The sequence below is a fragment of the Shinella sp. G-2 genome, assembly GCF_050172695.1.
GTDB lineage: Bacteria > Pseudomonadota > Alphaproteobacteria > Rhizobiales > Rhizobiaceae > Shinella.
In genome coordinates, this window is the sequence record NZ_JBBEYH010000033.1 from 1 (window position 1) to 49,056 (window position 49,056).

Annotated in this window: 44 protein-coding genes and 1 pseudogene; 26 read left to right on the plus strand and 19 right to left on the minus strand. The window is 65.2% G+C overall.

Annotation, left to right across the window (positions count from 1 at the left end):
- From V8U06_RS26855 to V8U06_RS26865, 3 genes are all read left to right on the plus strand, one after another.
- A partial coding sequence (locus tag V8U06_RS26855) for a 4Fe-4S dicluster domain-containing protein (RefSeq protein WP_427143280.1) occupies positions 1–340 on the plus strand: 340 nt, incomplete at its 5' end.
- Positions 341–535: 195 nt separating this feature from the next.
- Positions 536–790 (plus strand): type II toxin-antitoxin system ParD family antitoxin, encoded by a 255-nt coding sequence (locus V8U06_RS26860; protein ID WP_427143281.1) that lies wholly within the window; start codon positions 536–538, stop codon positions 788–790.
- Positions 790–1,083 (plus strand): type II toxin-antitoxin system RelE/ParE family toxin, encoded by a 294-nt coding sequence (locus V8U06_RS26865; protein ID WP_427143282.1) that lies wholly within the window; start codon positions 790–792, stop codon positions 1,081–1,083. Before V8U06_RS26860 ends, V8U06_RS26865 begins: the two co-directional genes overlap by 1 nt.
- A gap of 60 nt (positions 1,084–1,143) precedes the next feature.
- Here V8U06_RS26865 and V8U06_RS26870 read toward each other — a convergent pair whose 3' ends face one another.
- Together V8U06_RS26870 and V8U06_RS26875 are read right to left on the minus strand one after the other, a co-directional pair.
- Positions 1,144–3,243, minus strand: coding sequence for a sensor histidine kinase (locus tag V8U06_RS26870; protein WP_427143283.1), 2,100 nt, complete (start codon positions 3,241–3,243; stop codon positions 1,144–1,146).
- Positions 3,240–3,977, minus strand: coding sequence for a response regulator (locus tag V8U06_RS26875; RefSeq protein WP_427143284.1), 738 nt, complete (start codon positions 3,975–3,977; stop codon positions 3,240–3,242). The genes V8U06_RS26870 and V8U06_RS26875 overlap by 4 nt, the downstream gene beginning before the upstream one ends.
- Before the next feature lie 220 nt (positions 3,978–4,197).
- On the opposite strand from V8U06_RS26875, the gene V8U06_RS26880 reads away from it, so the two are divergent.
- From V8U06_RS26880 to V8U06_RS26900, 5 genes are all read left to right on the plus strand, one after another.
- Positions 4,198–5,220, plus strand: coding sequence for an ABC transporter substrate-binding protein (locus tag V8U06_RS26880; protein ID WP_226922273.1), 1,023 nt, complete (start codon positions 4,198–4,200; stop codon positions 5,218–5,220).
- 105 nt (positions 5,221–5,325) lie between these two features.
- Complete coding sequence (locus V8U06_RS26885; protein WP_226922272.1) at positions 5,326–6,354, plus strand: ABC transporter substrate-binding protein; 1,029 nt, start codon at positions 5,326–5,328, stop codon at positions 6,352–6,354.
- A gap of 68 nt (positions 6,355–6,422) precedes the next feature.
- The gene (locus tag V8U06_RS26890; RefSeq protein WP_427143285.1) at positions 6,423–8,648 is read left to right on the plus strand and encodes an ABC transporter permease; all 2,226 of its coding nucleotides are present in this window, start codon (positions 6,423–6,425) and stop codon (positions 8,646–8,648) included.
- Positions 8,645–9,706, plus strand: coding sequence for an ABC transporter ATP-binding protein (locus V8U06_RS26895; RefSeq protein ID WP_427143286.1), 1,062 nt, complete (start codon positions 8,645–8,647; stop codon positions 9,704–9,706). Before V8U06_RS26890 ends, V8U06_RS26895 begins: the two co-directional genes overlap by 4 nt.
- Before the next feature lie 17 nt (positions 9,707–9,723).
- Entirely contained in the window at positions 9,724–10,524 is an 801-nt protein-coding gene (locus V8U06_RS26900; protein ID WP_427143287.1) for an inositol monophosphatase family protein, read from the plus strand.
- 130 nt (positions 10,525–10,654) lie between these two features.
- Here the strand turns inward: V8U06_RS26900 and V8U06_RS26905 are convergent, their stop codons facing one another.
- The 4 genes from V8U06_RS26905 to betI all read right to left on the minus strand — a co-directional run bounded on the left by V8U06_RS26905 (position 10,655) and on the right by betI (position 16,320).
- Positions 10,655–12,454: an NAD(P)/FAD-dependent oxidoreductase gene (locus V8U06_RS26905; RefSeq protein WP_427143288.1), complete on the minus strand. Its 1,800-nt coding sequence runs from the start codon at positions 12,452–12,454 to the stop codon at positions 10,655–10,657.
- Between the two features lie 65 nt (positions 12,455–12,519).
- Complete coding sequence (locus V8U06_RS26910; protein WP_427143289.1) at positions 12,520–13,593, minus strand: 2,3-butanediol dehydrogenase; 1,074 nt, start codon at positions 13,591–13,593, stop codon at positions 12,520–12,522.
- A gap of 161 nt (positions 13,594–13,754) precedes the next feature.
- Positions 13,755–15,626 carry a sigma-54-dependent Fis family transcriptional regulator gene (locus V8U06_RS26915; protein WP_427143290.1) on the minus strand — a complete coding sequence of 624 codons (1,872 nt, stop codon included), beginning with the start codon at positions 15,624–15,626 and terminating at the stop codon, positions 13,755–13,757.
- 88 nt (positions 15,627–15,714) lie between these two features.
- On the minus strand, positions 15,715–16,320 hold the full coding sequence (betI, locus tag V8U06_RS26920) for a choline-binding transcriptional repressor BetI (RefSeq protein WP_427143291.1): 606 nt from the start codon (positions 16,318–16,320) through the stop codon (positions 15,715–15,717).
- A gap of 112 nt (positions 16,321–16,432) precedes the next feature.
- On the opposite strand from betI, the gene choX reads away from it, so the two are divergent.
- From choX to V8U06_RS26935, 3 genes are all read left to right on the plus strand, one after another.
- On the plus strand, positions 16,433–17,362 hold the full coding sequence (gene choX / locus V8U06_RS26925; RefSeq protein ID WP_427143292.1) for a choline ABC transporter substrate-binding protein: 930 nt from the start codon (positions 16,433–16,435) through the stop codon (positions 17,360–17,362).
- Entirely contained in the window at positions 17,359–18,177 is an 819-nt protein-coding gene (locus V8U06_RS26930) for an alpha/beta fold hydrolase (protein ID WP_427143293.1), read from the plus strand. Before choX ends, V8U06_RS26930 begins: the two co-directional genes overlap by 4 nt.
- A gap of 120 nt (positions 18,178–18,297) precedes the next feature.
- Positions 18,298–18,846: a hypothetical protein gene (locus V8U06_RS26935; RefSeq protein ID WP_427143294.1), complete on the plus strand. Its 549-nt coding sequence runs from the start codon at positions 18,298–18,300 to the stop codon at positions 18,844–18,846.
- Positions 18,847–19,031: 185 nt separating this feature from the next.
- On the opposite strand, the gene V8U06_RS26940 is transcribed toward V8U06_RS26935, so the two are convergent.
- The 5 genes from V8U06_RS26940 to V8U06_RS26960 form a co-directional block, all read right to left on the minus strand.
- The gene (locus V8U06_RS26940) at positions 19,032–19,889 is read right to left on the minus strand and encodes an inositol monophosphatase family protein (protein WP_427143295.1); all 858 of its coding nucleotides are present in this window, start codon (positions 19,887–19,889) and stop codon (positions 19,032–19,034) included.
- Positions 19,886–20,983, minus strand: a complete 1,098-nt coding sequence (locus V8U06_RS26945; RefSeq protein WP_427143296.1) for an ABC transporter ATP-binding protein — start codon at positions 20,981–20,983, stop codon at positions 19,886–19,888. Before V8U06_RS26945 ends, V8U06_RS26940 begins: the two co-directional genes overlap by 4 nt.
- Before the next feature lie 5 nt (positions 20,984–20,988).
- On the minus strand, positions 20,989–22,671 hold the full coding sequence (locus V8U06_RS26950) for an ABC transporter permease (RefSeq protein WP_226922259.1): 1,683 nt from the start codon (positions 22,669–22,671) through the stop codon (positions 20,989–20,991).
- Between the two features lie 110 nt (positions 22,672–22,781).
- The gene (locus tag V8U06_RS26955) at positions 22,782–23,801 is read right to left on the minus strand and encodes an ABC transporter substrate-binding protein (RefSeq protein ID WP_427143297.1); all 1,020 of its coding nucleotides are present in this window, start codon (positions 23,799–23,801) and stop codon (positions 22,782–22,784) included.
- A gap of 186 nt (positions 23,802–23,987) precedes the next feature.
- Entirely contained in the window at positions 23,988–24,779 is a 792-nt protein-coding gene (locus V8U06_RS26960) for a DeoR/GlpR family DNA-binding transcription regulator (protein WP_427143298.1), read from the minus strand.
- A gap of 264 nt (positions 24,780–25,043) precedes the next feature.
- Between V8U06_RS26960 and V8U06_RS26965 the strand changes: the two genes are divergently transcribed.
- The 5 genes from V8U06_RS26965 to V8U06_RS26985 all read left to right on the plus strand — a co-directional run bounded on the left by V8U06_RS26965 (position 25,044) and on the right by V8U06_RS26985 (position 30,006).
- Entirely contained in the window at positions 25,044–25,853 is an 810-nt protein-coding gene (locus V8U06_RS26965; protein WP_226922256.1) for an inositol monophosphatase family protein, read from the plus strand.
- A 26-nt stretch (positions 25,854–25,879) separates the two neighbouring features.
- A complete protein-coding gene (locus V8U06_RS26970) occupies positions 25,880–26,941 on the plus strand; it encodes an ABC transporter ATP-binding protein (protein WP_427143299.1) in 1,062 nt (353 codons plus the stop codon).
- Positions 26,938–28,578 (plus strand): ABC transporter permease, encoded by a 1,641-nt coding sequence (locus tag V8U06_RS26975; protein ID WP_427143300.1) that lies wholly within the window; start codon positions 26,938–26,940, stop codon positions 28,576–28,578. The genes V8U06_RS26970 and V8U06_RS26975 overlap by 4 nt, the downstream gene beginning before the upstream one ends.
- A 57-nt stretch (positions 28,579–28,635) precedes the next feature.
- The gene (locus V8U06_RS26980; RefSeq protein WP_226922253.1) at positions 28,636–29,613 is read left to right on the plus strand and encodes an extracellular solute-binding protein; all 978 of its coding nucleotides are present in this window, start codon (positions 28,636–28,638) and stop codon (positions 29,611–29,613) included.
- Between the two features lie 186 nt (positions 29,614–29,799).
- On the plus strand, positions 29,800–30,006 hold the full coding sequence (locus V8U06_RS26985; protein ID WP_427143301.1) for a hypothetical protein: 207 nt from the start codon (positions 29,800–29,802) through the stop codon (positions 30,004–30,006).
- Between the two features lie 97 nt (positions 30,007–30,103).
- Here the strand turns inward: V8U06_RS26985 and V8U06_RS26990 are convergent, their stop codons facing one another.
- On the minus strand, positions 30,104–31,171 hold the full coding sequence (locus V8U06_RS26990) for an ROK family protein (RefSeq protein WP_226922251.1): 1,068 nt from the start codon (positions 31,169–31,171) through the stop codon (positions 30,104–30,106).
- Positions 31,172–31,292: 121 nt separating this feature from the next.
- Between V8U06_RS26990 and otsB the strand changes: the two genes are divergently transcribed.
- Together otsB and V8U06_RS27000 are read left to right on the plus strand one after the other, a co-directional pair.
- Positions 31,293–32,105, plus strand: a complete 813-nt coding sequence (otsB, locus tag V8U06_RS26995) for a trehalose-phosphatase (RefSeq protein WP_427143302.1) — start codon at positions 31,293–31,295, stop codon at positions 32,103–32,105.
- A gap of 54 nt (positions 32,106–32,159) precedes the next feature.
- The gene (locus V8U06_RS27000; RefSeq protein WP_427143303.1) at positions 32,160–32,600 is read left to right on the plus strand and encodes a PPC domain-containing DNA-binding protein; all 441 of its coding nucleotides are present in this window, start codon (positions 32,160–32,162) and stop codon (positions 32,598–32,600) included.
- Between the two features lie 97 nt (positions 32,601–32,697).
- On the opposite strand, the gene V8U06_RS27005 is transcribed toward V8U06_RS27000, so the two are convergent.
- Positions 32,698–33,213 (minus strand): cupin, encoded by a 516-nt coding sequence (locus V8U06_RS27005; RefSeq protein WP_427143304.1) that lies wholly within the window; start codon positions 33,211–33,213, stop codon positions 32,698–32,700.
- A gap of 7 nt (positions 33,214–33,220) precedes the next feature.
- Positions 33,221–33,517, minus strand: a complete 297-nt coding sequence (locus V8U06_RS27010; protein ID WP_427143305.1) for a DUF3175 domain-containing protein — start codon at positions 33,515–33,517, stop codon at positions 33,221–33,223.
- Positions 33,518–33,623: 106 nt separating this feature from the next.
- Between V8U06_RS27010 and V8U06_RS27015 the strand changes: the two genes are divergently transcribed.
- Complete coding sequence (locus V8U06_RS27015; RefSeq protein WP_226922247.1) at positions 33,624–33,845, plus strand: hypothetical protein; 222 nt, start codon at positions 33,624–33,626, stop codon at positions 33,843–33,845.
- The gene (locus V8U06_RS27020; protein WP_427143306.1) at positions 33,845–34,642 is read left to right on the plus strand and encodes a Ku protein; all 798 of its coding nucleotides are present in this window, start codon (positions 33,845–33,847) and stop codon (positions 34,640–34,642) included. The genes V8U06_RS27015 and V8U06_RS27020 overlap by 1 nt, the downstream gene beginning before the upstream one ends.
- Position 34,643: 1 nt before the next feature.
- Here the strand turns inward: V8U06_RS27020 and ligD are convergent, their stop codons facing one another.
- From ligD to V8U06_RS27035, 3 genes are all read right to left on the minus strand, one after another.
- Complete coding sequence (gene ligD, locus V8U06_RS27025) at positions 34,644–37,187, minus strand: DNA ligase D (RefSeq protein WP_427143307.1); 2,544 nt, start codon at positions 37,185–37,187, stop codon at positions 34,644–34,646.
- A 2-nt stretch (positions 37,188–37,189) separates the two neighbouring features.
- On the minus strand, positions 37,190–38,038 hold the full coding sequence (locus V8U06_RS27030; RefSeq protein WP_427143308.1) for a Ku protein: 849 nt from the start codon (positions 38,036–38,038) through the stop codon (positions 37,190–37,192).
- A gap of 148 nt (positions 38,039–38,186) precedes the next feature.
- Positions 38,187–40,292: a methyl-accepting chemotaxis protein gene (locus V8U06_RS27035; RefSeq protein WP_427143309.1), complete on the minus strand. Its 2,106-nt coding sequence runs from the start codon at positions 40,290–40,292 to the stop codon at positions 38,187–38,189.
- A gap of 403 nt (positions 40,293–40,695) precedes the next feature.
- Here V8U06_RS27035 and V8U06_RS27040 point away from each other — a divergent pair, with 403 nt between their 5' ends.
- From V8U06_RS27040 to V8U06_RS27065, 6 genes are all read left to right on the plus strand, one after another.
- Positions 40,696–41,937: a sensor domain-containing diguanylate cyclase gene (locus tag V8U06_RS27040; protein ID WP_427143310.1), complete on the plus strand. Its 1,242-nt coding sequence runs from the start codon at positions 40,696–40,698 to the stop codon at positions 41,935–41,937.
- Positions 41,938–42,129: 192 nt separating this feature from the next.
- Positions 42,130–42,966, plus strand: a complete 837-nt coding sequence (locus V8U06_RS27045) for a MurR/RpiR family transcriptional regulator (protein WP_427143311.1) — start codon at positions 42,130–42,132, stop codon at positions 42,964–42,966.
- A 25-nt stretch (positions 42,967–42,991) separates the two neighbouring features.
- On the plus strand, positions 42,992–44,113 hold the full coding sequence (locus tag V8U06_RS27050) for an ABC transporter substrate-binding protein (RefSeq protein WP_226922240.1): 1,122 nt from the start codon (positions 42,992–42,994) through the stop codon (positions 44,111–44,113).
- 54 nt (positions 44,114–44,167) lie between these two features.
- Positions 44,168–45,913 carry an ABC transporter permease gene (locus V8U06_RS27055; RefSeq protein ID WP_427143312.1) on the plus strand — a complete coding sequence of 582 codons (1,746 nt, stop codon included), beginning with the start codon at positions 44,168–44,170 and terminating at the stop codon, positions 45,911–45,913.
- Complete coding sequence (locus tag V8U06_RS27060) at positions 45,910–47,010, plus strand: ABC transporter ATP-binding protein (protein WP_427143313.1); 1,101 nt, start codon at positions 45,910–45,912, stop codon at positions 47,008–47,010. The genes V8U06_RS27055 and V8U06_RS27060 overlap by 4 nt, the downstream gene beginning before the upstream one ends.
- Positions 47,007–47,609: a histidine phosphatase family protein gene (locus tag V8U06_RS27065; RefSeq protein WP_226922237.1), complete on the plus strand. Its 603-nt coding sequence runs from the start codon at positions 47,007–47,009 to the stop codon at positions 47,607–47,609. The genes V8U06_RS27060 and V8U06_RS27065 overlap by 4 nt, the downstream gene beginning before the upstream one ends.
- 53 nt (positions 47,610–47,662) lie before the next feature.
- On the opposite strand, the gene V8U06_RS27070 is transcribed toward V8U06_RS27065, so the two are convergent.
- On the minus strand, positions 47,663–48,637 hold the full coding sequence (locus tag V8U06_RS27070) for a threonine ammonia-lyase (RefSeq protein WP_427143314.1): 975 nt from the start codon (positions 48,635–48,637) through the stop codon (positions 47,663–47,665).
- A gap of 151 nt (positions 48,638–48,788) precedes the next feature.
- Positions 48,789–49,056, minus strand: a pseudogene (locus tag V8U06_RS27075) (methyl-accepting chemotaxis protein); the annotation flags it as partial.

The window sequence follows — 49,056 nt, forward strand, 5'->3', positions numbered from 1 at the left end:
GCGGATCGACTATCCCAAGCCCGATGGCGTTCTGACCTTCGATCGTCTGTCCTCGGTGTTCCTATCGAACACCAACCACGAGGAAGACCAGCCGATCCATCTCCAGGTGAAGAACCCGGAGCTGCAGAAGACGTCGGAACTGGACGTCTATGCCGGTCCGTCGACGCGCTACTGTCCGGCGGGCGTCTACGAATGGGTGGAGAAGGACGGCAAGGACGTCTTCGTGATCAACGCGCAGAACTGCGTGCACTGCAAGACCTGCGACATCAAGGACCCGAACCAGAACATCAACTGGGTGCCGCCACAGGGTGGCGAAGGACCGGTCTATCCGAACATGTGATGTTTGGAGAGGCCGGGCCGCACGGACCCCCGCAAAGAAAGAGCGTGGCGAAGGGCCGGTCTATCCGAGCATGCGATGACAAGGGGGCTTGCCGGAGGGCAGGCCCTTTTGGTTTGGGCGCGACCGCGCGCCGGCGTTCCCATGTTTGACAAACTTTGCCATCGCCGGGTACTCTGAGACTACAAGGAGACTCGCATGGCGACGATGAATGTGTCCCTGCCGGACCCGATGAAGGACTGGGTCGAGGCCCAAGCCAGGAGCGGTCGATATTCGAACGTGAGTGATTACGTTCGGGACCTCATCCGCAGAGACCAGGCTCGCACCGACAAGATTGCCGAGATGCAACGGTTCGTCGATGACGGGATCGCAAGTGGCGTTGGAAACCGTTCGAAGGACGCGTTGTTCGCCGCGGCCGTTGCACGAGCGGAGAGCCCCCGCGGGCGCGACTGATGCAGTTCCGCCTCTCTGTCGAAGCGGAAGAGGATATCGTCTCGATCGCCGAACAGGGTGTCCGCACCTTCGGACCCCTGGTCGCCCGGCGCTATCATGATGAGCTTTTTGTCATGCTCGAGCTCATAGCCGCCAATCCCCTGATGGCGCGTGAGCGCGACGAGATTTCTCCCCCAGTCAGGATCCATCCCTTCAAGGCCCATCTGGTGGTCTACCGGATTATCGACGATGGCAGCATTTTCGTAATCCGCATCCGCCACGGCCACGAGGACTGGATCGGAGATCTGCTCTAAATTCTTTTGTTTTCGTTTGCCTTTTCGGGAAAACCGGTTCCCACTTTTCCCTGACAAACTCTAGGGAGAAACGGGAAACACCATTTCGACGGTCGTCCCGTGGTCCAGTCTCGAGTGGATCTGCGCCTCGCCGCCGCTTTGACGAACGAAACCGTAGACGACCGCCAGGCCAAGGCCTGCGCCGCCCACGTCGTTACGGGTGGTGAAATAGGGCTCGAAGGCCTTGTCGACAGCCTCCGGCGACATGCCGACGCCTTCATCGCTGACGGATACCGCCACACCGGTTTCGCTGCGCATGCAGCGGATGAGGATCATGCCCCCCGCGGGCATCGCGGCGGCGGCATTGAGGCAGAGATTGAGGACGGATTGCTCGAAAATCGCGGCATCGAGCAGCACGGTCGGCAGGCCGTCGGCGATGTCGAAGGCCAGGTGACACGTTTCGCCGATAGCGATCTCCAGCACATCCGCCATGCTGCGCAACAATGCGCCGATCTCGACGCAGCCCGGATGAATCGGCTGCTGGCTGCCGATGGAAAGCATGCTGCCGGCGAGCGACCGGCCACGATCGGCTGCCTTACGGATGCGGGCGAGGTGACGCTTCTGCCGGTCGTTGAAGCCCGTCTCGCGCTCCAGAAGGCCAAGACTGCCCGTGATGATGCCGATCATGTTGCCGACCTCGTGGCTGACCTGATGCGTCATGCGCATGATGCCGTCGAGGCGTTGGGCCTTGACCGCCTCGGCCTCCTGCCGGTCCATGTCGGTAACGTCGCGTGCCAGAAGCACCACGCCGCCATCCGGTTGGCGCGACAGCGAGATTTCGGTCACCCGGCCCACCTCGGAGCGATGGCGCAGGACCGAACGGTCTTCCAGTGCGCCGGCTTCCGTTTGGCTGGGTAGCAGGAGCGGGGAAATCTCGGGGATGGGGGCGACGAACCGGCGTGCGGGCAGTTTGCGCGCCGAGCCGGACCAGCCGACGAGCTCGATGACGCGCCGGTTCATGGTGATCGGCTTGCCCGAGGGGTCGAAGAGAGCGATGCCTTCGTTCATGTTGCGGAAGGTGGAGCGGATGGTGCGCGCGGCCGCCTCGGCCGTGCGCCGCAGCCGCGAGACGCGCTCGACGCTGTCGCGGAAGGCGCGGAAGGCTTCGAGCAGGCGCACCAGTTCCGTCTCCGTGCCGTCGTAATGCGGCGCATCGACGTCCTTTCGTCCCTCGGCCAGCGCGTTCATGCCCGTCGAAAGCGAAACGATGCCGCGTGAAACGCGCATGACCGAGCGGATGGAGAGGATCGCCATGGCCAGAACCAGCAGCGAGGCGACGGCGACGATGACGAGGAGACGGCTCAGCGTGTCCGAGGCCGACAGCAGGTCTTCGTTGAGGCCATGGGCGACGGCTTCGCTTTGCGTTTCCGTGGCGTGCGAGAGATCGCGCGAGACGACATGCAGCCGCGAGACGGCGGCGCGGATGGAGAACATCTCCAGGAGATAGCGGGTCTGCGCCTCGAAGACCTTCTCGTAAGGGGCAAGCTCGATCGCGGAGATACGGATATCCGGCGAAGCGCGCTCGAGGCGCGGTGTGGTTTCGGCGACGTAGCGCCGGCGCAATTCGCCCAGCTGGAAGAGGCTGTCGGAATTGGAGGCGGACTGCACGATCGCGTTCAGCCGGCGGCGGAAATCGGCATCCGCGATGCCGCTGCCGGTGGCGATCTCGCCGAGCGCCGCTGCCGCCTCTGCCTTGTGCTGCTGGGCCGAGTCCGCGTCGGCTGCCAGCACCATCGTCTGGTTGCGGATCGTCTCCAGCAGGTCGACGATGCGGGCACTGGCAAAGCCCTTCACGGCGGCCTCGCCGGCATCCGGCTGCATGGCGCGCAGCAGCGCGTCGACCTGCGCGACCACCGACCGGCTTTCGCTGGAGACGCGGTAGGGCGAGGTCGCGTTCATCAGGAAGGGTGCGCTGGAAACGAGATCGGAGACCTGCCGCGAGACGAGCGACGCCTTGGCGAGGCTGGAAAAAGCCTGGAGGCCATAAGCCGCCATTTCCTCGCGCGCCCGCTGCAGGCCATAGACGGCGACGGTCGCCAGGCTGAAGACCAGCACGCAGATGAAGACGATGGCGAAGGGCAGGCGGAAGGCGATGGAGGAAAGGAAGGGGCGGTTGATCACGGCGCGGGCTCGTCGTCTGTGTCGAGCACATAGCCCTTGCCGCGGCGCGTCTTGATGTGGCGCGGCAGGTCCGGGTTCCGCTCGATCTTGCGCCGCAGGCGCAGCACCAGCACGTCGACATTGCGATCGATGTAGCGGTCGCTTTCCGCGCCGAGCCGGTCGAGGATCTGCGCGCGGCTCACCGGCGTGTTCGGTGTCTCCGCGAGGATTTCGAGCAGGGCGAATTCCGCGCTGGTGAGCGAGCGCGCCGGATCGGCATGGCATATGGCGCGGCGGCTGCGCAGGTCCACCGACCAGTCGCCGAGCTTCAGGGCGGCGGGTTCGTGCTCGCGCTCGACCTCCCGCTCGGGCTTCAGCGAGGGAATGGTCCGCCGCAGCACCGCCTTGATGCGGGCGGTAAGCTCGATCGGCTCGAAGGGCTTGACCACATAGTCGTCCGCCGCCGTCTCGAGGCCGAGCACGCGGTCGGCCGCGCTGCCGGCGGCCGTCACCATGACGATGCCGATATTGGTCTGGGCGCGCAGGCGCTGGGCGAAGGTGCGGCCGGAAGCGCCGGGCAGGTTATGGTCGACGAGCACGAGATGCACCGTCTCGCGCGCAAGCACGAGCGCGGCATCCTCCGCCGACGCCGCGGTGAGCGGCATCCAGCCCTCCGCCTCCACGAGGTCGGAAACGAGCTCCGCCATATCAGGGTCGTCCTCGACGATCAGAATCCGAATCCGCTCGTTCAACACATGCTCTTCCTCCCGCCGGCATCATAGGCGGGGCTGCTTCGATCTTCAAAGACGCTCGTGTTATGCGGATTTGTCACATTTGTAACCTTTGTCATTTTTGAGGGGGTTGCGATGCCCGGTGCTGTAAGAACGGTAACCATTCTTCGATTGCGACAAGCGACGAATGTGACATCCTGACTGTGGAGATTGGGACGCCCGCCGTTCCAAATGGGAGGAAATCGTGAGAGGCATCACCGCTTTCGGCGCGGTCGCAGCCCTGTGGCTTGCGAGCGCCACGGCCGGCATTGCTGCCCCGTCGCTCACCGTTCTGTGCGGTGTGGACGAGGCGTGGTGCGCGGCGATGAAGAAGGCCTACGAGGCCAAGGCCGGCATCGAGATCGCGATGACGCGCAAGAGCACCGGCGATATCCTGAACCTCATCCGCGCCGGGAAGGCCGCGCCCAGCGTCGACGTCTGGTGGGGTGGCACGGGTGACACGCATCTGCAGGCGGGGTCGGAAAATCTGCTGGAGCCCTATCAGCCGACGCTGGAGCGCGACATGCTGCCCTGGGCGCAGAATTTCTTCGCCATGTCGGGCGGCCGCTCGGCGGGCATCTATGCCGGGGCGCTCGGCTTCGCCTACAATGCCGACCTGCTCCGCCAGTTGAAGCTGCCGGCCCCGAGCTGCTGGAAGGATCTTGCCGACATCGCCTATCGCGGCCGCATCCAGAGCGGCAACCCGAACTCGTCGGGCACGGCCTTCACCACGCTCGCGACGCTGGTGCAGCTGTTCGGCGAGGACGAGGCTTTCCGGTTCCTGGCGGCGCTCAATCGCAACATCGCCGAATACACCACCGCCGGCTCCGCGCCCGTCAAGGCGGCGGCGCGGGGTGAGACGCTCATCGGCATCTCCTTCATGCACGATGCCGTGACCCAGAAGCAGGCGGGCTATCCGCTCGTCATCGTCGCGCCCTGCGAGGGCACGGGCTACGAGATCGGCGCCGTCAGCATCGTCAAGGGCGCGCGGCATCTGGACGAGGCGAAGCGGTTCGTCGACTTCGCGCTCAGTCCGGAAGGGCAGGGCACCGGAGCGGCGTCCGGCCAGAACCAGGTTCCATCCAATGCGAAATCGACGCTGCCGCTGGCCGCGCCCGATATCTCGTTGATCAAGATGGTGGACTACGATTTCGCGACCTTCGGTTCGCCCGAGGAACGAAGTCGGCTGCTCGGACGGTTCGACGCGGAAATCACCGCGACGAACTGACCGGACTTTTCAGGCAAACGAACATCACGAGCGCGCCGCCCCATGGGCAGGCCGATGGTCTCGCGCGTGCAAAATTTCATGACCAGGCAACAGGAGGATGCCCCAATGAAAATGAAGACCCTTGCCCTCATGCTCTTCGCCGGAACGGCGCTCGGCGCGATGCCCGTGCAGGCGGCCGGTGAGCTCAACCTCATCTGCTCGGCGGACGTCGTCATCTGCGAGCAGATGAAGGGCGATTTCGAAAAGGCGCACAGCGACATCAAGGTGAACATGGTTCGCCTTTCCTCGGGCGAGACCTATGCCAAGGTCCGCGCCGAAGCCCGCAACCCGAAGACCGACGTCTGGTGGGCCGGCACAGGCGACCCGCACCTGCAGGCGGCTTCGGAAAACCTGACGCTGGAATACAAGTCGCCGAAGCTTGACGAGCTCAATGATTGGGCCAGGAAGCAGGCGGAAAGCTCGGGTTACAAGACCGTCGGCGTCTATGCCGGCGCGCTCGGCTGGGGCTACAACACTGACATCTTCAAGTCCAAGGGCTTCAAGGAGCCGAAGTGCTGGGCGGACCTGCTGGCGCCGGAATTGAAGGGCGAAATCCAGATCGCCAACCCGAATTCCTCGGGCACCGCCTATACGGCGCTTGCCTCGCTCGTGCAGATCATGGGTGAGGATCAGGCCTTCGACTACCTGAAGAAGCTTAACGGCAATATTTCGCAATACACCAAGTCCGGCTCGGCGCCGGTCAAGGCTGCCGCGCGCGGCGAGACGGCGCTCGGCATCGTCTTCGTGCACGATGCGGTGGCGCAGACGGCGGAAGGCTTCCCCGTGCAGTCGGTCACGCCCTGCGAGGGCACCGGCTACGAGATCGGCTCCATGTCGATCATCAAGGGCGCGCGCAATCTCGACAATGCGAAGATCTGGTACGACTGGGCGCTGACCCCGGAAGTCCAGTCGCGCATGAAGGACGCCAAGTCCTTCCAGCTGCCGTCCAACAAGAGCGCCGAAATCCCGAAGGAGGCGCCGCGCTTCGAGGACATCAAGTTGATCGACTACGACTTCAAGACCTATGGCGACCCGGCAAAGCGCAAGGAGCTGCTGGAGCGCTGGGACCGCGAAGTCGGCGCAGCCGCCAATTGATGTCCTGACCGGCGGCGCCCGTCTCCCCCGGGCGCCGCTCCCCAAACTCAATGACAGCGAGGTCGGCCATGACGCATGGCAATCGCAGGCTGGACGCGGTCCTGATCCTGGGCGCGGTCGCTTTGACCCTTGTGCCCTGGTACCGGATCGAGGGCGGATTCTTCGGGCTAGGTTGGCTGGCTGGTTTTCCCTTTTCCACGGAGGCGGCGCCCGGCCTCCTGCAGACGGCGTTTCACGGTCGCTGGTGGCTCGGCGCCGTCGTCCTCATCCTTTTCCTGGCTGGCGCGGCGCGCGGCATGGCGGACCCGATGCGCCGCGGCGCCGTGCTGGCCTGGGCGGGGGCGACCGGTGTCGCGTTCCTTGCCCTGCAGGGCCTCGCCATCGGCTTTACCGGCTGGACATGGACGGTCAGCGAGAGCCTGTTCGGCGCGCTTTCCGACGGTCAGCCGTCGATGGGGGCGGGGGCCGTGCTCGCCTCCCTGGTCTTCGTGCTGATGTTCGCCTTTGGCCTTGCCGAGCGCGGGGTGATGAAGGGAGACGCCTTCGTCGTCAGCTCGATCTCGCTGCTCGTCTTCCTCGTCACGGTCTTCGTCTTCTACCCCATCGGCAGCATGTTCGTCGGTGCGGTGCAGGATTTCGACGGCTCGTTCAATCCCGACAATTTCATCCGCAACCTGCAGGATCCCAGCATCTGGAGCCTCAATTGCGTCATCGGCGCCGGGCGCTGCGGGGTGGCCTGGCGCACGCTGTGGCTCGCCATCATGACCGGCCTCGGTTCGACCCTGCTCGGCCTTGCCTTCGCGCTCGTCGCCACCCGCACGCGCTTCCCCTTCAAGAAGGGCCTGCGCCTGCTCACCATCCTGCCGATCATCACGCCGCCCTTCGTCATCGGTCTTGCGTTGACGTTGCTCTTCGGCCGTGCCGGCGTCGTGACGCAGGGGCTGTCGGACCTGTTCGGCATCGAGCCCGGCCGCTGGCTCTACGGCCTCACCGGCATCTGGATCGCCCAGGTCCTGTCCTTCACGCCGATCTCCTTCCTCGTGCTGATCGGCGTCGTCGAGGGCGTCAGCCCGTCGATGGAGGAGGCGTCCACGACGCTGCGGGCCGACCGCTGGCGCACCTTCCGCCGTGTCTCGTTGCCATTGATGGCGCCCGGCCTTGCCAATGCCTTCCTCATCGGCTTCATCGAGAGCATGGCCGACTTCGGCAATCCGCTGGTGCTCGGCGGCAGCCACGGCGTTCTTTCGACGGAAATCTTCTTCGCCGTCGTCGGCTCGCAGAACGATCCGTCCCGCGCCGCCGTGCTCGCCATGGTGCTGCTCGTCTTCACGCTCTCCGCGTTCCTTGCCCAGCGGGTCTGGCTCTCGGGCAAGAACTTCGCCACCGTCACCGGCAAGGGGGATAGCGGTTCGCATATCGCCCTGCCGCGCGGCCTCTCGATCGGCGTGCATGCCGTCGTCGTCCCGTGGATCCTCTTCACGCTGGTCATCTACGGCATGATCCTGATCGGCGGCTTCGTGAAGACCTGGGGCCTCGACAATTCGCTGACCCTCGATCACTACGCCAAAGCCTTCTCGATCGGCTTCGACAACGGGATCGTCTGGACGGGTGTCGCCTGGAATTCGTTCTGGACGACGATGGAGATTTCTCTGATCGCCGCGCCGCTGACGGCCGCCGTCGGCCTGCTCACCGCCTATATCATCGTGCGCCAGAAGTTCGCCGGACGAAACGCCTTCGAATTCGCGCTGATGATGAGCTTCGCCATTCCCGGCACGGTCATCGGCGTCAGCTACATCATGGCCTTCAACCTGCCGCCGCTGGAAATGACAGGCTCGGCGCTGATCCTCATCGCCTGCTTCGTCTTCCGCAACATGCCGGTCGGCGTGCGCGGCGGCATTGCCGCGATGAGCCAGCTCGACAAGAGCCTGGATGAGGCTTCGCTGACGCTGCGGGCGGGCAGCTTCCGTACGATCCGCAAGGTCATCCTGCCGCTGCTGCGCCCCGCCATCACCGCCGCGCTCGTCTATTCCTTCGTGCGCGCCATCACCTCGATCAGCGCCGTCATCTTCCTCGTCAGCGCGGAATACAACATGGCCACCGCCTATATCGTCGGCCTCGTCGAGAACGGCGAATACGGCGTGGCGATCGCCTATTCCTCCATGCTGATCGTCGTGATGATCACCGTTATCGGCATCTTCCAACGCCTCGTCGGCGAGCGGCGGCTGCGGCGCGAGAACCGCGTCGCCGGCGTCACCGCTCCCGCTGCTTCCTCTCGTCAGGAGACAATCGCATGATCAACCAGAAAGCCGGTTCCGTCGTCTTCCAGAACGTGCGCAAGAGCTTCGGCGCCTTTACCGCCATCCCCGATCTCTCGCTCACCATCGAACCCGGCACGCTCGTGACCCTGCTCGGCCCCTCGGGCTGCGGCAAGACGACGACGCTGCGCATGCTTGCCGGGCTCGAACATCCGAGCGCGGGAAAAATCCTCATCGGCGGCAAGGACGTCACCATGTTGCCGGCCAACGAGCGCGACGTCTCGATGGTCTTCCAGTCCTATGCGCTGTTCCCGCATATGAATTCCCGCGACAACGTCGCCTACGGCCTCGAATCCTCCGGGCTCTCCCGCAAGGAGGCGCGCGAGAAGGCGGACGAGGGGCTGGCGCTGGTCGGCCTTTCCGGCATGGGGCACCGCCTGCCGGCCGAGCTGTCAGGCGGCCAGCAGCAGCGCGTCGCCGTCGCCCGTGCGCTGGTGCTGGAGCCGCAGGTGCTGTTGCTCGACGAGCCGCTGTCGAACCTCGATGCGCGCCTGCGCCGCAAGGTGCGCACGGACATCCGCGAGTTGCAGCAGCGTCTCGGCTTTACCGCCGTCTATGTCACGCACGACCAGGACGAGGCGCTCGCCGTCTCCGACCGCATCATCGTCATGAAGGACGGTGAGATCGCCCAGTCCGGCGCCCCGCGCGAGCTCTACGAGGCCCCGGCCTCCGCCTTCATCGCCGACTTCATGGGCGAGGCGAATGTCATCGCCTGCGAGGTGGTCGGTGTGGAGGGCGGCGAAGCGCAGATCCGCATCGGCGGGTTCGAGCATCGGGTGCCGGCGGGAAGGGCCACGCCCGGCGCGGCGAGCCTTGCGATCCGGCCGGGCTCCGTAACGCTTTCCGAAGGGCGCGGACAGGGGCTTTCCGGTCGGGTCCTGCACTCGGCCTATCTCGGCGATCACGTCGAATACGAGGTCGAGACCGAGGTCGGCACGCTCTTCGTCGTCGACCATACCGTCGACCGTATCCTGCCTGCCGCCTCGGATATCTCGATCCACCTCAAAAACCGCGGCATCGCTCTCATCAACGCCTGAAATCGTAAGGATTACCGATGACCACCCAAGACTCCGGACTGGACAGCCGTTTCGTTCTCGCCAAGGCGCTCGCGCAGGAGGCGGGAGCCATGGCGTTTCATTATTTCAATCAACGCGATTCCCTCGTGATCGAGACGAAGCGCGACTTGCAGGATGTCGTCTCCATCGCCGACCGCAACGTCGAGACGCTGATCCGCCAGCGCGTCGAGACCATGTTTCCCGACGACGGTTTCCTGGGAGAGGAGTTCGGCCACACGCAGGGTACGTCCGGCTACACCTGGGTCGTCGATCCGATCGATGGAACCGCTCCCTTTGTCAACGGCATGCCGAACTGGTGCGTCTCGATCGCCGTCTTGCACGACAATCAACCTGTGATCGGCGTGATCGGCGCGCCGTGCCACAACGAACTCTATGCCGCCGCCAGAGGCAGAGGGGCAAAGCTCAACGGCAACACCCTGACCCTCGATCCGTCCCGCACCATCCAGAATTCCATGACCGGTATCGGCGCCAACAGCTATGTCACGCCGGAAAGGGTGGGGGACATCATCAGCCAGTTGCTGCATGCAGGCGGCAACTTCGTGCGCAACGGATCGGGAGCGCTGATGCTGGCCTATGTCGCGTCGGGACGGCTGGTCGGCTACTATGAGCCCTACATGCATGCCTGGGACTGCCTTGCGGGCTACTGCCTCATCTCGGAAGCGGGCGGGTGGTATCATCCCTTCCCGACGCAGGGTGAGGGATTGACGAAGGGCGCGCCGGTCGTGGCGGCCGGACCCGGTGCTCGCGCCGACCTGGAAAAGCTCGCCGGCCTGGCATGACGCGAACCTGACGCGCGCGTCATTTCCGACGGGGCAGGCACGGCACCGGCCAGCGCCGACGGCGTCTCATTCTCAACGGAAAAACGCGGCGTCCTCCCATCGATGGAGGACGCCGCTCCGCTTGGGGGTTTTACTTTCGGTGGTGAACGGCCTGGAGACCGTAGACCGGCGTGGGGATCCCTTCGAGCCGCGCCTTCAACTGCAGGGACAGATACTGCGAATAGTGGCGCGACTGGTGCAGGTTGCCGCCATGGAACCACAGCGCCTCCTGCTGCGTCGGTTTCCACATGTTGCGCTGTTCGCCTTCCCAGGGACCGGGATCCTTCGGCGTGTCGGAGCCGAGACCCCAGACCTTGCCGACCCGGTCGGCCGTCTCCTGGTCGATGAGATCGGCGACCCAGCCGTTCATCGAGCCGTAACCCGTCGCATAGACGATCACGTCGGCGGGGATTTCCTTGCCATCGGCAAGCCTGATCGACGTCTCCGTGATCTCCTCGACCTGCCCTGCCGCGAGCTTGACCTTGCCGTCGATGATGAGTTGCGAGGCGCCGATGTCGATGTAGTAGCCTGAGCCGCGGCGCAGATACTTCATGAAGAGACCCGAGCCGTCGGCGCCCCAGTCGAGCTGGAAGCCGGCCTTTTCCAGCGCGGCATAGAAGTCGGCGTCACGCTCGCGCATCTTGTCATAGAGCGGGATCTGGAACTCGTGCATGATCCGGTAGGGCAGCGAAGCGAAGATCAGGTCGGCCTTGCCCGTCGTCACGCCGTTCGCCAGCGCCTGCTCCGAGTAAAGCGAGCCGAGGCCGATATCCATCAGCGTGTCGGACTTGACGATGTGGGTCGTCGAACGCTGAATCATCGTGACATCGACGCCGGCTTCGTAGAGGGCGGCGCAGATATCGTGGGCCGAATTGTTCGAGCCGATGACGACCACCTTCTTGCCCTTGTAGCCATCCGGTCCCGGATGCTGCGAGGAATGGTGCTGCTCACCCTTGAAGCGTTCGCGGCCCTTGAAATCGGGAATGTTGGCCTTGCCGGACATGCCGGTCGCGAAGACGAGCTGCTTGGGCTTCAGCACCACCTCCTCGCCGTCGCGATCGACGACGATGGTCCATTCCTTCGCCGCCTCGTCCCACCGCGCCGATCTGGCGGTGGAGCGCGTCCAGTAGTTGAGCTCCATCACCCGGGTGTAGAATTCCAGCCAGTCGCCGATCTTGTCCTTCGGCGCGAAAACCGGCCAGTTCTTCGGAAAGTCGATATAGGGCAGGTGGTCGTACCAGACGGGGTCGTGCAGGCAGAGCGATTTGTAGCGCTTGCGCCAGCTATCGCCCGGCCGGTCGTTCTTTTCGAGAATGATCGTGGGCACGCCGAGCTGGCGCAGCCGGGCGCCCATCGCGATCCCGCCTTGCCCGCCGCCGATGATCACGACATAGGGCTGTTTTTCATAGCCGAGCGTGCGCTCCTCTTCCTCGCGCTCCTCTTTCCAGGTCTTCGCGCCGAGATCCTGGCCATGTTTGGCGCCGAGCGGGCGGGTGAAGCCGGATTTCTCCTCATGGCCCTTCAGTTCGGAAAGGGCGGTCAGCAACGTCCAGATAAGGCCGTTCTTGAAGCGCACAAGGCCGTAACCACGCCCCGTCGCGGTCTCGAAGGTGATCCAGCTTTCCAGCACGCCATCCGTTTCCGTCGCCTCCTCTCCGGCGGCGACGCGCCAGTTCAAGGGCTTGGCCGTCGAAAGCTGCGATTGCAGCATGTCGCGCACCTGGTCACGCCCTTCGACCGTCTTGATGTTCCAGGTGAAGGCGACCAGATCGCGCCAGTAGCATTCCTCGGCGAAAAGACCGACGGCGTCTTCGATCCGGCCGGCCGCAAGGGCCGCGCCGAACGTGTCGAGAAGTGTCTGGATGCGGGCGGTGGGGGTTTTCTCGAGCATAGTTTCTCCTCCTGCTCAGTGGGAAAACGGGGCGGCTCCTCAACCGCCCCGCAGAACGGATCGGCCTATCGGGACAGGTCGATCAGGATTTTCAGGTGGTTGCCGGCAGGGTCGAGCAGCTGGTCGAACCCTTCGGTGACGGCCTCGCCGAGCGAGACATATTTCGTGACGATGCGGCTCGCCGGGATCTGGCCGCTTGCGATCAGCCGGGCGACGCGCGGCCAGTAGTGGGTGGGGTAGGCCCAGGAGCCGCGGATATCGATGTCCTTGAAGGTGACGTCGAACCAGTTCAGCGGGTTCTCGCCGGGATGAAGGCCGGTCTGCACCACGACACCCTGCTTGCGGACCGCATCGGCGCAGTTCTTCAGCGCATGCTCGTTGCCGACGCATTCTATGGCGACGTCGCAACCAACGCCGCCTTCCGTCTCGGCGCGGATGGCGTCGCCCACCTTTTCCGTCTTCGGATTGATCGTTCGGACATCCCCCAGCGCTTCGCGTGCGAGCGCCAGCCTCGTGTCGTTGAGATCGGAGAGGAATATCTGCGTGGCGCCGGCCGCGCGCGCCGCCATGGCGACGAGGATGCCGATCGGCCCGGCGCCCGTGACGAGCACGCTGTTGCCGGCCGTCACCCCGCCGCGATCGCAGGCATAGACGGCGACCGCCGTCGGCTCGATGAGGGCCGCCTCCTGGTCGCTCAATGCATCGGGAATAGGCTGGACATTGTAGTCGTTGAGAAGGGCTGCCTCCGCCATGCCGCCCGAATGCCAGGAAAGGCCGGCGAGCGCGAGATTGCCGCTGAGATGGAACAGACCGCGATCGGCGTAGTAGTCGCCACGGCGCGGCATGATGAGCGGCTGGATCGACACCCGGTCACCTGGCTTCACATGGCTGACACCTTCGCCGACGGCCTTGACGACGCCGCCGAATTCATGGCCGAGGATCTGCGGGCCGTGAGCACCGGTGAAAGGATGCGGTTCCTTCGGCACGAAGATCGGGCCATAGGCATATTCATGCAGATCGGTGCCGCAGATGCCGCAGAAGCGGTTTTCGACCAGCACCTCGCCCGGCCCGGGCGACGGCGGCGCGTCGATCGTCTCGATCCGCAAATCTTTCGCTGCGTGAAAGCGCAGAGCTTTCATTTGCATTTCCTCCTGTTGTTGTTGCACAGGAGGCAGCAAGCGCCGTGCCAGATTTCTGACGTTTGAATTATTGTCCTTAAATCAAAGGCTTAATGGTATCTCCCCAACATGCATCCCGGGAGTGCAACAGGAAGCCTGCAACAGGTGTTGCATGTGTTGCGTCAGTTGAGGCGCTTCAGGCGACGGTGGATGGTGGAGCGGTTGACGCCGAGCTTGCGGGCAAGCGCGGAGACGTTGTCGCCGCATTCGCTCAGCGCACGACGCAGGGCGCCGTCATCGTCCGGAGAGGGGGAGCCCTGTTCGGCAAAAAGGTGATCGGGCAGGCAGTCCGGCGTGATCAGCCCATCCTCCGCAAGGGCGGCCGCAACGCGCAACGCGTTGGAAAGCTCCCGCAGATTGCCGGGCCAGGCATGGGCCAGGAGCAGGGCCCGTGTCTCCTTGCCGAGGCGATAGGTTTCGCCGTTTTCCTTCTCGATGCGTCCGAGAAGCTGGCCGATCAGCCAGTCGAGATCGGCGCGATCACGCAACGGCGGCAGGCTGAGCGTCGCGGCGGCGAGGCGATAGTAGAGGTCCTGGCGGAAGCGGCCTTCCCTGACGAGGTCCGCGAGGTCGCGGTGGGAGGCGGAAAGTACCCGCAGGTGCACCGGCCGCGCCTTCAGCGCGCCGACCGGCTGGATCTCGTTTTCCGAAAGGACCCGCAGGAGCCGGCTTTGCAGGGACAGCGGCATGTCGCCGATTTCATCCAGGAACAGCGTGCCGCCATTCGCCTCCTCGATCAGTCCGCGCTTGCCCTTCGGATTGGCGCCGGTAAAGGCGCCGGGGGCATAGCCGAAGAGTTCGGATTCGATGAGATGCTCGGGGATCGCCGAACAGTTCACGGCGACGAACGTGCCGGGGCTTTGGCGGCTGTCGTGGATCGCGCGTGCCAGATACTCCTTGCCGCTTCCGGTCTCGCCCTGGATGAGGATCGGGATATCACGGGCGGACAGTTTCGCCGCGCGCGCCTGGACGCGCTCCATGGCGGAATCTCCGCCGCTGAGATCGCGCAACGCCCGCGGCAGGCGCGGTTCGGGTGCGGCGGGCGTGCGCAGATTGACGGCAGGCGCAATGGCGCTGGCAAAGAGGACGAGCCCATTGCGCGCCTGGATCAGCCGCTCGCCATTGGGACGCCCGCGCATGAAGCGGGGCAGGTCATCGACATCGATATCGAAAACCTGCGAGATCGGCTGGCCGAGGAAATCCCGCGTGGACAGGCCGCGCATGTTCATGGAGCGTGCGAGCGCACCGAACCCGCCATGGGTCATGCCGGTGATGCGACCGCTGCCGTCGAGCGCAACCGCCGCATCCGGATCGACGTCCAGGAATTCCGGGGAACGGGCGAGCCTCAGCACCCAGTCATTGCGGGTGCGGCTCATCAGATTGGCAAGCTCGATGCGCCGCGCGGTGGAGGCGACGAGATGCAGCGCCAGTTGCTGGCTCGCCTTGGCCGTCGGCGAACGGAGCTGGGATATGTCGAGGACGGCCGTCAGATCGCCCAACGTGTCGAAGACCGGTGCAGCGGTGCAGGTCAGGCCGATATGGCTGGTATCGAAGTGATCATCCTGATGGATGATGACCGGTTCCCCCGAAACGAGGCAGGCGCCGACCGCACAGGTCCCGGCCCGGTTCTCCGACCATTCCGAACCGAGATAGAGTCCCGCCCGTCGCAGCTGGTTGTCGAAGGTCGGATCGCCCATGAAGTCGACGGTGACGCCCCGCGCATCCGAGAGCAGCAGCACGTAATTCTGTTCCGCGATCTGGTTGAACAAGGCCTCCAGGCCAGACCTACCGATTCGGATCAACTCTTCCGCCTGTTCGCGGTGTTCGCGCAGTTTCAGTTCGGGAACGATATAGGCTTCCTGCGCGACGGTCGGGTCGAGCTTGTAGTCGTTGAGGCAGCGCAGCCAGGACTGAACGACGGGCGCGTCCCGTGGGCTGACGGCGCCCATGCCGACACGCTCGATCTCCCGTATGTGCGACAGCGTCGACACCATCCAGTCATCCTCCCATGTCTATCGTCGCACAGGATCGGTGTTGCGGCAATTCCTCTGGTGCGCGATGTGTCCAGGGAACGCGACGCGGTTATCGCTGGCTTTGCTTCGTTTCGTCCGGCAGCCGTCGATCGATGAAGTCGCGCATCAGGGCGAGGGCCTCGTCGCGGAGGATGCCGCCCGAATGCAGGCCGAGGCGCAACCAGAGCCCGTCGATGAGCGCACTGACGAGATGGGCCATGTCGCGCGCCTCGTTTTCGGGCAGGAGCGGCTTCAGTGCGGACAACAGGTTGGAGTGCATGCGGGCATGGATCACCGCCTGGATGCGGGCAAGCTGCGGCTCGCGCGGAACCTCTCCGCACAGCGAGAGCCAGGCGTGGGCAATCGATGGCTGGTAGAAGCGGTCGTCGAAGTTGCCTTCGATGATGGCGGCCAGCCGCTCGCGCGGCGACCCCGCCTGCCGAAGGCGCTCGGCGACGGCATCGCGCAGATTGGCGTTCGCCTCGCGCATCGCCTGCTCGAAAAGCTCCTGCTTGTTGCGGAAGTAATGCAGCACGATGCCTTTGGAGGCTCCGGCATGGGCGGCGACCTTTTCCAGCGTCGCGCCCGCCATGCCCTCGCGTTGCAGGACCTCGAAGGCCGCCTGCCGCAACTCCTTGCGCCTGATGTCGACCAGTTTCGTGAGCTTTCCCGCCATGTGATTCCCGCTTTCCGTCGCGGGGAGATTGACATTTTTCCCGTCAAGTTCAAGAATTGTCCCATTGGTCAATTTGCAGACTGAATGGACAAAGTTCAAAAAGGGGAATGCCATGAAACGCGCCATCGCCTGCGCCGCCGCATGCCTGCTGACGATCGGAGCCGCTGAGGCGGCGGAACAGGAGAGCTGCCGCAAGGTGCGTCTCGCCGAGCCCGGATGGAACGACCTTTCCTTCACGACGGGCGTCGCCCAGGCGCTGCTGCATGGGCTCGGCTACGAGACGCAGAGCGATCTGCTTGGCATCGACGTCATCTATCTCAGCCTCAAGAACAAGGATCTCGACGTCTTCCTCGGTTACTGGGATCCGGCGATGAAGACCTATTTCGCGCCCTATGAGAAAGACGGTTCCGTCGAGACGGTGAAGCAGAACCTCACCGGTGCGAAATACACCTTCGCGGTTCCCGCCTATGTCTGGGAGGCGGGCGTCAAGGACTTTGCCGATCTCAAGACCCATGCCGACAAATTCGAGAAGAAGATGTACGGGATCGAGCCCGGCTCGAACCAGCTCATGCTGGATGCCATCGCCGATCCGGCGCTCGGGCTCGATGGCTGGGAGGTCGTCGAATCCAGCGAGCAAGGCATGCTGGCGGAACTTGCGCGCCATATCGACATGAAGGCCTACTTCGTCTTCCAGGGTTGGGCGCCGCATCCGATGAACACCGCCTTCGATATCCGTTACCTGACGGGCGGCGACAAGTTCTACGGCCCGGATTTCGGCGCTGCCACGGTCTCCACGCAGGTTCGCAAGGGCTATGCCGCGGAATGCCCGAATGTCGGTCAGCTCCTGAAGAACCTCACCTTCGACATCGACTTCGAGAACCGCGGCATGGGTTACCTGATGAATGACGGTCTTTCGCCTGAAGATGCCGGCCGCAAGGCGATCGGGGAGGACCCGAAGCGGCTCGACGCCTGGCTGGCGGGGGTCACGACGGTGGATGGCGAGCCGGGTCTTGCGGCCGTCCGCAAGGCGCTCGGCCTGTGACGGAAGCGGTCGATCAGTCCGGCTGGAACGGCCGCAAACGCGTCTTCACGACGGAAGACGGTCGCCGCCTTGCCTATGTCGAGAGCGGCGAGGGCCCGCCGCTGTTCCTGCTGCACGGCTATACCGACAGCAGCCGCAGCTGGTCGCTGATCGAGCCGCATCTTGCCGGCTTCCGGCTGGTGATGCCGGATCTGCCGGGACATGGTCTTTCGACGGCCATGCCCCGGCCGTCCGTGGAGGCCTTTGCCGACGACATCGTGCGGCTGGCGGATGCCCTCGGCATTGCGCAGTTCGCCGTTGCAGGCCATTCGATGGGCGCGATCACGGCTTTCGCGCTCGCCGCGCGCTACGGAAGGCGTGTCACGGCGGTCGCCAGCATCTGCGGCAGCTTGCAGCCGGGGCTTCTGGCACGCACCACGCTCGGCGCGGACATTCGCGCGCTTGTCGACCCGATCGATCCGGAGAGCCGGTTCCTGCGGGAGTGGCATCACTGTGCGCGGCCGGTGAACGCCGCATTTATCCGCTGGATTGCCGAAGAGGCGGCAGCGATGCCCGCCATCGTCTGGCAAGCGCTCTTCGACATGCTCGTGGCCACCGATTTACGCCGTGCAGCCGGCGGTATCGATATGCCGGTCCTGCTGCTTTCAGGCGACGAGGACTCCTTGTTCGACACGCCGCACCGGGCCGTCCTCAGAAGGGCTTTCCCGCAAGCCGCGATGGAGATGCTTGCGGGCCACGGTCACAATCCGCACTGGGAAGTGCCTGTCCCCGTGGCGAATATCCTGGCGGGTTTCCTGAGGGAACGTGTCGGTTGACCATCGTGCGCCTCTCGTCGAGAGGCCACTTGCCGAAGGCGGCAAGGAAACCGTTCGGAAACGCCGTGCGCCGTGTTATCTGATGCTGACGGTTGGTGATCGATTGGTGCGGAGGCGGCGATGGTGAGCTGGCAATTTGGAATGGGGCTGGCGGTCGCGGCAATCCTCTCGGGTCCGGCAGGAAGCCTGGCGCAAGATCCTGCACCGGGGCTCGAAATGGCCCAGGCGGCTGCGCCGGACGAGCCGCTCGACAGAGAGCCACTATCCGAGAGCGGGGCACCTGCCGATGGGGCTCTGCCGGCGGCAAACACGAACGCAAGCGATACGGCGGGCGGCCCTCTCAGCGTCGACGCCATGATAGCCGGTCTTGCCGCCCTGAACATCACCTACAGTGTCGATGAGACGGTTGTGCGGGAATGGCTCGCCAATGCGGATTATACGCCATACCCGGCTGTCGCGAGCCGGCTCATCGCATTCCTGCACGGCCGGCGTCTGGCAAATCCACTGGATCTCGACGTGATCGTCTTCGACTATGAAAACACGCCCAACATCCAGTCGCCCCGCAAGATCGAGGATGTGCAGGAAGCCGTTCTGAGTGCCGCCCTTTTGAAGGGCTACAACACGCGCTACAGCGCTTCGGCGCGTGTTCTCGCTGACATCGCGAAATAGGGCGACTGTCGGACCGGCGTAAATGTGCCGCCGCGAAAGCGCCTGTGCCGGCGGACTTGCGGCACAGACGGCTTTCCGGGGCCGACCTGTCGGATCGGCCCCGGAAATCGTGTGCACCTCGTCCGGGAGGTCGACCGATGGGAGTGGACCCCTTCGTTCCGGCCGTGGCGGTTCCGGTGTGAGGATTACAGCACGCCGTTGGCCATCTGCTTCGACAGGCAGGACGACCGATAGTCGAAACCGGCCTGCGCCACGACGAGCCTTTTGACGGAGCCAAGCGCCTCCTCGCGCGGTTCGACGGCGCGGCCCTCGGCGTCCTGTGCATGAACCTGTCCGCCCGCCGCCTGGACGAGCTGGATGCCGGCGGCGATGTCCCAGGCGCTGAACTTCGATTCGTAGGCGATGGCGACGCGGCCGACGGCGACATAGGCCAGATGCAGGGCGCAGGAGCCCAGCCGGCGCACGGCGCGGAAGGAGTTGACGAGGTCCGCATGGGCCTCCTGCGCAGCGCGCGAGGGGCGTTCGCCCTCATAGGGCGCATTGGTCAAAACCTCGACCTCCCGGTCGGTGGTGCCGCGCAGGAAATGCCTGACCACCTCGCCGTTCAGCGTCAGCCGCCCCTGGTTCGCCAGGAACAGTTCCTCGCGGACCGGATCGTAGACGACGCCACACACCGGCTCACCCTTGTGGTAGGCGGCGATGGAGACGCAGAAGAAGGGCAGGCCCGAGGCGAAGTTGCTGGTGCCGTCGATCGGATCGATGATCCAGGTCGTGTCGCCTTCGCCCTGCCAGCCGCCTTCCTCGCCGAGGATGCGGGAGGCGGGGATACGCGACCAGATCGTGTCGCAGGCGGCCCGCTCGGCCGCCTTGTCGGAGGCCGTCACGATATCGAAGAAGCCGGCCTTCTGCTGGGTTACAAGGCTCTCGGGGCTGGCATTGACGAAGCCCCGATGCGCCACCATGCCGGCGGCGAGCGCAGCCTCGCAGGCCACGCTTGCGATCGTTTCGGAGAGGTCTTTGGTGATGGGCTTGGAGAGGGTCATGCGGCTTTTCCGAGAGTGGTGGCTTCATGTTCCGGCAGGATCCAGACCGGCCGGCTATCGATGGAAAGACCGAGCGTCTGGCCGACTTCGGCAACGCCGGTCTTGTAATAGTCAGTATCGAGGAAGACGCATTCCTGGCCTTCGATATCCGTGAGATATTCGACATAGGCGCCCTGGAAGACGACCCGGCGCACCTTTGCCTGCATCGCGCCGGCGGCGTCGACGCGAATATGCTCCGGCCGGACCACGCAGCGAACGGCCTGGCCGGTCTTGAAGTCGCGGCCGCCGCGCGCCAGCGTGAAGGCGACCGTCGAGGCGATGCGCACGCGCACCGTCGTGTCGTCCACGGCCTCCACCTTGCCGTTGAGGATGTTTGCCTTGCCCATGAATTCGGCGACGAAGCCGGTGCCGGGGCGGGAATAGACGTTGAGCGGGCTGTCGTCCTGCTCGATCACGCCGCCGCGCATGACGACCACGCGGTCGGAGATCGCCATGGCCTCGCTCTGGTCGTGGGTGACGTAGAGGCTGGTGATGCCGAGGCGAAGCTGGATGGCGCGCAGTTCGTCGCGCATGCGCTCGCGAAGCTGGGCGTCGAGGTTGGAAAGCGGTTCGTCGAACAGCAGCACCTTCGGCTGCGTGACGACGGCGCGGGCGAGCGCCACGCGCTGCTGCTGGCCGCCCGACAGGCGCGAGGGCGAGCGGTCGGCATACTGGGCGAGCGCCATGGTCTCGAGGATGTTGTCGACGCGGTCCTTCATCTCGGCCTTCGGCAGGGAAAGCAGGCGCACGCCGTATTCGACATTCTCGCGCACCGTCATGTGCGGGAAGAGGGCGTAGCTCTGGAAGACCATGCCGACATTGCGCGCGTTGACGGGTACGTTCGTGACGTCGCGGCCACCGATGGTGATGGTGCCGTCGGAGGGCGTCTCGAAGCCGGCGAGCATGCGCAGCGTCGTCGTCTTGCCGCAGCCGGACGGGCCGAGCAGGGTGACGAGCGTGCCTTCCTCGATGGTGAGGTTCAGCTTGTCGACGGCGGTGGCGCCGGCCACGCCCGGAAAGCGCTTGGTGATGTTGGAAAAGATGACTTTCGACATGGGGCTTACCTCTTCGATGTCGAATTGAGAACGAGCTGCATGACCGCCAGGATGGCGAGCACGACGAAGACGAGGATGCTGCAATAGGCCGCCGCGACGCCGAGCTTCAGCGTTTCCACCTGCGAGAGAATGGTGACGGTGATGAGCGTCCAGTTGGCCGAGACGAGGAAGATGACCGCCGACAGCGTCGTCAGGGAGCGCGTGAAGGCGTAGGAGAGCGAGGTGAACAGCGCAGGCTTCAGCAGCGGCAGCGTGACCTGGAAGAAGGTGCGCGTGTTCGAGGCGCCGAGGATGGTGGACGCCTCCTCGATGGACTTGTCGATCTGGCGCAGCTGGTTGGAACCGGCCTCGATGCCGACCTGCAGGTTCTTCACCACCATGGCGGCGATGACGATGAAGGCGGTGCCGGTCAGGAGCAGCGGCGGTGCGTTGAAGGTGCTGACATAGCCGATGCCGAGGATGGTGCCGGGCGCCGCGAAGGAGAGCAGGGTGCCCCAGCGCAGCAGGAAGCTGCCGGGAAACGCCTTGCGGATCAGCAGATAGGCGATCAGCATGCCGGCAATGGCGGTGACCGGCGTGGCGATGCTGGCCAGCAGCAGCGAATTGCTGAGCGTGTGGAAGCCGGCCGTGAAGACGGTCGCGTAGTGGTCGAGCGTCAGCGTGTTGTTGACGCCGGGCAGCTTGGTGAAGGAGACGTAGACGACCGTCAGGTAGAAGAGCAGGATCGTGAAGGCGATAGCGTAACAGCCGATGGTGAGCGGCACGACCACGGAGCCGGAAATGCGGATCGTCTGGGCGGACGGCTTGCCGGTTACGGTCACGTAGCTGCGCTTGCTCACCCAGTAGCGGTGGACGAGGAAGGCCGTCATCGAGGGCACCAGCATGAGGCTTGCGAGCAGCGCGCCGGCCTGCAGGTTGAAGTAGCCGACCATCTGCGAATAGGCCTCGACGGCGAGCGTGTTGTAATTACCGCCGATCAGCATCGGGTTGCCGAAATCCTCGACCGATTTGACGAAGACGAGCAACGTCGAGGAGAGGATCGCCGGCGTCACCAGCGGCAAAGTCACCCGCGAGAAGGTCGTCCAGCGCGAGGCGCCCAGCGAGGCCGAGGCATCTTCCAGCGCGGTGTCGATCGACTGCAGCATGCCGCGGATGTTGAGATAGGCGATGGGCGTGAAGGCCAGCGACTGGATCAGCACCAGGCTATGAAAGCCGTAGACATTGGCGTTGCGGATGCCGAGCAGTTCGCGGGTGATGAGACCCGAGCGGCCGAAGAGAATGACCACGGCCAGCGCCATGACGAAGGGCGGCGAGATGATCGGCAGCAGCGCCACGCCATGTACGAAGGTCTTCCCCGGCATGGTGGTGCGCGTCGCGGAAAAGGCGAGCAGGAAGCCGGCGGCTGTGGCGATCACCGCGGAGGTCGCGCCGAGCAGCAGCGTGTTGGCGAACGACGTCCAGACGAAAGACTGGGACAGCGTGTCGACGAGAACGCCGAGATCGAAACCCTTGTCGGTGACGACGGCCTGCTTCATCACGGTGAATATGGGCAGGGCGGCGAAGATGAGCACCGAGAGCGTGACGAGGGCGAAGATGCCGAACAGCCAGGGGTCGACGACGATCTTGCGCAGGAAGGCTGGCGATGCCCCGGTCCTGCCGGACGGGGCCGCTTGCGAAACGAGGGTCATGGAAAAGGCTCCTTGGGCAATTCCAGGGGCGGCTTTCCGCTCGGAATCGCATGTCGTCAAAGGAAGGGGGCTTTCCCGCTTCGGAGAAAAGCGGGAAAGCCTGCCTGCTGTTACTTGGCGTCAGCCTTGTGGCGCACGTCGTTTTCGTAGCGCTCCAGCAGGCGTGCGCGGTTCTCGCCGGCCCAGGTGAAGTTGTAGTCGATCATCTTCACATTGGTGAGGTCGATCTTGGCCTCGGGGTTCTTGTAGCCCGGCACGATGGGGCCGCGGAACGTGGCGCCGATGGCGGCCTGGCCCTTTTCGGTCAGGATCCAGTCGAGGAAGGCGGCGGCGCCCTTGGCCTGTTCTTCCGGCGCGTTGGCGATGGCCGCGGCGGCGTTCACTTCAAAGCCGGTGCCTTCTTCCGGGAAGGAATAGCCGACCGGATAGCCCTGGGCGAGCGCGGCTTCGATGTCCTGCGTATAGGCCATCGCGAGCGCGATCTCGTTGTTGGCGACCATGCGCGAGGGCGCGACGCCCGAACGGGTGTACTGCACCACGTTCTTGTCGATCTCCTTCATCAGGGCGAAGGCGGGTTCCTCGCCGTCGAGCTGGACGATGGAGGCGAGCGCGACATAGGCCGTGCCCGAGGATGCCGGATGGGCCAGCGCGATGCTGTCCTTGAAGGCCGGATCGGCGAAGGACTTCCAGCTCGTCGGCGGCTTGGCGCCGATTTCGTCGAGAACCTGCTGGCTGTAGGCGAAGACGATGGGCGACAGCGAGATCGGCGTCCAGCGGCCTTCCTTGTCGGTGTAGCGCGGATCGACCTTCTCGACGCCGGCCGTCTTGTGCGCGGCGAGCAGGCCTTCGGACGCGGCCTGGATGAAGTTGTCGGCTGCGCCGGCGAGCCACAGGCCGGCCTGCGGATTGGCCTTCTCGGCGCGGATACGGGCGAGGATTTCACCCGCGCCGATGCGCACGAACTGCGCCTCGATACCGGTATCGTCCTTGAATGCCTTCAGGACGGCGCCGCAATCGTCTTCCGACATCGGGCAATAGACGGTCATGCCGGCCGCCTCGGCGCCACCGGCCGAGAACACATGCGAGCACAGGACTGCAAGCGCTGAAGCCAGCGCGAAACGGCGTTTCATATCGATTTCCTCCAGGTGAACGTCACGGCCTCCCGTGAAGGCCTCTTCAAGGCTTCCAGGTCTCTCTCACCGTGCGTGGCGCCTTGTTTAGTGAAGAAATCTACATTTGTCAAAAGAAATGTAATTAAGCTACATTTCTTTCTTCTCCTGTAGTCCGTCGGGCAAGCCAGCCTATGCAAAGCCGTCCTATTCACCCGCCACGACAAGTCCCGGCACCGCCGCGGCCAGCGCCTCGAAGCCGGGCTTCTGGCGCGCCTTGGCGTCGGTGATGAGATGGGCCATCTCCCCCGTCTCGCAGAAGACCGAGCGGCTGACGACGCCGACCTTGGAATGATCGGCGAGGATGATCGTGCGGCCGGAATTGCGCACCATGGCGCGGGCGATCTCCGCGCCGTGCAGGAAGTAGTTCATGGCGCCCATCGTGGCGTCGACACCCCAGGGGGCGAGCAGCGCGACATCGGCGCGGTAGCGCTGGATGTCGTTGATCGTCGCCTCGCCGTAAGTTTCCATCGGGTCCTGCTTGACGTTGCCGGCGAGCAGGATGACGCGAGTGCCGCGCGAAAGCTCGCCCGGCCGTTCCGTCAACTGGCTCGCGACGTCGATGGAATTGGTCAGGATGGTGAGGTTGGTAAGCCCTGTCGGGCCGGCCAGCGCCTCGGCCATGGTCGAGCTGGTCGAGCCGGCATCCATGAAGATCGTCTGGCCGCTTTCCAGATAGCCGAGCGCGGTGGCGCAGATCGTGCGCTTTTCCTGAAGGCGGAGCGTGATGCGCACGCCGAAGGTCGTATCCTCGCGCGCGGCCATGGGAATGGCGCCGCCACGCACCCGGCGCAATTCCCCGGCCACTTCCATTTCCATGAGGTCGCGGCGGATCGTTTCGCGGGAGACGCCGAAGTCCTCGACGATGCGGTCGATCGACACCTGGCCATAGGCCGCAAGCAGCGAACGGATCTTTTGCTGGCGCTCTTCTTGCCACATCGCGCGGTCTCCTTTGCTGCTCCTATTGATAGGCGACGCCTCGCTTTGCCACAAGCGCCATATCTATCGCCGCATAAAAACTCACTTTGCCAACTAAAACACATATTGCCACATTGACGATTTGCATGTACGAAGAAAGCAGAGGCCGAAAATGGCCCCGTCAAACCCTTCAATCAGTCGGAAAACAGCGCCGACGCACCAACCCGCATGACTGTGCGGGCGCGATGGCGGCTGCCTTGAAACCGGGAAAGCATCGAAGAGAGAATGACCAGCGCCGCCCCTATCGATGACCAGCATGTGGCCTTTGCCGTGGAACTGGCGGATGTCGCCCGCACCGTGCTGCGGGAAAACGACATGGCGCATGTCGACGTCACCGTAAAACCGGACCGCAGCCTCGTCACCGCGATGGACATCCTCATCGAGGACCGGTTGCGCGAGATGATTTCCGCGCGCTATCCGACCCATGGCATCATCGGCGAGGAACGCGACTGGGTGCGCCCCGGCAGCGATCATGTCTGGGTGCTCGACCCCATCGACGGCACGACGGCCTTCATTGCCGGCCTGCCGTATTATGGCACGCTGATCGCGCTTGCCGTCGGCGGCGTGCCGCGGCTCGGCATCATCGACATTCCCGCCATCGATTCCCGCTGGATCGGCGCCGAGGGCCGCCAGACGACGCGCAACGGCCGGCCGATCCGCGTGCGCGCCTGCCCCGCGATCGGGCAGGCGATCATGACCAACAGCAACCAGGATTATTTCGCTCCCGCCGAGCGTCCCGCGCTCGACCGGCTGCGGGCCGTCACCGGCGCGCGCTCCTATGGCGGGGCAAGCCTCAACTACGGCCTGCTCTCCGACGGGCGAACCGACCTTGCGCTCGACGGCGGTCAGAAGGTCTTCGATTTCGCGCCGTTCCGGCCCATCGTGGAAGGAGCGGGCGGCATCGTCACCGACTGGGCCGGCGCGCCGCTGACGCTGGAAAGCTCCGGCCAGCTCCTGGGTGCGGGCGACGCCGCCGTGCACCGCCAGGCGCTCGATCTGATTACCGACCTGAAGGCCGCCAAGGCCAGCGCGTAGCCTCGAAGACGAAAAAGGGGGAACCCATGGGCATAGCGATTTCCAATCTCTCGGTGAAATACGGGGCCGAGACCGTCATTTCCGGTCTGTCCCTCGACATTCCCGAGGGCTGCTTCTTCACGCTGCTGGGGCCGTCCGGCTGCGGCAAGACCACGCTCTTGCGCACCATCGCGGGCTTCGCCCCGGCGAGCGGCGGGCATATCCGCTTCGGCGGCCGCGACGTCACCGAGCTTCCGCCGCACAAGCGCGCCATCGGCATGGTCTTTCAGGACTACGCTCTTTTCCCCGACAAGACGGTGGCCGACAATGTCGCCTATGGCCTTCGCGCCCGCGGCGAGAAAGGCCCCGGCGTTCTCGACAAGGTGAAGGTCGCGCTGGAGCGCGTCGGCCTCGGCCATGTCATGGGCCGTCACCCGGCCGCCCTTTCTGGCGGCCAGCGCCAGCGCGTGGCGCTCGCCCGCGCCCTCGTCATCAAGCCGGCCGTGCTTTTGATGGACGAACCGCTTTCCAACCTCGACGCCAAGCTGCGCGTGCAGATTCGCGAGACGATCATCGAACTGCAGCGCGAAGCGAACATCACGACGGTCTTCGTGACGCACGACCAGGAGGAAGCCCTCTCCATGTCCGATCTCATCGGCGTGATGAACAAGGGCAAGGTCGAGCAGCTCGGCACGCCGCAGCAGATCTACGCGACGCCGCGCACCGGCTATGTCGCCGATTTCGTCGGCGCGGCCAACCGTTCCGAAGTGTCCGTGCGCCCGGCTTCCGCCGGCCTCGTCGAGGTCGAGTTCGCCGGCAGCCGCCTCGTGGCGACCGATGCGCTCGAAGGCCCGGCCGAGCGGGGCCTGCTCGTGCTGCGTCCCGAGGACCTGAAGATTTCCGCCGCGCCCGTCGATGGCCGGCAGTCACTGCCCGCGACGATCCGCGGCCGGCAATATCTCGGCGCGCGCACCAGCTACAGCGTCGAATGCGCGGGCGGTCTCGTCCTCAATGCCGAAATGCACGGCGCGGGGCACGACGCCTTCCTGCCGGGCGCCAGTGTCCATCTCGGTTTCGAGCCGGCAGCGGCCCGGGTGATCCGCTCATGACCCGCGTCGATCTCCGCTCTCCCTGGCCGTGGCTTTCGGCGCTTGCGCTGGGCCTTCTCGGCATCTTCGTGCTCTATCCGCTGCTCTACATCTTCACGGCGAGCTTCGTCGGGGAGGGCCGCTCGGGCTGGCTGCAGCTCATGGAGGATGGGCGCAGCCTTGCGGCCATCGGCAACACGCTGCTGCTCGCGACCGTCGTCACGTTGTTCTCCACGCTGATCGGCGTGCCGCTCGCCTATGTCTCGGCGCGCTACCGCTTCCGCGGCAAGATGTTCATCACGCTGCTGCCGCTCATCACGCTCGTCATCCCGGAAGTGGTGACGGCCCAGACCTGGCTGATGATCCTCGGCAACAACGGCGTCGTCACCCGGTTCCTGAAGGCCTACGGCATCTTCCTGCCGAGCTTCTACGGCTGGTTCGGCCTCATCACGTCGATGAGCTTCATCTATTACACCTATGTCTATATCGGCACGGTGGCGGCCATCGGCAAGTTCGACGCGCAGCTCGAAGAGGCCGCCCAGAGCCTCGGCACGGCGCCCGTTCGTTCGCGTTTCGACGTGATGCTGCCGGTCATCCGCCCGGCGATCCTCGCCTCGGCGCTGCTCGTCTTCACCATGGTCGTCGGCAACTTCGCCATCTCCACCATCCTCGGCCACAATGTGCCGCTGCTGTCGGTGGCGATCTACCAGGCGGCCGTCGCGGAGGGCGCGTCCAACCTCACCATGCAGAGCACGCTTGCCAGCACTTCGGTGCTGATCGTCATGGCCGTGCTCTTCATCAATCGCCGCATCATCGCCAAGGGCCGTTACGAGATCGTCCAGGGGAGGGGGGGCAAGCCGCAGCCGCTGAGGGGGACGCAAGGCGTGCTCGTCAGCGGCGCGGCTGGCATCGTCGTCGCCGTCTCGCTGCTGCCGCTCGTCACCATCGCGGTCGGCGCCTTCACGGTCTCGCGCGGCCCGGTCATGCGCTGGGGCGAATGGACGCTCGACAACATGGCGCGCGTCTTCATCACCGCGCCCGGCCCGCTGGTCAACTCGATCGTCTATGCCGGTATCGCCACCGTCATCTCGGTCGCCTTCTCCACACTGGTGAGCTACCTCGTCGTCAAGAAGCCGAACCTCGTCACGCCGCTGATCGACTATGTCTCGGCCATTCCGCTGGCGCTGTCCGGCACGGTGCTCGGCGTCGGCCTGCTGGCCTCGTTCAATGGCGGCTTCCTGGCGCTGACGGGCACCTCGACGATCATCGTGCTTGCCTATGTCATCCGTCGCATGCCCTTCGGCATGCGCAACGGCCAGGCGATCCTGCACAACATCCCGAACTCCATCGAGGAGGCCTCGATCAGCCTCGGCTCGCCGCCGCTGCGCACCTTCCTGCGCGTCGTGCTGCCGATGATGCTGCCCGCCGTCGCCTCCGCCGCGATCCTGACCTGGACGACCACGGTTTCCGAACTCTCGGCCTCGCTGCTCGTCTATTCCGGCGGGCGGGAAACCCTGCCGATCCAGATCTTCCGGCTCATCGATTCCGGCCTGATGGCCTACGCCTCGGCCTATGGCCTGGTGCTGGTCGCCGTGATCCTCGTGCCCGTCGTCATCGCCACCACCGTTTTCAAGGTCGACCTGTTCGCCTCGAAATGAAGACCCGACCGGCCGCGTGAGGGACGCGGCCGTCTCAACCACCAAGGAGGAACTGCCATGAAGAAACTTGCCGCAACCACGCTGCTGCTGACCGGCCTTGCCGCCGGCGCCAATGCCGCCGATCCAGTCATCTACACCACCAATCCGGTGCCGGCCGTCGAAGCCGTGCAGGCCGTCATCAAGGAGAAGGCGGGGCTTACCACCGGCATCATCACCGGCGGCAGCGGCGTTCTGCTGCGCCGTATCGAGGCGGAGAAGGCCGCGCCCCAGGGCGACGTCTTCTGGTCGTCTTCGGCCAACACGATGGGCGCCTTCAAGGACGTGCTCGAACCCTATGCCTCGCCGGAACTTGCCGCCGTACCGGCGGACCTGCGCGTCGCCGACGATTATTTCCAGCCGGCCAACGTCCATGTCGTGACGCTGATGGTCAACACCGACCAGCTCAACGGCACGGCCGCGCCCGCCGACTGGAAGGACCTCGCCGATCCGGCCTGGAAGGGCCGCATCATCCTTCCCGATCCGTCGAACAGCTCGACCGGCTACACCATCGTCTGGGGTCTTTCCAAGCTGCTCGACGCGGAGACCTACAAGGCGGTCGTCGCCAATCTCGTCGTTTCCTCCTCGTCCTCGGCCGTGCCGAAGGGCGTCGCGATGGGCGAATATGCCGCCGGCATCACCTTCGAGACGAACAGCTACAGCTATGTCGACGGCGGCCAGACGGAGATCAGCATCGTGTATCCGTCCTCCGGCACGTTCACGACGCCGGAATATTCCGCGCTCGTGAAGGGCGGCCCGGCGGGTGAGGACGCCAAGAAGGCGATCGACGCGCTGCTGTCCAAGGAATCGCAGATCGAGCTGCTGAAGGTCGCCTTCCGCCGCCCGAGCCGCACCGACATCAAGGTTTCCGACTACGTCAAGCTGCCGGAACTCTCCTCGATCAAGGTCTTCAAGATCGACGAGGAAGAGGCCGCCAAGAACCGTGACGCCTTCCTCGCCGAATGGGCCAACCTGCCGAAGGCCGGTTCGAGCGAATAACGGTCCTCCCGCGCAAGGACGTCGGCGGAGGTCCGCGCTTCAAGCGCCGGCGTCCTTGTGTCTGGGACGGCGTGTGGGCAATTCTCCTGCCCACACGCCGTTTGTCGTTTTCGCGGCCGCGTTGGCGGGTGCGATTGCCGGGAACCTTTGCGGCGCGCGGCCATTGGGACCTCGAAGGAGGTGCTCATGGCCATCATTCCGAACGATCCCAATCCCAATCTTGGTCTAGGGCCGGGGCCGGGGCCGAGCCCCGTGCCGGACCTGCCACCCATCGACAGGCCGACGCTACCGATCAGGGAACCGGAGCCCGACCGCCTCCCGGACGAAGAGCCCAATCCCAATCCGGACGAAAACGACGCGCCGGAAAAGCAGATGGACCAAAGCGCCGGCTAGAGTTTGTCAGGGGAAAGTGGAAACCGGTTTTCCCGAAAAGACAAACGAAAACAAAGGAATTTAGAGCATGTCTGGTTCAATCTGAACCTGACATGCTCTAGGTCTCCTTGTTGGTGAAACTGACATTGCCGAGGCCGGTGCCGATCGTGACCGCCGCCCACGCTTTGGCGTCCTTCATCCGCGGCAGTTCGGAGAGGCCCTGCACGACGGCATCGTTGTGCATGATGATGAAGGTCGGCTGGTCGGCGATGCGCGGAATGGCCTTGCGCAGGGCCTCCGGCAGGTTGAAGTGCGTGCTTTCCCAATTGCCGCCCGGCAGGTTCTGCCCGCCGCGGGCAATCGAGCCGTCCGCGGCGATGATGCCGGGGCAGCCGACACCGATGACAGGGGCAAGGCCGACACCGGCCTTTTCCGCCTTGCCGATAAGGCCTTCGATGAGCTGCACGAGATAGTCGATGGTGGCGGTGCGCCGCGGTTCGTCGTCGGCGTGGCGCCAGAGCGCGGACTTCCAGACCTTCGCCTCGGAGAAATCCGGCTCGTTCCCCAGCTTGACGACGCCGGCGCGAATGTTGGTGCCGCCGATATCGACGGCGAGAATCGCGTCATGCCCCTTCAGCATCCAGGCGGGCACGAGATGCACCGCGCCGAGAAGCCCAGCTTCGTCGGGGTGATTGGCGATCGCTGCGAGCGTGACCTTCAGCCCTTCGGCTCTCAGAAGCAGTTGGGCGCGGGCAATCGCCATCAGGCCCGCCTTGCTGTCCCGGAAGCCACCACCGACCGCGATCGTCTTCACGCCCTTCCAGGCGTCCTCCTGCAGATAGCGCGCGAGCGTCTCGGCCAGCGCTTCGCCCAGGTCGTCGACGGCGGCACGTACGAGCGCCGCCGCCGTGGTTTCCTCGTCCTTCAGGAACGCGTCGATCTCCTTTTTGGAGAGGTCGTCGGTCGCGGTGTCGCCCAGCGGATCCTCGCCGCCCTTGCGCGCCCGCTTGCGCCAGTCGTCGAGAAGCCTTCGGAAGGCGCCCTTGTTGGCGCGGTCGCCGACGAAACCCGCCTTATCGCGAATTTCCAGGCTGTAGCTCGCCACCGCCACGGCGGGCAGGTCCTCGGCTCCATGGGCGATGAGCGGACCGTTTTCCTCGGTCGATCTGACGGATTGCTTGGCCATGGACGTCTCCCTGCGAACTGCGATGCGGGAGGCAATGCGCCGGACATGGACTTGTTCCCTCGCCCCTTGTCGACGCGCATTCGCGATCTACTTGCCCTTCCAGCAGTGAACAGGAAAAGCGATGAGCGAACATGAAAAATCGTGGCCGTCCGATGCCGCCGCCCGCCACCTTATTCGCCGTCTCGTCGACACGCCGGAGCGCTGGGCGCTCTTTCTCGACATCGACGGCACCCTGCTCGATCTTGCCGCCACGCCGGACGAAATCCAGGTGCCGCTGTCGTTGCCGGGCGATCTGGCGGGGGTTGCCGGACGGCTCGGCGGCGCGCTGGCGCTGGTGACGGGACGCAGCCTTTCCTACGCGGACGGGCTCTTCGCCCCGCACCGCTTTCCCATTGCCGGGCTGCATGGCGCAGAGTTTCGCGCGCCGGACGGGGCGGTGTCCGCCGTCGCCGAGACGGCGGCCTTTGCCATGCTGAAGCGCCGACTGGTGGAGAAGACGGCGTGGATGGAGGGCGTGCTGATCGAGGACAAGGGCGCGGCGGTCGCCGCGCATTACCGGCTGGCGCCCGCCTATGACACGGCCCTCGAGAGCATCATGCGCGATTTCGCGGCGGAGGCGGGGCAGGGCTGGGTTCTGCAACCGGGCAAGATGGTTTTCGAAATCCGCCCCTCGCGCGCCGACAAGGGCGAGGCGGTGGCCGCCTATCTGGAGCAGATGCCCTTTGCGGGGCGTCTGCCAATCGCCATCGGCGACGACCTGACGGACGAAACCATGTTCGCCCTTGCCAATGCGCGCGGCGGCCAGTCGATCCGGGTGGGTTCCCTCAGCACCGCCACGGCGGCGCTGGCGAAGTCCTCGTCCCCCTCCGCGCTCCGCTCGGCGCTCTCGGTGATCGCGGCGGCGGACACGCGCAAGGTCGCCTCCGCCTCGTGAGCCTGGAACCGAAACGCCTCTGCCGGCTTTCTCCTGAAATGCATGGAGGCAATGATGAAGCACAAACTTCTGGCAAGCGATGCGGGCGAACGCACTTACATTCTCGTTCTCGACGAGGGCGAAGAGGCTTTCCGATGTATTGCGGATTTCGTCGAGCGCGAGGGCATCACGGCCGCTTCGCTGACGGCGATCGGCGCCTTCCGGGCCGCGATGATCGCCTTCTTCGCCTATGAGACGAAGAGCTATGAAAAGATCCCGGTCGAGGTGCAGTCGGAAGTGCTCAGCCTGATGGGCGACGTGGCGGTGGACGACAAGGGGAAGGCCAGCCTGCATTTGCATGCGGTGCTCGGCTTTGCCGACGGCAGCACGAAGGGCGGTCATTTCCTCGAGGGGTATGTCCGCCCGACGCTGGAAGTGGTGCTGCGCGAGACGCCGTCTGCCCTGCGGCGCCGACACAATGCCGACCTCGGTATCGCACTGATCGACCTCGCCTAGAGTTTGTCAGGTTCAGATTGAACCAGACATGCTCTAAATTCTTTTGTTTTCGTTTGTCTTTTCGGGAAAACCGGTTCCCACTTTTCCCTGACAAAATTTAGCCGTCCGCGCCGTCCGACCAGAGAGTGCGAAGCGGTCCGTCACGGCCGTAGACCGGGTCTGAGGCCGGGATTGGCAGGGTCGCGATGATCTGAAGCTCGCCTGGCGTTGCCGCGGCCGTCTCGATATCCGCATGCTGGCCGGGCGGATAGGCGCCGACGACCAAGAGATCGCCGCTGGCGCTTTCCCGCTTGTGCCCCGTACCGGCGGGCAGAACCAGACAGTCGCCTGCGCGTACGGAAACGCTTTTGCCATCGGGGCCGCCGAGCAGCAGTTCCGCCGTTCCCTCCGCAATGCCCAGCACCTCATGTGCGCCGACATGGTAGTGCTGATAGGAAAAGACGCCGTTGCGCCAGATATCCTGCCATCCCGCCTCGCGGAACAGCTGTTCAAAGGTGCTCGCGCGGTCCTTCTGCGCCGGCGGCAGGACGTTTCGGTAGATCAGCACGGGCAGGAAGGGGTGGTTGGGCACCCATTCGCTGGCGGGGAAGATGAGGGTTTCGGGTTGTTTCATCGCAGCCTCACTTGTCCGCCTTCGGCGCCTTGCCGAAATCCTTGCGTAACGCGTCCTTGGCCTTTTCCAGAGTCTTGCGGCGACTGTCGGGAAGCTGGTCACCCGCCCGGTTGATGTAGAAGGTCAGCATGGACATGGCCGAGCGGAAGGGGCTCGACTTACGCCGGTCGCTCGTCTCCGCCGACCGCTTGAGGGACGCGGCGATCGTCCTGGCGCTGCGCTGCTTGAAGACGCCGTCCTTCAGGTCCATCGCATCGCTGTTTTCCGTCACGTCCTGCGACCATTTCTTCTTTGCCATGGTCATTCTCCTCGGCGTTGCATGAGGAACTGTGCCGTCCGGCGAATGTTCCGGGAACTCCCGGCCGCATGCCGCATTAGAGATTTGGACACGTTTCCGGAGGTTGAAGCCCATGGACAACAAGGACCGACTGATCCTGGCGCTTGCCGCCCTGCTGCGCGCCGAGCGGGAAACGCGCGGTGCGCTGATGGAGGCCCTGGAGGAGGATTCCATTTCGCGCGAAGCGCTGCTCGCCATTCTTTCCGATCCCATTCCCATCGTCACGCAGGAAGACATCGCGTTTGCCGAACGCTTCGCCCTGTCGAAGCATCTGCCCATCGAGAGGAAGGGTTGATGGCGCCGCGCTCGTTCTGGAAGGGCTATCTGAAGCTCTCGCTGGTCACCTGCCCGGTGGCCATGTCTCCGGCCATCTCGCAGGAGGACAAGATCCGCTTCCGCACGCTCAACGGCAAGACCGGCAATCCGGTGGTCAGCCGCTATGTCGATGCCGTCACCGGCAAGGCGGTGAACGAGGACGACGAGGTGAAGGGCTATCCGCGCGGCGAGGACGACTATGTGATGCTGGAGGACGAGGAGATCGAGGCGGTTGCGCTGGAAAGCACGCGCACCATCGACATCGAGACCTTCGTGCCGCGCGAATCCATCGCATGGATCTGGTACGATTCCCCGCATTATCTCGTGCCGAACGATGCGGTCGGCGAGGAGGCGTTTTCCGTCATTCGCGAGGCCATGGCCTCGACCGGCACGGTCGGCATTTCCCGGCTGGTGCTCTATCGCCGCGAACGGGCAGTGATGCTGGAGCCGCGCGGCAAGGGCATCGTCCTGTGGACGCTACGTTATGGCGACGAGGTGCGCGAGGAGAAGGATTATTTTGCCGGGCTCAAGCAGGTGAAACCGGAATCGAAAGCCCTGTCGCTGGTCAAGACGCTCATCAAGGAGCGCACGAAGGACTGGGATCCGAAGATGGCGGACGATCCGGTGCAGGAACGGCTGCTCGATATCATCGCGGCGAAGAAGAAGGGCCGCAAGCGCCCCGCCAAGACCAAGACGCCGCCGCCGTCGACAGGCAATGTCATCAATATCATGGATGCCCTGCGCAAGAGCATCAAGGCGGAAGGCAAGGGCAAATAGGTCACTCCCTGGCCTTGTCTTTCAGGGGCATTGCAGCCTTGGTGAAGTCTTCCCATGGATCGGCCTTGAGGGCATGCAGGCGCGTCGGCGTATTCTCGACGGTGAAGTAGGCCGGGCCGATATCGGCGTTGAGCTCGTCCCAGGCGAGCGGCATGGAAACGGCCGCACCGGGTCGGGCGCGCGTGGAATAGGGCGCCACCGCCGTCATGCCGCGCTGGTTGCGCAGGTAGTCGATGAGGATTTTGCCGCGCCGCTTCGACTTGGTGATGGTGGACACGTATTTGTCGGGGCTGTCCTTGGCCATGGCATCGGCGATGCCCTTGCAGAACGCCTTGACCGCGGGCCAGCGCGCCGAGGGTTTCAGGGGGGCGCAGACATGCAGACCCTTGCCGCCGGACGTCTTGACGAAAGCGTTGAGCCCGGCCGCCTCGAGACGCTGTCGCGTTTCCTCCGCTCCGTTGATGACCGCCTGCCAGGCGACGCCCTCGCCGGGGTCGAGGTCCATGATGATGCGGTCCGGTCGTTCCCAATCGGCGAGCGTCGAGCCCCAGGGGTGGATTTCCAGCACCGCCGACTGCACGAGGCCCATAAGCCCGTCGATGTCCTCGATGGCGACATAGGGTTCGTCATCCTTCTCCGCCGGGTCCTGCACCTCGACGATGTTGGCATTGATGCCCTTCCAGGCGTGTTTCTGGAAGAAGGTCTGGCCGTCTATGCCGCTTGGCGCGCGCAGCAGGGCGAGGGGACGGCCGACGATGTGAGGAGCGATATAGCGCCAGACCTCGGTGTAGTAGTCGGCAAGCCCTTCCTTGGTGACGCCCTCGTCCGGCCAGTAGACGCGATCGGGATGGGTAAGGCGCACGGTGCGGCGGGTTGGTCTTTCGGCCTCGGTCGCTGTGGTTTTCGTCCGTGTCTTCGGCATTTCGGCGATGACCTCCGTGGCTGGCTTGTCTTCCCTCAGGCCCCGGAAGGAAGCATGACGCAGATGCCCGTCGGCCGTCCAGGCGCGAAATTCCACCTCCGCCACCAGTTCCGGCCGGACATAGCGCGCCTGCCGCGCCTCGTCCGCCGTCAGCTTGCGGCCGAAGGGGCTTTCGTCCGTGCGCATGCGCGAGAGGCGCTTGAAGAGATCGGCGGCGACGGGGGCGCTGAAGCCGGTGCCGACGCGGCCGACCGGCTCCAGCTTGCCACTCTTGTAGACACCGAGCACGAGCGACCCGATGGCCTGGCGTGAGACGGTGGAGGGCACGTAACCGCCGATGACGAATTCCTGCCGGGCCGAGCATTTCGACTTGATCCAGCTTTTGCTGCGTCCTTCGCGATAGGGCGCGTCGCGCAGCTTGGAGACAACGCCTTCGAGACTGAGCCGGCAGGCATGGCGCAGCACCAGCGCGCCATTCTCGTCGAAATGGCCGCTGTAGCGCAGGATGCCGGCGGTTCCCGGAACCAGTTTTTCCAGCAGCGCCTTGCGCTCTTCCAGCGGCATGCGGGTCAGGTCGTAGCCGTCGAGATGGAGGAGATCGAAGGCGTAGAAGACGAAGCGGTCGTCGCGCCCTGCGCTGAGATCTGCCTGCAGGGCGGAGAAATCCGAGGCGCCGGCACCGGTTTCCACCACAAGCTCGCCGTCGATGAGCGCCGTGCCGACCGGCAAGGCCTGAAGTGCCGCGGTGACGCCCTTGCCGAACTTCTTCGTCCAGTCGAGCCCGCTACGGGTGAAGAGTTTCACCCGCCCCGCCTCGATGCGCGCCTGAAGCCGGTAGCCGTCGAACTTGATCTCGTGCAGCCAGCGGTCGCCGGGCGGCGGCGTGCTGGCAAGGGTGGCGAGCGTCGGCGGCAGGAAATCCGGCAGCTTTGCCTTGCGCGCACCCTTGATGCCGGACGGATCGGGCGCCTCTGCTTCGGGCGTTTCCGCTTTGGCCTTGGCAGCCTTGCGGGAGGATTTGCGGATGCGACCCGTCCGGGAGGACCAGCCTGGCTCTTCTCCGGCGACCGCGGCGATCTCTCGTCCCGTCTTCACCGACCGGGGCTGCTCCTTAAGGAGGTCATCGTCGCCCTCGGCCACGGCGAATTCGTCGTCGCCCTTGATCAGCAGCCAGTTCTCCCGCTTTTCGCCCGGCTTGCCGTGCATGCGCACGAGATGCCAGCGGCCGCGCAGTTTCTCGCCGTCGAGCGAAAATTCGAGATGGCCTTTCGCATAGGCTTTCCGCGCGTCGCCGATCGGCTCCCAGGTGCCGCGGTCCCAGACGATGACGGTGCCGCCGCCATATTCGCCCTTGGGGATCGTGCCCTCGAAATCGCCATAGGCGAGGGGGTGGTCCTCCACATGCACGGCGAGCCGCTTTTCGCTGGGGACAAGGCTCGGGCCGCGCGTCACCGCCCAGCTTTTGAGCACGCCGTCCATTTCGAGACGAAAATCATAGTGGAGCCGCGTCGCATCGTGTTTCTGGACGACGAAGCTGTGACCGCCTTTCCGGCCCTTGCGTCCCTTGGGTTCGGACGTGGCCTTGAAATCCCGTTTCTGCCTGTAGACGTCGAGGGTCGCCATGCTCACCCCGCCTTTCGGCGACGCGCCGCCGGCTTGTGTGTGGCGGGTTTCTTCGTGCCGCGCTTGACGGCCTTGCCGTCTTTGCCAGCGCTCTGGCGCAGGGCCTCCATGAGGTCGATGACCTTGCCTTCGGCCTTCGGTTTGACCGGCTTGATCTTCCGCCCTTCGATCTTCGCCTTCACCACTTCCGCCAACGCGGCATCGTAGCGGTCATCGAAGGTCTTCGGATCGAAACGGCCGCTCTTCGTGCGGATGATGTGCTCGGCGAGTTCCAGCATCTCGCCCTTGAGCTTGATGTCTGGAATGTCCGCAAAGGCGTCCTCCGCCGAGCGCACCTCGTAGTCGTAGTTCAGCGTCGTTGCGACGAGACCGTCCGCCTCGGCGCGGATGAGGAGCGTGCGCACGCGGCGGAAGAGGACGGTCTCGGCCAGCGCCGCCACCTTCTGCGCCTTCATGCCGTCACGGATCAGGGCGAAAGCCTCCTCGGCGTGGCGGTCGGAGGGGGCGAGGTAGTAGGGCTTGTCGAAATAGAGATCGTCGATGTCGCCGCAGGCGATGAAGGCCTCGACCGCCAGGGTCTTGTCGCTTTCGGGCACGGCGGCCGCGACCTCTTCGGCGTCGAGCGCGATATAATCGTTCTCGCCCGCCTCGTAGCCCTTCACCTGGTCCCCGCGCTCCACCACCTTGCCCGTCTCGCTGTCGACGAACTCGCGGTGCAGCCGGTGGCCGGTGCGGCGGTTGAGCATATGGAAGGAAATGCGCTCGTTCGTCGAGGCGGCCGTGTAGAGCGCGACCGGACAGACCAGTTCGCCCACCTTCAGGAAACCTTTCCAGTTCGCTCTTGGCGCCACCGTAGCACTCCGTTCCAAAGCGGAGGCAATGCCCGGCCTGTCGTCTTTGTTCCGGCGCGCCCGGTTTCCGCCTGGGACGAACGGCAAAAAAAGACCGCCGCGAAACGGTGCGTTTCGCGGCGGCGGTTTTGGATGACGGCAGCGCTGGTTAAGCTGCGTAGGCCATGCCCGTGCGGCCGGACTGCGGCGCAGCGCCGGCATTGCCCAATTTGAACTGGGCCAGCAACGCGTTGAGTTCCGCGGCCTCGACGGCAAGGCCATGGCTGGCGGCCGTCTGTTCCTCTACCATCGCGGCGTTCTGCTGCGTGCCCTGGTCCATCGTGTTGACGGCCATGTTGATCTCGTTGAGACCCGTCGACTGCTCGCGTGCGGCAAGCACGATGGCATTCACATGGCCGTTGATCTCCTGCACCTCGCGCACGATGGCTTCGAGGGCCGCGCCCGTCTCGTCGACCAGCGACACGCCGGAACGGACCTGGTCGCTGGACGTCGTGATGAGCGCCTTGATCTCCTTGGCCGCATTGGCCGAGCGCTGGGCGAGCTCGCGCACTTCCTGCGCCACGACCGCAAAGCCCTTGCCGGCTTCGCCCGCACGCGCTGCTTCCACGCCGGCGTTCAGCGCCAAGAGGTTGGTCTGGAAGGCGATGTCGTCGATGACGCCGATGATGTTGGAGATCTCGTGCGAGGACTTCTCGATGCCCTGCATGGCCGAGACGGCGCGGCGCACCACCTCGCCCGACTTCTCGGCACCCGTGCGGGTGCGCGAGACGAGCGAGCCGACTTCCTCGGCCCGGCGGGTCGAGTCCTTGACGGTGGTGGTGATCTCTTCCAGCGCGGCGGCGGTTTCCTCGACGGAGGCGGCCTGCTGTTCGGTGCGGCGCGCAAGCTGGTCGGCGGAGGCGCGGATTTCGCTGGCGCCGCCATCGATGGCCATCGCCTTTTCACCGACCGTCGACAGGGCCTTGTGCAGCTTGGTCACGGAATGGTTGAAGTCGCTGCGCAGGCGATCGAGATCGCCGGCAAAGGGCGTGTCGATCCGCGAGGCGAGGTCGCCTTCGGCAAGGCGGCCGAGGGCATCGGCGACGGAGCCGACCGCGAAATTGACGTTGCGGGCTTCCTCGGCCTTGATCGCCTCGCGGTGCTGGCGCTCCTGTTCGGTGAGGCTCTGGTTTTCCTCCGCTTCACGGGCAAGGCGGCCACGTTCGATGATGTTCTCGCGGAACACGGCGACGGCGGCGGCCATCTGGCCGATCTCGTCCTTGCGGTCGCGGTCGGGGATTTCCTCCGAAACATCGCCGCGGGCAAGCTTGCTCATCATGCCGGTCATGCGCATCACCGGCTTGACGACGAGGCTGGAAAGCAGCAGCGAGAGAACGCCGATCATGGCGAGAACGCCGACGACGGTGCCGATGGTGGCGGCGAGGCGGAATTCGGAAATGCCGGCATAGGCCATGTCGCGGTCGACGATCAGGCAGAGATACCAGCTGTCGAGCACCGGAAGACCTGCCACCGGCACGAAGCTGACGAGCACGCGCTTGCCGCCAAGCTCGGTTTCCATCAGGCCCTTGCCGTCGATGGCGGGCGTTTCCTGCGGGAAGACGTCCGTCAGGGGCTTGGCCACCAGATCGCCATTGGGATGGACGAGCACGGTGCCGGACTTGTTGACGAGGAAGGCGGAGCCCATGCCGCCGAGATCGACCTCACCGATCATGCCGAGCAGGCCCTGCAGCGGGAAGTCGGTGCCGGCGATGCCCATGAGCTTGCCGTCACGCATGACGGGCGCGGTGGCGCTGATCACCAGCTTCTGCGTGGCGGAATCCACGTAAGGGTCCGTCAGAACCGGTGCGCCGCGGGCGACCGTGTCCTTGTACCAGCCGCGCTTGCGCGGGTCGTAACCCTCCGGCATCTTGGCGTCCGGGAGGCGGGTCATGACGCCCTCCTCGCTGCCGAAATAGACCAGGGCGAATTCCTTGGCGAGCAGCGGGTTGTTGAAGCCCCGGAGGATTTCGTCGGCGCTCTGCGTATGGCTCACGCCGGCGCCGACCAGTTCCGTCAGCATGACGCGCGCATTCAGCCAGTTGGCGATGCCATTGGCGGCCAGTTCGCCGGAGGACTGGATCTCCGACGCGACGCCGCTGGATGTCGCATTGCGCTGCAGGCTGTCGATATAGACCGAAAAGCCGCAGAAGGCCGCCACGACGGCAAGCGAGGCCGCCAGGAGTATCTTGGTCATAAGGTTGAGACGTGCGCTCAAGGAATTCCCCCCGTATTCCACCATCGACCGCATGCCCTGGAAAGGCTCGGATCCGGCAGGTCAAAAATGTCTTGGAAATTGTGCCGTCATGGCGGTGACGAAGCGAATGCGCTCCCGGGCCGTGAGAGTGGAGGCAGATGGTTAAAACTCGCCTAAAAGGCGCAGTAGCAGTTTTTGCCTATTGGGTTGAGAAAGGGTGCTCGCGGCACCTCGGTGTCGCGGCTATCCGCAGCCGCAAAACCGCGGAAGACCACCGGGCAGTCGCATTTGCCGGGGAAATGCACCTTTCCCCGCGTTCCGGCGGTTGCCTGTCCGGTGTCGGCATGTTCAAAAAGACGTACCTGAATTGTCCAGGTTTCCGTTCGCCGTCAAAGCCGGGCGGGAGCTTGAGGGGGAGTATTGCGTGACTGCGAGGACATTCGGCAAGTCGTCAGTCGAGGCCGTTCAACGTGAGAGGGAGCGGCTGGCCGCCCTTGAAAACCTCGATCTTCTCAACAGCCCGCGGGACGAAGGTTTCGATCGCATCGTCCGGTTGATACAGCAGGTCTTCGGCGTCGACATCGGCCTCGTTTCCCTCATCGACGGTCACCGGCAATGGTACCAGGCCTGCTCGGGTCTCTCCGCCGATGAGGTGCCGCTTGAGGATACCTTCTGCCGCTATGTGCTCAATGAAGACCAGCCGATGTTGGTTGAGGACGCGTTGAAGGACCCGCGCTTCGTCAACCATCCCGCCGTCACCGGGCCGGACCGTATCCGCTTTTATGCCGGGGTGCCGCTGAAGACGAAGGCCGGTCACACGATCGGCACCGTCTGCGCGATCGACCGTACGCCCCATTCCTTCGGACACAAGGATCTTCGCATCCTGTGGGAACTGTCCGGCGCGGCGATGGACCGGATCGAACTGATGCAGACCGCGGCGACCGACAGCCTGACGGAAGCGTTGACCCGCCGCGCCTTCAAGCGCGAGGCGGAGCAGCTGATTGCCGCCGCGGTGCGCCACAAGCATGATCTTGGCTGTGTCGTACTCGACGTCGACCGGTTCAAGGCGGTGAACGACACCCACGGCCATGCGGCCGGCGACGAGGTGCTGAAGGCCGTTGCAGCCACGTGCCGCGCGAACCTGCGCGCCAGCGACCTTTTCGGCCGGCTCGGCGGCGAGGAATTCGCCATTGTGCTTCCCCATATCGGCGGCGAGCAGGCGCTGGCCGTCGCCGAAAAGCTGCGCGAGGAGATTGCCGCGCGGCCCGTCAACGGGGCTTTCGGTACGCTCTCCGTCACCGCCAGCTTCGGCAGCGCTGCGCTGTCGATTGTCGGTCGGGATATCGAAACCCTGCTCGCGCAGGCGGATGCGGCCATGTACCAGGCCAAGGGGAGCGGGCGCAATCGCTGCGTTTCCTGGTCGATGACGGAGGGAATGGGCGCCCGTCGCCGCGTTCTCAAGGCAGGCACCATCCTCTTCAACGACCGTCGTTCGACGATCGACTGCACCGTGAAAAGCCTCGGCGCCGACGGGGCGGGGCTCATGGTCAGCAATTCCGCCGGCATCCCGCCGGAGTTCACCCTGATCATGAAGGCAGAAGGGTTCGAAACGGCCTGCGCGGTTCTCTCTCGCGACCGCCAGAACCTCGACGTCGCTTTCCGCTAGAGCATTTCCAGCCGAAGCGGGATCGCTTCGGTGTCGGGTGATGCGGTAAAACAAAATGCTCAATAGCTGCTCGAAGCCTCTCCGGGCGTCGGCAAATCCTTGCAGAGTCTTGCAAGGAATCTTGCATACATCGTATTGACTGCAAGGCTGCTTGCTTGCACGATCATGGCTGCAACGAAACTTGTGAGCGCCATGACCATTCTCGACCGCATAAAGGCGAAATCGCGCAAGCTGACGGAAGCCGACCAGAAGCTGATCACGGCGATGCTGGAGAACCGCGCGGAAGCGGCGTTCCTGTCCGGGCCGCAGCTTTCCCAGCGCGCCAGCGTGCATGAGGCGACGGCGACGCGGCTGGCGCAGAAGCTCGGTTACAAGGGCTTTCCGGACCTGCGCGCCGAATTGCAGCGCGAGGTGCTTCTGGACCAGGACGCGGCCGGCCGCATGCGCCGCTCCGTCGCCAAGGTCGAGCACGGCGATTACCTCACCGACCTCATCGCGGCCGAGATTACCGCGCTGGAAACGCTCGCCCGCGCGGTGTCGCAGGCCGATATCGACCGCGCAGCCGACATGATCTTCGAGGCGCGCCGCGTCTTCGTTTTCGGCCAGGGCCACGCCCAGTCCGTTGCCGGCTTCCTGCAGCGCCGGCTCGATCGTTTCGGCATGACGACCATTGCGCTCACGGGGCGCGGCCGCGACATCGCCGAGCGCCTTGTCGGCATGGATGGCAACGACATCGTCGTGGCGCTCGCGTTCCGCAAGCAGCCGCAGAGCTACGGGCCGCTGATGCGCCATGCCACTCGCGTCGGCGCGCGCACGGTCCTTGTCTCCGACCTCGCCGGTCCGCTGATGGAGCCGGCCGCCGACCTGATGCTGGCGGCCCCGCGCGGGCGCTCGGGCAGTGAGTTCCAGACCCCGACCATCCCCTTCGCCATCGTCAATGGCATCGTGCTGACGATTGCGGGGCGGCACGAGAAGGAGGTCATCGGAAGACTGGAGAAGCTGTCGGAGCTGTTCAACGACTTCGACTGAAAAGAGAGAATTGGAGGAGGAAACCATGCTGAAACATCTGTACGCATCCGCCCTTGCGGCCTGTCTCGTCCTGCCGGCCGCCGCGATGGCCGAAGACCTCGACGGTCTGACGCCCGAACAATTGCTGCCGCTGGCGCAGAAGGAGGGCAGCGTCACCGTCTTCTCGCTGTCGAGCCGCATCGCCAAGATCGAGAAGGCCTTCGAGGATGCCTATCCGGGCATCGATCTCATCGGCCTCGACATGAGCTCGACCAAGCAGATCGCCCGCGTGGAAGCCGAGCAGCAGGCGGGCGTGCACGCCGTCGACGTGCTCTATATCGCCGATACACCCGTCGTCTTCTCCAAGCTGGTGGAAGAGAAGCGCGTGGTGAACTATGTGCCGCCGCGCGTCGCCGGCGAACTGGAGGACCGCTTCAAGGGGCCGCTCCTTACGCAACGCCTGTCCACCAAGGTGCTGATGTACAATGAGAAGGCCTTCCCGGATGGCTCGCCCGTCACCAATCTCTGGCAGCTTACCGAGCCGGAATGGCAGGGCCGCGTGCTGATGGTCGATCCGAGCCAGCGCGGCGAGCTGCTCGATCTCCTCACCGAGATCGCGCTTCACCCGGACGAGATGGCCGCCGCCTACAAGGCCAAGTACGGCAAGGACATCGAGGTCGAGGAGGGACTGGAAGGCGCGGGCGAACAGTTCATCAAGGCGCTGTTCGAGAACGACCTGATCCTGCTGCCCAACAGCGACGTGCTCAACAAGTCGATCGGCGACGTCAACGCCAAGAACCCGCCCGTCGGCTTCGGCACCTATTCGGACCGCCGCGACAACGAGAAGGAAGGCTGGGCGCTGCAGGTCGCCAACAATGTCGAGCCGGCCAACGGCATCCTCTTCCCGGCGGTGCTGACCATTGCCGACAAGGCGCCGCATCCGGCCGCCGCGCGCCTGCTCATCGACTTCATGTTCGGCGACAATTCGCCGACCGGCGGTCCCGGCTTCGAGCCCTTCAACGTGCCGGGCGACTATGCGGTGCGCAAGGCCATCGCCGACCATCCGGACTCCGTCAAACGTGACGACCTGAAGGCCTGGACCATCGACCCGGCCAAGACCGCCGCTGCACGCGGCCGCATCGCCGACCTCATCATCACGCTCCAGTAACGGAGCCGCCTGCCGGCGCCACGACACGGCGCCGGCAGGCGTGGAGGAGTTCCCATGACATCGACCTCGCTTTCAGCGCCATCGGGCAGCCGGCTGCTCCGATCGGGCTTCCTTTTGCCGGCCGTGCTCGTCCTGATCGTCGCCATCCTCGTGGTCGCGCCGCTCGCCCGCATCCTCCTGTCGACGCTGACGCCCGAGGGCATCGCCGCCTGGCAGGCCGTGCTCGCCAGCCGCCTTTCGGCCAATCTGTGGTGGTGGCCGCTGCTCAACACCATGGTGCTCGGCTTCTGCGTGGCCGGCGGCTGCCTGATGATCGGCGGTTTCCTCGCCTGGCTCGTCGTGCTGACGGACGTGCCGGGACGCCGCTTCCTCGCCATGATGGCGACGCTGCCCTACATGATCCCGAGCTTTGCCGCCGCGCTGGCCTGGGGCACGCTGTTCCGCAACTCCCGCCTCGGTGGCTCGGCCGGTTTCTTCGAGACGAACGGGCTTTCCATTCCCGACTGGCTCGCCTGGGGGCTCGTTCCCACCGCCATCGTGCTGATCGCCCACTACTATTCGCTCGCCTACACGATCATCGCCGCCGCGCTCGGCTCGGTCGGTGCCGATCTCGTCGAGGCCGGGCAGATGGCTGGCGCGCGGCGTCCCCGCATCTTCTTCGGTATCATCCTGCCGGTCGTCACCCCGGCGCTCGTCGCGGCCGCCTCGCTGACCTTTGCCGGCGCGGTCGCCAATTTCGCCGCGCCCGCCTTGCTTGGCCTGCCGGTGCGCATGCAGACGCTCTCCACCCGTCTCTTCGGCATGATCGAGACGGGCCAGAACGAGCGCGGCTTCGTGCTGGCGCTGCTTCTGATCGCCGTCTCGGCGCTGTTCCTCTTCCTGTCGGACCGCCTCGTTTCCGGGCGCAAGGCCTTCATCACCGTCACGGGCAAGGGCGGGCGCACGAAGCGCTTTCCACTCGGCGCCTGGCGCTGGCCGCTCTTTGCGCTCGCCGCCGTCATCGGCCTCTTCACCACGGTCGTGCCGGTGCTGGTGCTTGCCGCCTCCAGTCTCGCGCCGCAGAGCGGGGCGCTGTTCTCCAACTGGACGCTGCATTTCTGGATCGGCGAGGGTGGCGGCGAGATCGCCCAGGGCCAGGCTGGCATCTTCCGCAATCCCGTGCTGATCGACGCCTTGTGGAACACCATCCGCCTTGGCCTCGTCGTCGCCTTCACCACCATGCTGCTGGGCCTCGCGCTCGCCTATACCATCGTGCAGCGCAAGGGCAGCCTGCTGGCGACGCTCCTCAGCCAGCTCGCCTTCCTGCCGCTGCTGGTGCCGAGCATCGCCTTCGCCGCCGCCTATATCGCGCTGTTCGGCGCACCCATCGGGCCGCTTCCCTCGCTCTACGGCACATTCGCACTGCTGGTCATCGCGGCCTCGGCGCACAATCTGCCCTTCGCGGTGCAGTCCGGCCGCTCCGTGCTCGGGCAGATTTCGGCCGATATCGAGGAGAGCGCGCGGCTGACGGGCGCAAGCCTCGTGCGGCGGCTCTTCGCCATCGTCTTCCCGCTGGCGATCCGGGGCCTGTTTGCCGGCGCCATCCTCGTCTTCGTCAAGATGGTGCGCGACCTCTCGCTGGTCGTGCTGCTCTTCACCGCCACCTCGCCGGTGCTCTCCATGGTCGCCTACCGCTATGCGTCGGAAGGCTTCATGCAGTTCGCCAATGCCATCACCCTCGTCATCCTCGTGGTCTGCCTTGCGGCGTCGTTCCTCGCCCACAGCCTGCAGAACCGCGTCCAGAAATGGAAAGAGTCATGAACGCGCTTGCCACAGGGGCCGCGGACGCCATCAAGATCCGCAATCTCGTCAAACGTTTCGGCGCCTTCACCGCCGTCAAGAACATCGATATCTCCGTTCCCGCCGGGGCCTTCCTCGTCCTCGTCGGGCCGTCGGGCTGCGGCAAGTCGACCCTCCTGCGCATGCTCGCCGGCCTCGAAAGCCCGACGGAAGGGGAGATCGCCTTCGTCGGCAAGACCGTCTCCAGCGGGGCGGGCGGCGTCATCGCCGATGCCGGACGGCGCAATGCCGGCCTCGTCTTCCAGAGCTACGCGCTCTGGCCGCATATGACGGTGGCCGGCAACATCGCCTGGCCGCTGAAGGTGGCGAAATGGCCGCGGGAAAAGCGCGAGAAACGGGTCAGGGAAGTGCTGGCGCTGCTCGGCATCGATGCGCTCGCCGAACGTTATCCCGCGGAAATCTCTGGCGGCCAGCAGCAGCGCGTGGCGATTGCCCGCACCATCGCGCCGGAACCGAGCATCCTGCTCTTCGACGAGCCGCTTTCCAACCTCGACGCCAAGCTGCGCATCGAGATGCGCAGCGAACTGATGCGCATCCACCGGGCGACCGGGGCGACCTCGGTCTATGTCACGCACGACCAGGTGGAGGCGATGACCATGGCGACCCATGTCGCCGTGCTCAACAACGGTCGCGTCGAACAGTTCGGCAAGCCGATCGATCTCCTGCGCCATCCCGAGACGACTTTCGTCGCGACCTTCCTCGGCACGCCGCCGGCAAATCTTCTGCCGGTCCAGCGCGTGGGGGAAAACCTTGTCTTCGGCGAAACGGTGCTCGCCCCGGCGGCGCTGGCGGCCGGGCAGGAGGCGGTGCAGCTCCTCTACCGTGCGGAAGACGTCGGCGTCGGCGCGGTGGCGGGCATGCCCACGCTCACCGCGCGCTTTGCCGAGGCAGCGCCGATCGCCGGCCGCACGATGGTGACGGCCCTTGCCGGCGACCAGCGCATCACCGCCATGGCCGACGGCTACTTCACTGCGATGCCCGGCGAGCCGATCACGCTCTCCTTCATTCGCACCCCCGATGCGGTCTTCGCCGCCACTGGAGAAAGGATACATCAATGAGGCTTATCCTCATGCGTCACGGCGAAACCGAGTGGAATGCGGAGCAGCGGCTGCAGGGGCAGGACAATTCGCTGCTTTCCGAGCGCGGGGTGGCGCAGGTCAAGCAGTTCCGGCCCTATGCCAAGGCGCTGAAGCCGGCGCGCATCATCGCCTCCGACCTCGGCCGCACGCGCCAGACCGTTGCCCTGATCGGCCATCCCGACGCGCCGTCCGATGCCCGCTTCCGCGAGCTGGACATGGGCGCCTGGACCGGCAAGCGCAAGCCGGACCTCATCGCCGCCCATCCCGAGGACTATGTCGCCTGGCGAGCGGGCACCTTCACACCCGAGAACGGCGAGACCTGGGGCATCTTCCGCAAGCGGGTGGCCGAGGGCGTGCGCGACTGGATGTCCCGCACCGACGGCGATCTTCTGGTCGTCGCCCATGGCGGGGTCATCCGGGCGGCCTGTCACGAATTCCTCGACCTGCCGCCCGCCCGCGTCGTGCCCGTCACGCCCGGCACGGCGACGATCCTGCATTTCCCGGAACGGAACGGGGCCGCGCAGCTCGAAGGCTACAATATCGGTTCGGTCGCGCCCGACATTTCGGTGGCGGACTGACCTCACGCAATTCCGGCAAACGGGCGCGGCGATTTTGCGCTGGAAGAAACACTCTAGCCGAAGCGCCGCAGCGCTTCGGTGAAGAGGTCCGTATCGACATTGCCGCCGGAGGCGACGGCGATGGCGGTGCCGCCATTCAGCCGGTCGCCGTGGAACAGCGCGGCGGCGAGCGCCACCGCGCCGCCGGGCTCTATCACCAGCTTCAGCCGCTTGAAGGCGAGCGCCATGGCGCGAAGAGCCTCCTCGTCGGTGACGACAAGGCCCGCGCCGGCGAGCCTTTCAAGGATGGGCAGGGTGATCCGGCCCGGTTCCGGCGTGATGATGGCATCGCAGATCGAGCCCGCCAGCGCCGCGTTCCGCACCACCTTTCCGGCCGCCAGCGAGCGGGCGGTGTCGTCGAAATGCTCCGGCTCGCAGGTGCGCAGCGTAAAGCCGGGGGCCGTGGCCTCGAGGGCGAGGGCGACACCCGAACTCAATCCGCCGCCGCCACAGGGCACCAGCACCTCGGCGCTCGCAATGCCTTCCTCCTCCGCCTGTTCGGCGATCTCGAGGCCCACCGTGCCCTGGCCGGCGATGACCAGCGGTTCGTCGAAGGGTCTGACCAGCGTCAGGCCGCGCTCTTCGGAAAGCCGTGCGCCGATCGCATCCCGATCCTCTTTGGCGCGATCATAGAGAACGACCTCGGCCCCGAAGGCGCGGGTGTTGTCGATCTTCAGCCGCGGTGCGTCCGAGGGCATGATGATGACGCAGGGCGCGTCGTGCCGACGGGCCGCGAGGGCGACGCCCTGCGCATGGTTTCCCGAGGAGAAGGCAATCACGCCTCGCTTGCGGAGATCGGGCGCCAGGCCCGACAAGGCGGACCAGCCACCGCGGAACTTGAACGAGCCGGTATGTTGCAGGCATTCCGCCTTCACATAGACGCGCCGTCCGGCGATCTCGTCGAGGAACGGCGAGGTGAGCAGCGGCGTGCGCCGGCCATGGCCGTGAAGCCGCGCCCGGGCGGCGACGATCATTTCGATGGAAGTCATGCGGATGGCCCTCGGCTGAACTGGAGCCCGTTACATAAAAGGGCGTTCCCGCGTTGGGAACGCCCATTCTTGTCACGGTGACAGCCGAGATGGTGGCTTTGCCGGAGCGTCCTTCCTCTAGGAAAGAAGGACGCTCCGGCATGGTTCGAACTTAGAACTCGTCCCAGCCGGCCTGCACGGCCGGAGCGGCGCTGCCACCGCCGAAGGCGCTGGCAATCTTGTTCACCATGCGCTTGGCGGGGGAGGCGACCTGCGCCGAGGCGGCGTTGGCGACCCGGAGCTGCGGGCGGCCCTGCGCCGTCGCGACGGTTCCGACCTGGAACTGGCTGATGAGCTGGCGCAGGCGGTCCGCCTCACCGGCGAGCGACGCGCTTGCGGCGGTGGACTGCTCGACCATGGCGGCGTTCTGCTGGGTCGTC

Coding starts and splice junctions, on each gene's coding strand:
- V8U06_RS26860 (WP_427143281.1), top strand. CDS start 536: ATGGCGACGATGAATGTGTCCCTGCCGGACCCGATGAAGGACTGGGTC.
- V8U06_RS26865 (WP_427143282.1), top strand. CDS start 790: ATGCAGTTCCGCCTCTCTGTCGAAGCGGAAGAGGATATCGTCTCGATC.
- V8U06_RS26885 (WP_226922272.1), top strand. CDS start 5,326: ATGAAAATGAAGACCCTTGCCCTCATGCTCTTCGCCGGAACGGCGCTC.
- V8U06_RS26890 (WP_427143285.1), top strand. CDS start 6,423: ATGACGCATGGCAATCGCAGGCTGGACGCGGTCCTGATCCTGGGCGCG.
- V8U06_RS26895 (WP_427143286.1), top strand. CDS start 8,645: ATGATCAACCAGAAAGCCGGTTCCGTCGTCTTCCAGAACGTGCGCAAG.
- V8U06_RS26900 (WP_427143287.1), top strand. CDS start 9,724: ATGACCACCCAAGACTCCGGACTGGACAGCCGTTTCGTTCTCGCCAAG.
- V8U06_RS26905 (WP_427143288.1), bottom strand. CDS start 12,454: ATGCTCGAGAAAACCCCCACCGCCCGCATCCAGACACTTCTCGACACG.
- V8U06_RS26910 (WP_427143289.1), bottom strand. CDS start 13,593: ATGAAAGCTCTGCGCTTTCACGCAGCGAAAGATTTGCGGATCGAGACG.
- V8U06_RS26915 (WP_427143290.1), bottom strand. CDS start 15,626: ATGGTGTCGACGCTGTCGCACATACGGGAGATCGAGCGTGTCGGCATG.
- betI (WP_427143291.1), bottom strand. CDS start 16,320: ATGGCGGGAAAGCTCACGAAACTGGTCGACATCAGGCGCAAGGAGTTG.
- choX (WP_427143292.1), top strand. CDS start 16,433: ATGAAACGCGCCATCGCCTGCGCCGCCGCATGCCTGCTGACGATCGGA.
- V8U06_RS26935 (WP_427143294.1), top strand. CDS start 18,298: ATGGTGAGCTGGCAATTTGGAATGGGGCTGGCGGTCGCGGCAATCCTC.
- V8U06_RS26940 (WP_427143295.1), bottom strand. CDS start 19,889: ATGACCCTCTCCAAGCCCATCACCAAAGACCTCTCCGAAACGATCGCA.
- V8U06_RS26945 (WP_427143296.1), bottom strand. CDS start 20,983: ATGTCGAAAGTCATCTTTTCCAACATCACCAAGCGCTTTCCGGGCGTG.
- V8U06_RS26950 (WP_226922259.1), bottom strand. CDS start 22,671: ATGACCCTCGTTTCGCAAGCGGCCCCGTCCGGCAGGACCGGGGCATCG.
- V8U06_RS26955 (WP_427143297.1), bottom strand. CDS start 23,801: ATGAAACGCCGTTTCGCGCTGGCTTCAGCGCTTGCAGTCCTGTGCTCG.
- V8U06_RS26960 (WP_427143298.1), bottom strand. CDS start 24,779: ATGTGGCAAGAAGAGCGCCAGCAAAAGATCCGTTCGCTGCTTGCGGCC.
- V8U06_RS26965 (WP_226922256.1), top strand. CDS start 25,044: ATGACCAGCGCCGCCCCTATCGATGACCAGCATGTGGCCTTTGCCGTG.
- V8U06_RS26970 (WP_427143299.1), top strand. CDS start 25,880: ATGGGCATAGCGATTTCCAATCTCTCGGTGAAATACGGGGCCGAGACC.
- V8U06_RS26975 (WP_427143300.1), top strand. CDS start 26,938: ATGACCCGCGTCGATCTCCGCTCTCCCTGGCCGTGGCTTTCGGCGCTT.
- V8U06_RS26980 (WP_226922253.1), top strand. CDS start 28,636: ATGAAGAAACTTGCCGCAACCACGCTGCTGCTGACCGGCCTTGCCGCC.
- V8U06_RS26985 (WP_427143301.1), top strand. CDS start 29,800: ATGGCCATCATTCCGAACGATCCCAATCCCAATCTTGGTCTAGGGCCG.
- V8U06_RS26990 (WP_226922251.1), bottom strand. CDS start 31,171: ATGGCCAAGCAATCCGTCAGATCGACCGAGGAAAACGGTCCGCTCATC.
- otsB (WP_427143302.1), top strand. CDS start 31,293: ATGAGCGAACATGAAAAATCGTGGCCGTCCGATGCCGCCGCCCGCCAC.
- V8U06_RS27000 (WP_427143303.1), top strand. CDS start 32,160: ATGAAGCACAAACTTCTGGCAAGCGATGCGGGCGAACGCACTTACATT.
- V8U06_RS27005 (WP_427143304.1), bottom strand. CDS start 33,213: ATGAAACAACCCGAAACCCTCATCTTCCCCGCCAGCGAATGGGTGCCC.
- V8U06_RS27010 (WP_427143305.1), bottom strand. CDS start 33,517: ATGACCATGGCAAAGAAGAAATGGTCGCAGGACGTGACGGAAAACAGC.
- V8U06_RS27015 (WP_226922247.1), top strand. CDS start 33,624: ATGGACAACAAGGACCGACTGATCCTGGCGCTTGCCGCCCTGCTGCGC.
- V8U06_RS27020 (WP_427143306.1), top strand. CDS start 33,845: ATGGCGCCGCGCTCGTTCTGGAAGGGCTATCTGAAGCTCTCGCTGGTC.
- ligD (WP_427143307.1), bottom strand. CDS start 37,187: ATGGCGACCCTCGACGTCTACAGGCAGAAACGGGATTTCAAGGCCACG.
- V8U06_RS27045 (WP_427143311.1), top strand. CDS start 42,130: ATGACCATTCTCGACCGCATAAAGGCGAAATCGCGCAAGCTGACGGAA.
- V8U06_RS27050 (WP_226922240.1), top strand. CDS start 42,992: ATGCTGAAACATCTGTACGCATCCGCCCTTGCGGCCTGTCTCGTCCTG.
- V8U06_RS27055 (WP_427143312.1), top strand. CDS start 44,168: ATGACATCGACCTCGCTTTCAGCGCCATCGGGCAGCCGGCTGCTCCGA.
- V8U06_RS27060 (WP_427143313.1), top strand. CDS start 45,910: ATGAACGCGCTTGCCACAGGGGCCGCGGACGCCATCAAGATCCGCAAT.
- V8U06_RS27065 (WP_226922237.1), top strand. CDS start 47,007: ATGAGGCTTATCCTCATGCGTCACGGCGAAACCGAGTGGAATGCGGAG.
- V8U06_RS27070 (WP_427143314.1), bottom strand. CDS start 48,637: ATGACTTCCATCGAAATGATCGTCGCCGCCCGGGCGCGGCTTCACGGC.